This is a genomic window from Blastomonas sp. RAC04 (assembly GCF_001713435.1).
GTDB classification, from domain to species: domain Bacteria; phylum Pseudomonadota; class Alphaproteobacteria; order Sphingomonadales; family Sphingomonadaceae; genus Blastomonas; species Blastomonas fulva.
The window spans coordinates 3,485,625-3,543,295 of the sequence record NZ_CP016460.1 but is presented as its reverse complement, the minus strand read 5'-3'; the positions used below and the strand labels follow the sequence as shown (position 1 = coordinate 3,543,295).

40 protein-coding genes (2 of these 40 cut by a window edge) are annotated in these 57,671 nt (G+C 65.6%); 13 read left to right on the top strand and 27 right to left on the bottom strand.

Going from position 1 to position 57,671, the window contains the following annotated elements; all coding sequences use genetic code 11:
* The 3 genes from BSY18_RS17425 to BSY18_RS17415 all read right to left on the bottom strand — a co-directional run.
* Positions 1-86, bottom strand: the start of a protein-coding gene (locus BSY18_RS17425) for a hypothetical protein (RefSeq protein ID WP_069051327.1). 1,045 nt of this gene lie to the left of the window's left edge; only the first 86 of its 1,131 coding nucleotides appear in the window; its start codon is at positions 84-86; its stop codon lies beyond the left edge, outside the window.
* 31 nt (positions 87-117) lie between these two features.
* A complete protein-coding gene (locus tag BSY18_RS17420; RefSeq protein ID WP_236823397.1) occupies positions 118-1,554 on the bottom strand; it encodes a glycosyl transferase family protein in 1,437 nt (478 codons plus the stop codon).
* 93 nt (positions 1,555-1,647) lie between these two features.
* On the bottom strand, positions 1,648-3,192 hold the full coding sequence (locus tag BSY18_RS17415) for a DUF389 domain-containing protein (protein WP_083231539.1): 1,545 nt from the start codon (positions 3,190-3,192) through the stop codon (positions 1,648-1,650).
* Between the two features lie 176 nt (positions 3,193-3,368).
* On the opposite strand from BSY18_RS17415, the gene BSY18_RS17410 reads away from it, so the two are divergent.
* Entirely contained in the window at positions 3,369-4,682 is a 1,314-nt protein-coding gene (locus BSY18_RS17410; protein WP_171900268.1) for a hypothetical protein, read from the top strand.
* A 6-nt stretch (positions 4,683-4,688) separates the two neighbouring features.
* Here BSY18_RS17410 and BSY18_RS17405 read toward each other — a convergent pair whose 3' ends face one another.
* From BSY18_RS17405 to BSY18_RS17385, 5 genes are all read right to left on the bottom strand, one after another.
* Positions 4,689-5,111: a VOC family protein gene (locus tag BSY18_RS17405; RefSeq protein WP_054136518.1), complete on the bottom strand. Its 423-nt coding sequence runs from the start codon at positions 5,109-5,111 to the stop codon at positions 4,689-4,691.
* Positions 5,112-5,125: 14 nt separating this feature from the next.
* Positions 5,126-5,665, bottom strand: a complete 540-nt coding sequence (locus BSY18_RS17400) for an invasion associated locus B family protein (RefSeq protein WP_054136519.1) — start codon at positions 5,663-5,665, stop codon at positions 5,126-5,128.
* Between the two features lie 15 nt (positions 5,666-5,680).
* Positions 5,681-23,845 (bottom strand): MBG domain-containing protein, encoded by an 18,165-nt coding sequence (locus BSY18_RS17395; RefSeq protein WP_069051325.1) that lies wholly within the window; start codon positions 23,843-23,845, stop codon positions 5,681-5,683.
* On the bottom strand, positions 23,842-25,605 hold the full coding sequence (locus tag BSY18_RS17390) for a ShlB/FhaC/HecB family hemolysin secretion/activation protein (protein WP_069051324.1): 1,764 nt from the start codon (positions 25,603-25,605) through the stop codon (positions 23,842-23,844). Before BSY18_RS17390 ends, BSY18_RS17395 begins: the two co-directional genes overlap by 4 nt.
* Positions 25,606-25,919: 314 nt before the next feature.
* The gene (locus BSY18_RS17385; protein ID WP_069051323.1) at positions 25,920-26,633 is read right to left on the bottom strand and encodes a methyltransferase domain-containing protein; all 714 of its coding nucleotides are present in this window, start codon (positions 26,631-26,633) and stop codon (positions 25,920-25,922) included.
* Positions 26,634-26,794: 161 nt separating this feature from the next.
* Between BSY18_RS17385 and BSY18_RS17380 the strand changes: the two genes are divergently transcribed.
* Positions 26,795-27,589 (top strand): enoyl-CoA hydratase/isomerase family protein, encoded by a 795-nt coding sequence (locus BSY18_RS17380; protein ID WP_069052004.1) that lies wholly within the window; start codon positions 26,795-26,797, stop codon positions 27,587-27,589.
* A gap of 47 nt (positions 27,590-27,636) precedes the next feature.
* On the opposite strand, the gene BSY18_RS17375 is transcribed toward BSY18_RS17380, so the two are convergent.
* Positions 27,637-29,301, bottom strand: a complete 1,665-nt coding sequence (locus tag BSY18_RS17375) for an FAD-dependent oxidoreductase (protein WP_069051322.1) — start codon at positions 29,299-29,301, stop codon at positions 27,637-27,639.
* Positions 29,302-29,478: 177 nt separating this feature from the next.
* On the opposite strand from BSY18_RS17375, the gene BSY18_RS17370 reads away from it, so the two are divergent.
* Together BSY18_RS17370 and BSY18_RS17365 are read left to right on the top strand one after the other, a co-directional pair.
* A complete protein-coding gene (locus tag BSY18_RS17370) occupies positions 29,479-30,654 on the top strand; it encodes an acyl-CoA dehydrogenase family protein (protein WP_054136269.1) in 1,176 nt (391 codons plus the stop codon).
* A 108-nt stretch (positions 30,655-30,762) separates the two neighbouring features.
* A complete protein-coding gene (locus tag BSY18_RS17365) occupies positions 30,763-31,866 on the top strand; it encodes an acyl-CoA dehydrogenase family protein (RefSeq protein WP_069051321.1) in 1,104 nt (367 codons plus the stop codon).
* Between the two features lie 90 nt (positions 31,867-31,956).
* Here BSY18_RS17365 and BSY18_RS17360 read toward each other — a convergent pair whose 3' ends face one another.
* From BSY18_RS17360 to BSY18_RS17310, 11 genes are all read right to left on the bottom strand, one after another.
* Entirely contained in the window at positions 31,957-33,285 is a 1,329-nt protein-coding gene (locus BSY18_RS17360; RefSeq protein WP_069051320.1) for a bifunctional folylpolyglutamate synthase/dihydrofolate synthase, read from the bottom strand.
* A gap of 181 nt (positions 33,286-33,466) precedes the next feature.
* Complete coding sequence (accD, locus tag BSY18_RS17355) at positions 33,467-34,324, bottom strand: acetyl-CoA carboxylase, carboxyltransferase subunit beta (protein WP_054136272.1); 858 nt, start codon at positions 34,322-34,324, stop codon at positions 33,467-33,469.
* A 13-nt stretch (positions 34,325-34,337) separates the two neighbouring features.
* Positions 34,338-35,144 carry a tryptophan synthase subunit alpha gene (gene trpA, locus BSY18_RS17350; protein ID WP_069051319.1) on the bottom strand — a complete coding sequence of 269 codons (807 nt, stop codon included), beginning with the start codon at positions 35,142-35,144 and terminating at the stop codon, positions 34,338-34,340.
* Entirely contained in the window at positions 35,141-36,385 is a 1,245-nt protein-coding gene (gene trpB, locus BSY18_RS17345; RefSeq protein WP_069051318.1) for a tryptophan synthase subunit beta, read from the bottom strand. The genes trpA and trpB overlap by 4 nt, the downstream gene beginning before the upstream one ends.
* Positions 36,360-37,013 carry a phosphoribosylanthranilate isomerase gene (locus BSY18_RS17340; RefSeq protein WP_069051317.1) on the bottom strand — a complete coding sequence of 218 codons (654 nt, stop codon included), beginning with the start codon at positions 37,011-37,013 and terminating at the stop codon, positions 36,360-36,362. Before BSY18_RS17340 ends, trpB begins: the two co-directional genes overlap by 26 nt.
* 131 nt (positions 37,014-37,144) lie before the next feature.
* Positions 37,145-37,819 carry an orotidine-5'-phosphate decarboxylase gene (gene pyrF / locus BSY18_RS17335; RefSeq protein ID WP_069051316.1) on the bottom strand — a complete coding sequence of 225 codons (675 nt, stop codon included), beginning with the start codon at positions 37,817-37,819 and terminating at the stop codon, positions 37,145-37,147.
* Between the two features lie 29 nt (positions 37,820-37,848).
* On the bottom strand, positions 37,849-38,187 hold the full coding sequence (locus BSY18_RS17330; RefSeq protein WP_054136277.1) for a hypothetical protein: 339 nt from the start codon (positions 38,185-38,187) through the stop codon (positions 37,849-37,851).
* A gap of 101 nt (positions 38,188-38,288) precedes the next feature.
* Positions 38,289-39,599, bottom strand: a complete 1,311-nt coding sequence (purB, locus tag BSY18_RS17325; protein WP_069051315.1) for an adenylosuccinate lyase — start codon at positions 39,597-39,599, stop codon at positions 38,289-38,291.
* A 119-nt stretch (positions 39,600-39,718) separates the two neighbouring features.
* The gene (locus tag BSY18_RS17320; RefSeq protein WP_083231538.1) at positions 39,719-41,299 is read right to left on the bottom strand and encodes a family 43 glycosylhydrolase; all 1,581 of its coding nucleotides are present in this window, start codon (positions 41,297-41,299) and stop codon (positions 39,719-39,721) included.
* A 32-nt stretch (positions 41,300-41,331) separates the two neighbouring features.
* Entirely contained in the window at positions 41,332-42,333 is a 1,002-nt protein-coding gene (locus BSY18_RS17315; RefSeq protein ID WP_069051314.1) for an alpha/beta hydrolase, read from the bottom strand.
* 57 nt (positions 42,334-42,390) lie between these two features.
* Positions 42,391-45,291 carry a TonB-dependent receptor gene (locus BSY18_RS17310; protein ID WP_069051313.1) on the bottom strand — a complete coding sequence of 967 codons (2,901 nt, stop codon included), beginning with the start codon at positions 45,289-45,291 and terminating at the stop codon, positions 42,391-42,393.
* A 251-nt stretch (positions 45,292-45,542) separates the two neighbouring features.
* Between BSY18_RS17310 and BSY18_RS17305 the strand changes: the two genes are divergently transcribed.
* Both BSY18_RS17305 and BSY18_RS17300 read left to right on the top strand, forming a co-directional pair.
* Positions 45,543-46,901 (top strand): pectate lyase family protein, encoded by a 1,359-nt coding sequence (locus BSY18_RS17305; RefSeq protein WP_069051312.1) that lies wholly within the window; start codon positions 45,543-45,545, stop codon positions 46,899-46,901.
* Positions 46,898-47,329 carry a cupin domain-containing protein gene (locus BSY18_RS17300; RefSeq protein ID WP_069051311.1) on the top strand — a complete coding sequence of 144 codons (432 nt, stop codon included), beginning with the start codon at positions 46,898-46,900 and terminating at the stop codon, positions 47,327-47,329. The genes BSY18_RS17305 and BSY18_RS17300 overlap by 4 nt, the downstream gene beginning before the upstream one ends.
* Here the strand turns inward: BSY18_RS17300 and BSY18_RS17295 are convergent.
* The 5 genes from BSY18_RS17295 to BSY18_RS17275 form a co-directional block, all read right to left on the bottom strand.
* Entirely contained in the window at positions 47,298-48,839 is a 1,542-nt protein-coding gene (locus BSY18_RS17295; RefSeq protein WP_069051310.1) for a carboxylesterase/lipase family protein, read from the bottom strand. The genes BSY18_RS17300 and BSY18_RS17295 overlap by 32 nt on opposite strands.
* Positions 48,826-49,842 (bottom strand): sugar kinase, encoded by a 1,017-nt coding sequence (locus BSY18_RS17290; RefSeq protein ID WP_069051309.1) that lies wholly within the window; start codon positions 49,840-49,842, stop codon positions 48,826-48,828. The genes BSY18_RS17295 and BSY18_RS17290 overlap by 14 nt, the downstream gene beginning before the upstream one ends.
* Entirely contained in the window at positions 49,839-50,597 is a 759-nt protein-coding gene (gene kduD, locus BSY18_RS17285; protein ID WP_069051308.1) for a 2-dehydro-3-deoxy-D-gluconate 5-dehydrogenase KduD, read from the bottom strand. The genes BSY18_RS17290 and kduD overlap by 4 nt, the downstream gene beginning before the upstream one ends.
* Positions 50,598-50,619: 22 nt before the next feature.
* On the bottom strand, positions 50,620-51,258 hold the full coding sequence (locus BSY18_RS17280; RefSeq protein ID WP_054136286.1) for an RpiB/LacA/LacB family sugar-phosphate isomerase: 639 nt from the start codon (positions 51,256-51,258) through the stop codon (positions 50,620-50,622).
* Positions 51,259-51,381: 123 nt separating this feature from the next.
* Positions 51,382-52,389 (bottom strand): LacI family DNA-binding transcriptional regulator, encoded by a 1,008-nt coding sequence (locus BSY18_RS17275; protein WP_069052002.1) that lies wholly within the window; start codon positions 52,387-52,389, stop codon positions 51,382-51,384.
* A 205-nt stretch (positions 52,390-52,594) separates the two neighbouring features.
* Here BSY18_RS17275 and BSY18_RS17270 point away from each other — a divergent pair, with 205 nt between their 5' ends.
* The 3 genes from BSY18_RS17270 to BSY18_RS17260 all read left to right on the top strand — a co-directional run bounded on the left by BSY18_RS17270 (position 52,595) and on the right by BSY18_RS17260 (position 55,220).
* Positions 52,595-53,410: a 2-keto-4-pentenoate hydratase gene (locus BSY18_RS17270; protein ID WP_069051307.1), complete on the top strand. Its 816-nt coding sequence runs from the start codon at positions 52,595-52,597 to the stop codon at positions 53,408-53,410.
* A 71-nt stretch (positions 53,411-53,481) separates the two neighbouring features.
* A complete protein-coding gene (locus BSY18_RS17265) occupies positions 53,482-54,789 on the top strand; it encodes an MFS transporter (protein ID WP_231684117.1) in 1,308 nt (435 codons plus the stop codon).
* A gap of 89 nt (positions 54,790-54,878) precedes the next feature.
* Complete coding sequence (locus tag BSY18_RS17260; RefSeq protein ID WP_054136288.1) at positions 54,879-55,220, top strand: hypothetical protein; 342 nt, start codon at positions 54,879-54,881, stop codon at positions 55,218-55,220.
* 41 nt (positions 55,221-55,261) lie between these two features.
* Here the strand turns inward: BSY18_RS17260 and BSY18_RS17255 are convergent, their stop codons facing one another.
* Complete coding sequence (locus BSY18_RS17255; RefSeq protein WP_054136289.1) at positions 55,262-55,690, bottom strand: response regulator; 429 nt, start codon at positions 55,688-55,690, stop codon at positions 55,262-55,264.
* A gap of 98 nt (positions 55,691-55,788) precedes the next feature.
* Between BSY18_RS17255 and BSY18_RS17250 the strand changes: the two genes are divergently transcribed.
* Genes BSY18_RS17250 through BSY18_RS20745 form a run of 4 tightly spaced genes read left to right on the top strand, consistent with a single transcriptional unit; the run spans position 55,789 to position 57,657 of the window.
* Positions 55,789-56,604 (top strand): pseudouridine synthase, encoded by an 816-nt coding sequence (locus BSY18_RS17250; RefSeq protein ID WP_054136290.1) that lies wholly within the window; start codon positions 55,789-55,791, stop codon positions 56,602-56,604.
* A gap of 43 nt (positions 56,605-56,647) precedes the next feature.
* The gene (gene rsmD / locus BSY18_RS17245) at positions 56,648-57,208 is read left to right on the top strand and encodes a 16S rRNA (guanine(966)-N(2))-methyltransferase RsmD (RefSeq protein WP_171900267.1); all 561 of its coding nucleotides are present in this window, start codon (positions 56,648-56,650) and stop codon (positions 57,206-57,208) included.
* A gap of 4 nt (positions 57,209-57,212) precedes the next feature.
* Positions 57,213-57,416: a type II toxin-antitoxin system RelB family antitoxin gene (gene relB, locus BSY18_RS17240; RefSeq protein ID WP_054136291.1), complete on the top strand. Its 204-nt coding sequence runs from the start codon at positions 57,213-57,215 to the stop codon at positions 57,414-57,416.
* Positions 57,376-57,657 (top strand): type II toxin-antitoxin system RelE/ParE family toxin, encoded by a 282-nt coding sequence (locus BSY18_RS20745; RefSeq protein ID WP_082382468.1) that lies wholly within the window; start codon positions 57,376-57,378, stop codon positions 57,655-57,657. Before relB ends, BSY18_RS20745 begins: the two co-directional genes overlap by 41 nt.
* A 7-nt stretch (positions 57,658-57,664) precedes the next feature.
* Here the strand turns inward: BSY18_RS20745 and BSY18_RS17235 are convergent, their stop codons facing one another.
* Positions 57,665-57,671: the end of an MFS transporter gene (locus tag BSY18_RS17235; RefSeq protein WP_069051306.1), read on the bottom strand. 1,274 nt of this gene lie beyond the right edge of the window; only the last 7 of its 1,281 coding nucleotides appear in the window; its start codon lies beyond the right edge, outside the window — the gene reads right to left on this strand; the stop codon is at positions 57,665-57,667.

Here is a 57,671-nt window from a genome sequence, read left to right as displayed (position 1 = left end):
GGGTTTTCCGGCAGATGATGGATTACCCGCGCCGCGCACCACAACAGCACGACGGTGCCCAGAAACAGCAGCGGCTGGCCGCGCATCGCGCGCCGCGGCCGATGCTGCGGCCTGACGCTATTCACTGCCAGCCTCTGGCCGATCGCCCACCAGCCGCAAGACCGGCCCGGGGATCTCGAACGGTCCGGGTGCCGCGGGAATGTGGTGGCGCGTCTTGTCCCAGGGGAGCGGCGTTCCGCCAAGGCTGGCAGCATAGGCCAGCAGCGCGCGGCGTGCGGCCATCACCGCGATGATATTGCCCACCAGCGCGCGCGGAATTGACCACAGCGCCTGACGCGCGCCATATTGCCATCCGGTGCACAGCGCCCGCACCAGCACCCGCCACGCCAGCGCCAGCCCGTTGACGATCAGCAGCAGGCGAAAGGCCGGGTCCAGCGGCGGCGGGGCATACCAGTCCAGAATGCCGCCTGCGCTGACGATCAGCCAGCACAGCAGCCCCAGATACGCGCTCACCAGCACCAGCGCGGACAGCACCGATCGCCGGTCGCGCGCGCGCATCCAGATGTCCGCAACCCCGCCGCTCCAGCCGGTGCGATCCCAGCCGCTGAGCGCGATGCCGATCGTCCAGCGCGTCTTCTGCCGCACCGAGGCGGTCAGATCACCGGGAAAGAAGGCCCGCGTGGCGATCAGCTCACCCTTGTCGTCGCGCGCGCGGACAAACACGCCGCGCCCGCCCGCCTCGTGGATGCGGATGCCCAGCTCGTAATCCTCGGTCAGGCTGTCGGTGGCGAACGGTCCCTGCTCGGCCGATGCATCGGCCAGCGCCTGCAGCGTGTCGCGCGCAAACCCGCAGCCCACGCCCGCGCACGGCATCGCGACACCCAGGCGGCTGCGCACCGGCATCGCGCGGACATGCGCTTCGGCAAACTCGTCGGCATAATGACCGCTGACCAGCGGCGCTGCCGGATCGATCAGCGGATTGACCGGAAGCTGGACAAAGGCGTGCCCGCCCAGCAGCCGGTCGTACACCCGCAACTCGTCGGGATGGACGACATCCTCGGCATCGTGCAGCACCACCGAGGCAAAGGCGAAGCCCTTCTCGCGCTCGTCCGCGCGCATCGCAAGCCAGATGCGATTGAGGCAATCGGCCTTGGAGCTGGGTCCGGTGATTTCCAGCGGCACGATGCGCACCCGGCCATCCCCCCGCGCGCCGCGCAAGGCGGCAAAGCCGGTGGCGGGATCATTGGCATAGACGCCGATATAGAGGCGGTAATTCTCCTGCCGCCAGCGATGCAGGCAATGGCCGACCATGTCGCCGATCACATCGGCTTCATCCCAGGCGGGAACGAACACCGCATGCCGGGGGGACGGGTCGGGCGCCGCATCGCGCGGCGTGCTGTCGAAGGTCAGCGGAGCATCCTGGCCATCACGCCTGCCGAAAAGCCGCTGCCACAGCCAGACGCCGTCGAGCGCAAGATCATCCACCGCGCCGATGAAGAACCAGATCCCGGCGAACAGAAGAAGTTCGGTTGCCAGCAAGTCGGTCCAGGCCAAAAGGTGACAGGCCAGCGTCGAACACTGTGCGTCGCCCCATGCCTGTTCGATCGGTCCCAAGCAGTGCCCCCCGGCGGGTCGGTCACGACCCTGTCAAAGCGCCCAATCCACCGGAATGGATCCGTCAGAATTGCGCGATCCGTTGCTCTGTACTTCAATGCCTGCTTCGCGCAACTTCGTCAAAACATAATCGGCAGCTGCGCCCTCGCCGCCGACGTTCACCGACAGTCCGGTGCGCCGCGCCGCCCAGATCGCCAGCGCAAGGTCGGTTGCGCCGGCGGAACTGGGCTCGTCACCTTCGAACCGGATCGACGGCAACGCCAGCGGCGGCGGGATCAGCTGCATCTGCCATTGCGGCTCGGCCTGCGCCATGCGCTGTTCCAGCGCGCGATAGGTGGCAAGGCTTGCTCCCGGGAGAGGCGTTGCACGCACCTGCGCCAGCCTCTTGTCTCGGTCGACCAGCACCGCATCGGGGGAAACCCCCGCGAGGATCGCCATCTCGCGCCCGACCATCGCCACCGCCGCGCGTTCCTTGCTGGCCTTTTCGCGCGCCGATGCCGATGCCAGTTGCGCCGCTTCCGCATCGCCCGCCGCCGTGCCGACGCGGAACTGGTCAAGGCTGAGCTTGACCGGTCGCCCCAGTGCCTTTTGCAGCGCGCCCTCGCCCAGCCGGGCAGCGTTGGTGCGATATTCCGGGGTCAGGATCGTTGCGCGGACGATCAGCGGGTCGCTCGAAAAATCGATATCGAGCTGGTCGATCTTGGCCTGGCCGGGAAATTGCTCGGCCAGCACATCGCGTGCCTGGCGCTGCGCACGCGCTTCCCATGCGATCTGGCTGAGCGAATAGCCCAGCGGGATTGCCAGCGCCAGGAACGCTGCGGTGATGATCACCGCCTGCACCCCGCTCTGCCGGCTGGTCAGCTTGGGCCCGAAGCCGTAGAGCCGCGCCATCACCGCGGCAGCAATGGCGATGGTCATCAGGTTGGTGACGAACAGCAGCAGCGCGCCGAAGAACACGGTCCCGTTGAGTGTCGCCAGGCCGAAGCCGACCGTAGCGAGCGGCGGCATCAAGGCGGTGGCGATCGCCACTCCGACGATGGTACCCTCGCGCCCGCGGATCATCGCATAGGCTCCGGCGAGCGCGGAGAACAGCGCCACCAGCAGGTCGAACAGGTTGGGGCGGGTGCGCGCCGCGATCTCGGGCGTGATGTCCTTGATCGGCGAGAAGAACACCACCAGCGCGGTGAACAGCACCGCCAGCAGCACCCCGCCGGCCAGCGTCATCGCGGTCCGGCGGATCTCGTTGCCATCTACCAGCGCCATGCCGAAGCCCAGGCCGATGATCGGCCCCATCAGCGGCGAGATCAGCATCGCGCCGATGACGACCGCAGGCGAGGACAGAAGCAGCCCCAGCACCGCGATGCCCGCCGACATCAGGATCATGAACGCATAACGTGGGGTCAGGCTGGATTCGTCATCGACCTTGGCGATCACCGCGCGGTGCTCGATCGAGGGGATCACCGTGCCACGCCACCAGCTGCCCAGCGGCCCTGCAACTCGCGTTGCCAACTCGCCCATGGTCGACGACAGACGCCTGGCCCTCGGGGTTTCAGCGCTGGGCGCGGGTTGGTCGGTCATGTCATCTCACCATAAGCGTCTCGGCCAAGGGTGGACCGGCCTTGCCATTGGCGATAGACGGATATCCGCAGCCGTGCCAGACCCGCCGGACCCGGCAAGGGCGCGATCGGGCTTAGGCCGCCTGCGCCGCAAGCGGAATCACGGGCCTGCAGACCAACGAAAGGTGACATGCGCTGATGATCAGGATCAACCGTTTCGGCCTGTTGGCGCTGTTGCTGCTGATGGCTGCCTGCGCCCCCAAGCCCGCGCCGCAGACCGCAGCACCCGCCGATCCGCTCGATGCCATCGCCCGGCAATATGTCATGCTGTCGCTGGAAATCGGCACGCATGAGGACGGCTATATCGATGCCTATTATGGCCCTCCCGAATGGAAGCGCGCCGCCGAGGCCGCGCCGCGTGCACTGCCGGCGCTCGCGCAGGCGGTCGATGGCCTGGATCAGACCCTCGCCGCTGTCGATGTCTCCGCCCGCGAGCCTCTGGTCCGGCGCCGCGCGACCTTCCTGCGCGCGCAGCTTAACGCCGCACGCACCCGTCTGCGCATGCTGCGCGGCGAGAAGCTGAGCTTCCGCGAGGAATCGCTCGGGCTGTTCGGTGCCACTCCCGACATCCGCCCGCTGGAAAGCTATGATCCGGTGCTGGCCGAGATCGAGACGCTGCTCCCGGGCCCCGGCACGCTCGCCGAGCGGGTCGATGCGTTTCAGGAGCGCTTCGTCATCCCCGCCGACCGGCTCAAGCCCGTGTTCGACCGCGCGATCGCCGAATGCCGCGCGCGCACCGCCGCGCACATCCCGCTGCCCGAAGGCGAGAGCTTCCGCATGGAGTTCGTCACCGGCAAGCCATGGAGCGGCTACAATTATTATCAGGGCAACCTTGCCAGCCTGATCCAGATCAACACCGATCTGCCCATCCGCATCAGCCGCGCGGTCGATCTGGGCTGTCACGAGGGCTATCCGGGCCACCACGCGCTCAACTATCTGCTCGAACAGCGGCTGATGCGCGCGCGTGGCTGGATGGAATACAGCGTCTATCCGCTCTACAGCCCGCAAAGCCTGATCGCCGAGGGATCGGCCAATTACGGCATAGACCTCGCCTTCCCGGGCAATGAAAAGCTCGCCTTCGAGATGCGCGAGCTCTATCCGCTGGCGGGTCTTGCGACCACCGATGCCGCGCGGCTCGCCCGGCTGCAAACGGCGCTGACGGGTTTGCGCGGAGCGCGCTTCACCATTGCGCAGCTGTATCTCGACGGCCAGATCGATCGCGCCCAGGCAATCGCGTTGACGCAGAAGTATCAGTTGATGAGCGAGGCGCGCGCCAAGCAGTCGATCGGCTTTACCGACACCTATCGCAGCTATGTCATCAATTATGGCCTGGGCCAGGACATGGTGCAGGAGTTCGTCGAGGCCGCCGGGTCCGACACCAAGGCACGCTGGGCGGCTATGGAGCGGGTGATCAGCGAACCGACGCTGCCTTCAGATCTGGCGGTGCAATAAACGGGCTCAGCTCGCGAACAGCATCGCGTCGTCGGCAAAGGCCTTGAACTCCAGCGCATTGCCTGCCGGATCGTGGAAGAACATCGTCGCCTGCTCGCCCACCTGCCCGGCAAAGCGGATGTGCGGTTCGATGACGAAGCGCGTGCCCGCAGCGCGCAACCGCTCGGCCAGCGCCTGCCAGTCGGGCATGGTCAGCACTACTCCGAAATGCGGCACCGGCACATCATGCCCGTCGACCGGATTGTGGTGCGCGTCGGCCCTGCTGGCGGCAGGATCGAGATGCGCGACGATCTGGTGACCGAACAGGTCGAAATCGATCCACTGATCGGAAGACCGCCCCTCGCCGCAACCCAGCACGTCGCGATAGAAGCTGCGCGCCGCCGCCAGATCGTCGACCGGAAACGCGAGGTGAAAGGGTCTGATGGCCATGATCGGCGAACGCGTCAGAAGGTCGCCAGCGCTGCACCCAGCCCGGTCGCGACTACGCTGATCACGATCGGCTTGCCTTCCAGATCGAGGAAGACCAGCTCGAGCTTCTGGGCCTTCTTGAGGTGATCGATATCGGCCGGTGCCAGCGGCTTCTCGCCGATGCAGCCTTCGGGCAGGCAGCGGCTGAACACGATCTTGTCGATGCCCTTGGCCTGATCGCCATCGATCTGCATCAAAGCGCCGGTATCCAGCCGAACGCCCAGCGGAACCTTGACCAGCAGCCCGGTCTTGCCCGAGGATTTCTGCTTGGCGATGGCCACGCGGATCACTTCCTTGCCATTGGCCTCGTCGATCAGCGACTGGACGGTATCGCAGATTTCCGCTTCGCCCGTGCCCTTGCACCCGGTGGTCCATGGCTTGGCACCATCGGCGACCTTCTTGGGCGTGATCGGCTGAGTGGCCGGAGCAGCAGGCGCCGCGGTCTGGGCGGCCAGCGGCGCGCAGATCAGCAGGGCGGGTGCAACAGCGGCAAGGGTGCGAAGCATGACGTGCATCGGATCAATCTTTCTTCATTGGGCTGGCTGGAAGGTCCAGAGAGGCGTCGGCGCAGCAGAGCACAGGCTGATATACGTACAGCCGGTGCGCTGTCCACCGTCGCGCGACGGGGTGCCAGGCGCTGCTGCGTCCACCGGACGGGTTTCGGGCGCCATCAGCACCGGCAGCGGAGCAGCCAGCCCCTGCAGAACCTGCAGGGGCGCGGTGCTGTCGGGCGGAACGGGGACGCTGACGCTGCCTTGGCCCGGCATGGTGATGACGGCAATCGGCGCCGCGACAGGCGTTGCCGATGGCGGCTGAGAGGGAGCGGCCGTGCCGACCGGGGCCACGGCCACCGGATCAGCGACGCTCGTACCCCCGCCGGGCGGCGGCGGTGTCACCGGCGCCGATGTGCCCGGCGGATCGGTGACGGGCGGAGTGCCTGCAGGCGGTGTACCCGCTGGCGGCGTGCCCGCTGGCGGGGTACCGGCAGGGGGATTGGCAGCCGGAGGATTGGCGGCTGGCGGATTGGGGCCGCCACCGGTGCCCGGCGGGTCCTGCGCAGGCGGCACGATCGGCGGCAGCACGGTCATCACCCCGGGGCGATAGGTGATCTGGTAGTTGCGCGCGGTCCCGCGCGAGGCGTTGATGACATACTGCCCGGGGGCTGCGGTGCCGCCGCCCGTGGAGCGCAGCACCAGGCCGGTGACGACGTCCCCGGTATCCCCGTTGCGCAGCCCCGAATAGCTCACGGTCAGCACCGGATCGCCATTGCCCTGATGCATCACCACATTGTTGGCGGTGATCAGCAGCCGTGCCTGATCGATGGTCAGCCGCCCCGGCGTATAGACAAAGTCGTAATTGAGCGCCGATGCGCCCGATGCGGTGATGGCATAGGAGCCGATATCGGAGCCGATCGTGGCGGGGGTGCCGAACACCAGCCCGCTCACCACATTGGCGCGGTCGCCGTTGCGGAAGCCCGTGATCGACGCGCTGAATTCGGGGTTGGCGAGACCGTATTCACGGGTGGCATTGTTGACGCGGACCTGCAGCAGCGCCTTGGTGATCGTCAGCGTGCCGGGCACGTAATCGAACCGGTAGTTGGCGGCGACCGCCCCGGAACCGGTGATCAGATAGTCGCCGACATCGCTGCGAGCAATCGCGCCGGTGCGCAACCTGAGGCCGGAGACAACCGCATCGGTATCGCCATTGCGCAGCCCCGAGATGCTGGCGGTCAGCACCGGATTGACCGTGCCATAGACCCGGGTCTTGCTGTCGATGGTCACGCTCAGCGGCGCGGGCGTGATCGTCAGGCTGCCGGGGACATAGGCAAAGTCATAATTGAGCGCGCTGCCCCCCGAAATACCGATGGCATAGCTGCCGACGCCCGAGCCCTGGGTGGCGCCGGTCGCCAGCACCAGTCCGTTGACGACCGATGCCGTATCGCCATTGCGCAAGCCGGCAATCGTGCTGGTCAGCGCCGGATTGGCCAGGCCATATTCGCGGCTCTTGTTGTCCGCGCTGATGGTGAGCAGCGCTCTGGTGATCGTCAGCGTGCCGGGAACATAGGCAAAGTCATAATTGGTCGCAGTGGCACCGGAAGCCGTGATCGCGAAGGTGCCGACGTTCGATGCCACTGTCGCCGCGCTGCCATAGACCAGCCCGCTGACCACCCCCGCACTATCGCCCGCACGCAGGCCGCTGATCGATCCGGTGAAGGCCGGGTTGGCCAGGCCATATTCGCGCGTCGCGTCATTGGCGGTGACTGTGAGCAGCGCGCGCGTGATCGTCAGCGTTCCCGGAACATAGGCGAAGTCATAATTGATCGCGGTGGCGCCACTGCCGGTGATTGCATAGCTGCCGACGTCGGAGCCGGTCGTGGCGACGGAACCGAAGACAAGGCCCGCTGCAACGCTCGCGCTGTCGCCGTTGCGCAGGCCCGAGATGCTGCCGGTGAACGCCGGGTTGGCAAGCCCGTACGCGCGCGTGGCATTATTGGCCGTCACGGTGAGCAGCGCCCTGGTGATCGTGAGCGTGCCGGGGACATAGGCAAAGTCGTAGTTCACCGCCGTGGCGCCCGATCCGGTGATCGCATAAGCCCCGGCATCGCTGCCGATTGCGGCGACCGAGCCATAGACCAGCCCGCTGATGACGCTCGCGGTGTCCGAATTGCGGAAACCTGTGACCGATCCGGTGAAGGCCGGGTTCGCGAGGCCATACTCCCGCGTTGCGTCGTTTGCGGTGACTGTCAGCAGCGCGCGGGTGATCGTCAGCGTGCCAGGAACGTACGAGAAGTCGTAGTTCGTCGCGCTCGCACCCGATCCGGTAATCGCGAACGTCCCGACGTTGGATGCCACTGTCGCCGCGCTGCCATAGACGAGACCGGATACGACGCTGGCGGTGTCGGAGTTGCGGAAGCCGGTGATGTTGCCGGTGAACGTGGGGTTCGCGAGGCCGTACTCGCGGGTCGCATCATTCGCGGTGACGGTAAGCAGCGCCCTCGTGATCGTGAGCGTGCCCGGCACGTAGCTGAAGTCATAGTTCGCCGCAGCGCCGCCCGAGGCGGTGATCGCGAACGTGCCGACATTGGAGGCGACGGTTGCGGTGGTGCCGTAAACGAGCCCGCTGACAACGCTCGCGGTATCCCCCGCGCGCAGGCCGCTGATCGAGCCGGTGAACGTCGGGTTGGCGAGCCCATACTCGCGGCTTGCATCATTGGCGGTAACGGTGAGCAGGGCGCGCGTGATCGTCAGCGTGCCGGGAACGTACGAGAAATCGTAGTTGGTCGACGTCGCACCTGAACCAGTGATGCTGTACGTGCCGATACCCGAGTTCAGCACCGCGGTGCTGCCGTAGGTCAGGCCGCTGACGATGCTGGCCGTGTCGCCGTTGCGGAACCCGGTGATCGATCCCGTGAACGCAGGATCGGCCAGGCCGTATTCGCGCGTTGCATCATCGGCGGTGACCGTGAGCAGCGCGCGGGTAATGGTCAGCGTGCCGGGAACGTACGAGAAGTCGTAGTTCGTCGCGGTGGCGCCACTGCCCGTGATCGCGAAGGTTCCGACGTTGGAGGCGATCGTTGCTGCGCTGCCGTAGACGAGGCCGGAGACCACGCTGGCGGTGTCGGAGTTGCGGAAGCCGGTGATGTTGCCGGTGAACGTGGGGTTGGCGAGGCCGTACTCGCGCGTCGCATCATTCGCGGTGACGGTGAGCAGCGCCCTCGTGATCGTGAGCGTTCCCGGCACATAGCTGAAGTCATAGTTCGCTGCTGCGCCGCCCGAGGCCGTGATCGCGAACGTTCCGACGTTGGAGGCGACCGTTGCCGTTGTCCCGTAGACCAGCCCACTCACCACGCTCGCTGTATCCCCCGCGCGCAGGCCGCTGATCGATCCGGTGAAGGTCGGGTTGGCAAGGCCGTATTCGCGCGTTGCGTCATTGGCTGTGACCGTGAGCAAGGCCCGCGTAATCGTCAGCGTGCCGGGCACATAGCTGAAATCGTAGTTGGTCGACGTCGCGCCTGAACCAGTGATGCTGTACGTGCCGATGCCCGAGTTCAGCACGGCCGTGCTGCCATAGGTCAAGCCCGAGATCACGCTGGCCGTGTCGCCATTGCGGAAGCCAGAGATGCTGCCGGTGAATGCCGGGTTGGCTAGGCCATACTCCCGCGTTGCGTCGTTGGCGGTGACTGTCAGCAGCGCGCGGGTGATCGTCAGCGTGCCCGGAACGTACGAGAAGTCGTAGTTCGTCGCGCTCGCACCCGATCCGGTAATCGCGAACGTTCCGACGTTCGAGGCGATCGTCGCTGCGCTGTCGTAGACGAGGCCGGATACGACGCTGGCGGTATCGCTGTTGCGGAAGCCTGTGATCGATCCGGTGAACGTGGGGTTCGCGAGGCCGTATTCGCGGGTCGCATCATTCGCGGTGACGGTAAGCAGCGCCCTCGTGATCGTGAGCGTTCCCGGCACATAGCTGAAATCATAGTTCGCCGCCGCGCCGCCCGAGGCCGTGATCGCGAACGTTCCTACGTTCGAGGCGACCGTTGCCGTTGTCCCGTAGACCAGCCCACTCACCACGCTCGCTGTATCCCCCGCGCGCAGGCCGCTGATCGAGCCGGTGAACGTCGGGTTGGCGAGCCCATACTCGCGGCTTGCATCATTGGCCGTAACGGTGAGCAAGGCCCGCGTGATGGTCAGCGTGCCGGGGACATAGCTGAAATCGTAGTTGGTCGACGTCGCGCCCGAGCCGGTGATGCTGTAGGTGCCGATCCCCGAGTTCAGCACAGCGGTGCTGCCATAGGTCAGGCCCGAGATCACGCTGGCCGTGTCGCCGTTGCGGAAGCCGGTTATGCTGCCGGTAAAGGCCGGGTCTGCCAGGCCATACTCGCGGGTCGCATCATTCGCGGTGACGGTGAGCAAGGCGCGCGTGATCGTCAGCGTGCCGGGTACGTAGGAGAAGTCGTAGTTCGTCGCGGTGGCGCCACTGCCGGTGATCGCGAACGTTCCGACGTTCGACGCGATCGTGGCGGCGCTGCCGTAGACGAGACCGGATACGACGCTGGCGGTGTCGGAGTTGCGGAAGCCGGTGATGTTGCCGGTGAACGTGGGGTTGGCGAGGCCGTACTCGCGGGTCGCATCATTGGCCGTGACGGTGAGCAGGGCGCGGGTAATCGTGAGCGTACCCGGCACATAGCTGAAATCGTAGTTCGCCGCTGCGCCGCCCGAGGCCGTGATCGCGAACGTGCCGACATTGGAGGCGACGGTTGCGGTGGTGCCGTAAACGAGCCCGCTAACCACGCTCGCGGTGTCGCCAGCGCGCAGGCCGCTGATCGAGCCGGTGAACGTCGGGTTCGCGAGCCCATACTCGCGGCTTGCATCATTGGCCGTAACGGTGAGCAAGGCCCGCGTGATGGTCAGCGTGCCGGGCACATAGCTGAAGTTGTAATTTGTCGACGTCGCGCCCGAGCCGGTGATGCTGTAGGTGCCGATGCCCGAGTTCAGCACCGCGGTGCTGCCATAGGTCAGGCCCGAGATCACGCTGGCCGTGTCGCCGTTGCGGAAGCCAGAGATGCTGCCGGTAAAGGCCGGGTCTGCCAGGCCATATTCGCGCGTAGCGTCGTTCGCGGTGACTGTCAGCAGCGCGCGGGTGATCGTCAGCGTGCCAGGAACGTACGAGAAGTCGTAGTTCGTCGCGCTCGCACCCGATCCGGTAATCGCGAACGTCCCGACGTTGGATGCCACTGTCGCCGCGCTGCCATAGACGAGACCGGATACGACGCTGGCGGTGTCGGAGTTGCGGAAGCCGGTGATGTTGCCGGTGAACGTGGGGTTCGCGAGGCCGTACTCGCGGGTCGCATCATTGGCCGTGACGGTGAGCAGGGCGCGGGTAATCGTGAGCGTACCCGGCACATAGCTGAAATCGTAGTTCGCCGCTGCGCCGCCCGAGGCCGTGATCGCGAACGTGCCGACATTGGAGGCGACGGTTGCGGTGGTGCCGTAAACGAGCCCGCTGACCACGCTCGCGGTATCGCCAGCGCGCAGGCCGCTGATCGAGCCGGTGAAGGTCGGGTTGGCAAGGCCATACTCGCGGGTCGCGTCGTTGGCGGTGACCGTGAGCAGGGCGCGCGTGATGGTCAGCGTGCCGGGCACGTAGCTGAAGTTGTAATTGGTCGATGTCGCGCCCGAGCCGATGATGCTGTACGTGCCGATGCCCGAGTTCAGCACGGCCGTGCTGCCATAGGTCAGGCCGCTGACGACGCTGGCTGTGTCGCTATTGCGGAACCCGGTGATGCTGCCGGTGAACGCCGGGTTCGCGAGACCATATTCGCGCGTGGCGTTGTCCGCGGTCACCGTGAGCAGGGCGCGGGTAATGGTGAGAGTGCCCGGAACATAGCTGAAGTCGTAATTCGTCGCGCTCGCACCCGATCCGGTGATCGCGAAGCTTCCGACGTTCGACGTGATCGTGGCGGCGCTTCCGTATACCAGCCCCGAGACCACGCTGTCGTCGTCGCTGTTGCGGAAGCCTGTGATCGATCCGGTGAACGCGGGGTTGGCGAGGCCATATTCGCGGGTGGCGCTGTCCGCCGTCACGGTGAGCAGCGCCTTGGTGATCGTCAGCGTACCGGGGATGTAATCGAAATCGTAATTGGCAGCAAAGGCCTCGAACGGCGAAATGCTGTAGGTGCCGACGTCGGAGAATTCGTCCGCCAGGGTGGTGAAGTTCAGCCCGGAAACCACCGAGGCATCGTCGCCGTTGACGAAGCCCGAGAAGCTCGCGGTGAACATGGGGTTGGAATCGCCATAGGTGCGGGTGGCGTCGTTGGCGGTCACGGTCAGCAGCGCGCGCAGCGTGGTCAGCGCGCCGTTGACGAAGTCGAAGTCGTAGCCGACATCGGACAGCAATGTGCCCTGATCGATGAAGATCGTGTCGATCCCGGCGCCGCTGCCCGCAGAAAGGGTGTCGAAAAGGTTCGGCGCACCTGAAAACGCATAGGTATCGCTGTCGCCGTTCACCAGCCCGCTGAAACTGAAGGAGTAACCGGGAGGCGCCTGGCCGTATGTGCGCGTGGCATCGTCGGCGGTGAAGGTCAGCACCGGCTGGCGCGCGAAGATGAATAGGTTGCCCGCGAAACCGCTCGGCGAGACGTTGTTGTAGAGGTTGTTCCCGACAAGCCCGCCGCGGTCGATGACGTCATAATCGTTGGAATAGATCAGGAAACGGCCGCCGCCGGTCAGGTTGAAGACCCCCGCGCCTGCGCTGTTGGTAAAGATGTCGCTCTCGATCAGCACCGCATCACCAGAGGCGCTCGCGGTGAGCAGGGCGTCTGCATCCAGGGTGACCGCGCGATTGCCGGTGACGCCCAGGTTCTGCAGGACGATGCTGCTCGCGGTAATCGACCCGATGGTCATCGCGCCGCTGTCGAAGAAGGACTTGTCGTCACCCGCAACGATCCGGAGGCTCGCAAATCCCGAGCCTGCATCGATGAATGCGCCCGGGCCGAAGGTGATGACCGCATCGCCTGGATCGCGGAAGCCATCGACGACACCGCCCGAGAGGAATTCATTGGCGACGGCGGTGAAATTGCCCCCGTCGGTGGTGATCCCGGCATTGATCAGGATCGAGCGGCCTGCACGGAAGGTCAGGTCGCCCCCTGCGCCGCCTGCGCTGACCAGAATCGCGCTGCTGACGGTGATATCGTTGTTGGCCTGCAGCTCGACTGCGGTGCCGCCCGCCAGGATGTCGACCAGCGCGGTGGGGGTAATCGTGACATCCGCGCCCGGCGCATCGCCGAACCCGAAGCCGGGCGTATCGAGCGAGACCCCGTCGAGGTCGAAGAAATAGACCGCGCCGGAATTGATGACCTGATTTTCCGGGCCATCATCCCCCGACGCGCCAACCACAAGCCGCCCGGCATTCATCGATACGCCGTTGCCGAAAAGGTCGTTGGCATCCAGACCTGCAACCGCAACGTTGCTGCCCCCGGTATAGCCCCGCCCGAAGATGGCCGACAGCGACGGATTGGCAAAAGCCGCATCGGCAAAGCTGATCAGATACACCGCGCCGGCTTGAGGTCGATCGTCCGCAAACCCTGAGTCCCCATAAGCGCCGATCGCCAGCACGTTGCCCTCGAGCGAGAGCGCGCTTCCCAGAAGTTCATTGGCGGTTGAGGTGGGAAGGGTCAGGTCATAGCCGACACCGATCGTGCCTGCCAGCGTACCGCCGTCAAAGGCCGTATCGGCAAAAGTGAACAGATAGACTGCGCCTGCCATATTGGCAGCATCTCCGGAACCGTCTTCGAAGAAGGCACCGACCGCCAGCCGGGTGCCATTGAGCGCGACCGCACTGCCGAGGGAATCACCGACGCCAGCAAAGGCGGTGGTATCGACGTTTGCGCCGAGGGTATATCCGCGCCCGATCGTCCCGATGAGGCCGGGCACACCGGCCGCCACATCGAACAGATAGACCGCACCTGTTTCCTGCGTGCCGTTGGCGTCCCCGTCATCGCCGGTCGCGCCGACGGCCAGCCGGTCGCTGTCGAGCGATACCGACCAGCCGAAAAGGTCGTCATTGTCGAGCGCGAGGTTGAAATTCGCCCCGAGAGCATAGTCCTTGCCGATGATCGCGAGCTGGGAGGGGGCATTGAAGGTGTCGTCGTCAAACCCGAACAGGTAGACCGCGCCTGCGCCAGGGGCATCGTCGTCGAAGCCGCGGTCGCCGGTGGCGCCGACAGCCAGCGTGAGGTTCGACAGCGAAACAGAGCTGCCAAACCGCGCCCCGGCACGCAATTCCGGAACCGAAAGGTTCTTGCCGCCGGTATAGTCGCTGCCGATGACACTTTCGAGGATGGGGAATTCGAAATCAGTTGTCACGAATGTGAAGAGGTAGACCGCGCCCGATTCGGTCAGGCTGTTGCCAAAACCGGAATCGCCCGGAACGCCGATGGCCAGCCGCTGGCCGTCGAGCGAAACCGAGGTGCCGAATGCGTCGAACTCCCCGACCCCTGCAACCGGCGTGCCCAGACCGCGGGTATAGCCCGCGCCGATGGTACCGCGCAGCTGCGCACCGCTGAAATCGGTATCGGCAAAGGTGAACAGATAGACCGCGCCCGAATCGGTCGACGCTGCGCCGTTGCCGAAGCCATCGTCGCCCCTGGCGCCAACAACCAGCCGGTTGCCGTCCAGTGACACCGAAGTGCCGAACGCATCGGCATCCTCCAGCTCGACATCGAAATCGAGGTTCGCGCCGAAGTTATCCGCCCCCCTGGCAAGGATTTCGGCAATACTTCCGCCACCGAAAATGCTGTCGGTGAAAGTCAGCAGATAGACCGCGCCAGAATTGGGAGGGCTGCTTGCGCCGCTGTTTATTCCAGGCCCTCCGATGGCCAGCCGGTTGCCATCGAGCGATACCGACGTGCCGAAGAAGCTGCCACTCGCAAAACCGAACGGCGTCAGCACCGTATCGACATCGCCTGGCCCGCTGTAGCTTGCGCCCACGATGCCGCGCTGCAGGCCACCATTGAAATCCAGATCATCGAACGTGAAAAGATAGACAGCGCCAGAATCGGACAGGCCGTTTGAGTTACCATCATCACCCCTCGCGCCGACAGCCAGTCGGGTGCCATCCAGCGAGACGGACCAGCCGAATGCGTCTCCGTCATCCAGCAGAATATCGCGATCGTTGACGACGCCCTCAAAACCTAGGCCAAAAATGGCCTGCAAGGAGCCAGACTGGAACTCGGCCCCGGCGAACGAAAACAGATACACCGCCCCGATTTCACGCCCGGAGGCCGGGGGGTTGAGCGAACCATCGTCACCGATCGCTCCGACCGCCATCCGGTTGCCATCCAGCGACACCGAGCTACCGAAACGGTCGTCAGCCTCCAGATCGGCGACGGACAGGTTCTTGCCGCCCGTGTAGCCTATACCCGCAATTCCCTCCAGCAACCCACCGCCGAACTGCGGATCGGTAAAACTGAACAGATAGACCGCGCCCGCATTCGACTGGGCATCAGAGGCACCATCATCGCGCGGGGCTCCCACTGCGAGCCGGTTGCCATCGAGCGACACCGCAAAGCCGAACTGGTCGCCCGCGCCGATCTCGGTCGGCCACAGGTTCTTGCCGCCGACATAGCCATGGCCGATGGTGGCCTGCAGCGTGGCGCCGCCAAAATTGGCATCGGCAAAGGTGAACAGATAGACCGCACCGGAATCGCCCAGCCCATCGATCGATCCGTCATCATCCGGCGCGCCGATCGCCAGCCGGTTGCCGTCGAGCGACACGGCTGTGCCGAAACTATCGCCGCTGCCGACCTGCACGACCGTGGGCGTAACGGACGCTGCCAGATCCAGCCCGACGGACGAGCGATAGCCTGCACCGATGGTTCCCACCAGACGGCCGCCATTGAACGTTTCATCGGCAAAGGTGAACAGATACACCGCGCCGGTATCGGTCTGCGTGTTGCCCGGCCCGTCATCCTGACGCGTGCCCACGGCCATCCGGTTGCCGTCCAGCGAGACCGAGGTGCCGAACAGATCGAATGCATCCAACGGGACAGCGATGGTCTTGCCACCGGTGTAGCCGGAGCCGATCGTCGCCTCGCGCACAGCTCCGCCAAACGACCCGTCGGCAAAGCTGAACAGATACACCGCCCCCGGATCGGGAAGACCATTGGTGAAGCCGTCATCGCCCCGCGCGCCGACGGCGAGCCGATTGCCGTCGAGCGACAATGCGCCGCCGAACCCGTCGAAGGTGTCCAGCGTCGCGATGTTGAATGCGCTTCCCGGCGTATCATAGTCCCGGCCGATGATGCCTCGAAGATTGCCCCCGCCAAAATCGGCATCGGCGAATGTCAGCAGATATACCGCGCCGCTGTCTGCAGCGGCGTTGCCTAAACCATTGTTGCCCGCAGCGCCGCCGGCCAACCGCAGGCCGCTCAAGCCGACGGCGGAACCGAAATTGTCGCCAGGCCTCAACCCCTGGTCGCCACCCGAGATATCGACATCCAGGCCAGTGCTGTACCGGCCGATCCGCACCGCAACGGCGGGCGCGTTGAACAGATCATCGACGAAACTGAACACATAGATCGCGCCGATATCTGCACGATCATCGATTTGGCCGTCATCGTTCGGTGCCCCGACGGCAAGCCGGAAACGTCCGAGCTGCTGGTCGAGCGACAGCGATGAACCAAAGGCGTCACCCGCCGCAAGTCCTGCCACGCCCAGATTGCTGCCGCCGGCATAACCCTGACCCAGGATGGAGCGTTGCTCGGCACCGCCAAAGGCGAGGTCGGCAAACGAGAACAGATACACTGCGCCGGCATCGGCTGCGCTGTTGGCAGCGCCATCGTCACCGCTTGCGCCCACGGCCAGCTGCGTGCCCCGCAACGATACCGCGCTGCCGAAAAAGTCGCTGGCGTCAAGGCCTGCGACAGAGAGGTTCTTGCCGCCGCCATAGCCGCTGCCGATGACCGCTTCGAGCACAGGCGCACCGAACGCGAGATCGGCGAAGCTGAGCAGATAGACCGCGCCCGAGAGTGGCTTGAGGCTGGAGGCTCCATTATCATCGGACGCGCCGATCGCCAGCCGCAGCCCGTCGAGCGAGACTGCCGCGCCGAACCGCTCCTCGGGTCCGATGCCCTGCGCGGCGAGCGAAGCGGGCCGCCCCATGGCGTAGCCTGAGCCCAGGGTGCCGGCCTGGACAAGGTCGTTGTACACATCGTCGCTGAAGGTAAACAGATAGACCGCCCCAGCCGACGGGGTACTGATATTGCCCGTGTTGCCGGCAGCGCCGAGCACCATCCGGTTGCCGTCGAGCGCAACGCTGCTGCCCAGACGGTTTCCATCGGTGTTCAGCCCGTCGATCAACAGGTTGCTGGCATCGATCGACCCGGCGGTAATCCTCCCCGAAAGGCTTGCGCCATCCAGGTCGGGGGTGGTGAAGGTGAAGAGATAGGCGGCACCCACATCGACGCCCCCGCCCGACACCCCGAAATCGCCTGGCGTTCCGACCACCAGCTTGCTGCCGGACACGGCGAGAGCCGCTCCGAAATTGGCGTTGGTTCCCAGCGTCGCGATGGAAAGGTCGTTGGGGCCGCTGTATCCGGAGCCGATCGTGGCCAGCTGCAATGCACTGGAGAAAACCGTGTCGGCAAAGTCGAACAGATAGACTGCGCCGGAATTGCCATTGCTGTCGCCGTCGCCATCGTCCTGAGAGGCGCCGATCGCCAGCCCCTCGCCTGAATCGGTGAAGGCCAGAGCGCTGCCGAAAAAGTCTCCCGCGGCAAGCCCGGCCACCGAGAAATTCTTGCCGCCCGTATATCCGACGCCGCCGATGCCCTCGAGCGTGCCGTTGTTGAAAATCGACGAGGTGAAGGTGAAGAGATAGGCCGCGCCGGAATCACTGGCGAGGTTGTTGAAGCCATCGTCCGCCTGCGCGCCGACGGCAAGCTGGTTGCCACGAAGGGTGACGCTCGATCCGAACTGGTCGCCGGCTTCAAGGCCAGCAACATCGACGTTCTTGAACCCGGTATAGCCCGCGCCCATGCGCGCTTCGAGCACAGGTGAGCCGAACGCGGTGTTGGCGAAGGTGAACAGATAGACCGCGCCTGAATCGGTAGTGGCATTGTTGAAGCCATCGTCGAGTGGCGCGCCGATGGCCAGGCGAAGGCCATCGATGGCCAGCGCGCTGCCGAAGGAATCTTCCATGTCCAGCACGCTGACGTCGAAGTTGCCCGCGCCGGTATAGCCCTCGCCAATGATCCCGCGCAGCTGCGGTGCCGAGAAGAATTCATCGTTGAAGGTGACCAGGAATACCGCCCCCAGACCCAGCGAATCGCCGCTGAAGCCGCGATCGACCGGCGAGCCGATCGCCAGCCGGGTGCCCGATAGCGCAACGGCACCGCCAAATTCGGCATCAGTGGCCTGGCCTACGGACAGGTTCTGCTGCGGGCCGTACCCGACACCCACCGTGCCTGCGAGCGCCAGATTGTTGAAGGCATCGTCCGAGAAGGTGAAGAGATACACCGCGCCCAGTCCGCCGGAGGTATTGAACACCCCAGAATCTTCGGGTGCACCCACCACCAGGCGACTGCCGCTGAGCGCTACGCCGCTGCCGAACCGGTCCTCGCCATCCAGCCCGCCCAGCGACAGATTGCCCGCCCCGGTGTATCCCGCGCCGATCCGCTGCGCGAGGGTGTAAGTCCCCGCGATATCGGTGAACAGATAGGCCGCGCCGCTGAGCGGCACTGCGCCGCCTGCGCCATTGTCCAGAACGGCGCCCACGGCGATCTTCTGGCCATCGATGGCGACCGAACTGCCGAAGCGGTCACCCAGGGACAGTGCGGTGACATCGACATTGGTACCGCCGGTATAGCCGCTGCCTATCAGCGCGGATACCGTCCCGCCGGTGAATGCCGTGGTGGCGAAATCGATGACATAGACCGCGCCTGAATCGCCCAGCGAATTGGCGTTGCCATCATCGCCGGGGGTGCCGACAAGCAACCGCGTGCCCTGCAGGGCCACGCCGCTGCCAAAGCGATCCTGGTTTCCGCCGGCAAGCGCGCCGATCGACAGATTGTTGCCGCCCCCATAGCCCGATCCGACAATCGCCGCGAGCGCGCCGCCGGTGAACTGGGTGTCGGCAAAGGTGAACAGATAGACCGCACCGACATTGGTAAACGGATCGTCGTCGCCGCCATCCTGGGGAGCGCCGACCGCCAGCCGCGTTCCGTCGAGCGAAACCGACGCGCCAAAACTGTCGCCGGTGTTGATATTGGCGGGGCTGAGGTTGTTGCCGCCGACATAGTCGGCGCCGATGGTGGCCTGCAGGGTGCCACCGCTGAACAGGGCATCGGCAAAGGTGAACAGATAGACCGCACCGGCATCGGTCACGGTGTTGCTGACTCCATCGTCGAGCGAGGCCCCGACCGCGAGCCGATTGCCGCGCAGCGAGACCGCTTCACCAAAGCGGTCGCCGGAATCGAGCGTGGCGACAGACACGTTCTTGCCGCCGCTATAGCCCAGTCCGATGATCCCTTCGAGCAAGGGTGCGCCGAATGCGTCATCGGCAAAGCTGAAAAGATAGACGGCGCCGGTATTGAGCCCCCCTGTGGTGTCGGGAGTTTCTGCCGAGCCCACCGCGAGCCGCAGGCCATCCAGCGCGACCGATGTGCCGAACTGATGGATAGTGCCATCGCTGAGCCCGGGGACCGTGTAATTGCTGAACCCCTGATAGCCCGAGCCCAGGACGTCGATCAGCCGGGCGTCGAAGAAACTGGCCGGGTCGCCGAACGTGAACAGATAGACGGCGCCGGAACCGGCCGCGCTGCTGTTGCGCCCGCTGCTGGTGGCCGCCCCCACGACCAGACGCCCGCTATCGAGCGAAACCGCGCTGCCGAAGAAGAAGCCGCCATCGGAATCGCTCAGGTTGAGCGAATAATCCTTGGGCCCGAGATAGCCCGCACCGATCCGACCCTCCTCGACCGGATTGGTAAAGGCGCTGTCGGCAAAGCTGAACAGATACACCGCGCCGCTGCCCGGCTCCAGGCCGCTTGCGCCCGCATCGCCGATTGCCCCGACCGCCAACTGCAGCCCCTGCAGCGCGACCGACTGTCCGAAGAATTCAAGCGGACCGCTGCCGGTATCGAAGTTGTTGCCACCGGCGTAGCCGGTCCCCAGCGTGGCTGCGAGCGTCGCGTCGCTATAGTCGCTCAACGTGAAGGTGAAGAGATAGACCGCACCGGCGTTGGTGATCGGGGTCAAGGCGCCAGCGTCGTTTGGCGCGCCCACCGCCAGCCGCAATCCATCCAGCGACACCGCCGTGCCGAACCGGTCGCCGGCCTCAAGACCGACGACACTGACCCCGGCACCCGAGCTGTAGGATTGGCCGAGCGTTGTCAGCAGCTGCGGTGTGGCGGCAAACATCGGGTCACCCAGATCGAAGATATGGACAGCGCCCGCTTCGAAATCAAAGCCGCCAAAGCCGGGGTCGCCCTGCGCGCCCACCGCGATGACATTGCCGTCGAGCGCTACCGCGCTGCCAAAAAACGAGCTGGAGGCGTTGATGCCGCCGCCCGAGAAACTTTCGAAGTTGAGCAGCCGCGCCAATCCGCCGCCGGTGAACGATGCATCCTCGAAGGTGAACAGATAGACCGCGCCGGCATCGCCCTGAAAGATCGTGGTGCCATCATCGCCGATCGCGCCGACTGCAAGACGCAAGCCATCGAGCGAGACCGAGCTGCCGAACAGGTCGTCGGCTTCGAGCCTCCCGACCGAGATGTTCTTGCCGCCGGAATAGCCCGATCCGATGATCGACTGCAGCACCGGCGCGCTGAACTGCGCATCGCCGAAGGTGAAGAGATAGACCGCACCGGAATCGATCCTGGCGTTGCCCGCGCCATCATCGAACCGCGCACCCACCGCCAGCCGGCTGCCGTCGAGCGACACCGCGGTGCCGAAATTGTCCTGCTCTTCCAGCCCGGTGCCGAGCAGCGAGAGGCCGCTGAAATCGAAATAGCCTGCGCCCAGAAGGCCCACCTGGCGCGCGGTGTTGAACGCATCGTCCTCGAAGGTGAAAAGATATGCCGCACCCGCATTCCCGAGATTGTTGTTGCGTCCCTCGTCCCTGGGCGCACCGACAACGAGGCGATTGCCATCCAGCGAAACCTTGCCGAAGTTGTCGTTGAAGCTCAGCTGGGGAATGCTGAGGTTTCGGCCGCCCAGACTGCCATGGTCCGCGCCGATGATGGCCGCGAGGCCTGGGCTCGAAAAACTGGTATCGGCAAAGGTGAACAGATAGACCGCGCCGTTGTTGAACAGTCCAGCGGAGACCCCATCGTTAAAGGGTGCGCCTACCGCAAGGCGATTGCCGTTGAGCGAGACCGAATCGCCCAGACGGTCCTCCGAAAAGCCGGGGACGTTGAAATCCTTGGTCCCCAGATAGCCTGAGCCGATGATGCCCTCGACCAGGGGCGAGTTGAACGCCGCATCGGCAAAGCTGACCAGATACACCGCACCGGCATCGGTTGCGCTGCCGCTGTCGCCATCATCGCCCGGCGCACCAATCGCCAGCTGCGTGCCTTCAAGCGACACCGAATAGCCGAACAGGTCGTCCGTAACGAGTTGCCCGACCGACAGGTTTTTGCCGCCCGAATAGTTGAAGCCGATGATCGATTCGACCGCCGGGTCGCTGAACTGGGCATCGGTGAAGCTGAACAGATATACCGCGCCCGAATCCGTCGCCGTGTTCGAACCGCCATCATCATGGCTGGCCCCCACCGCCAGCCGATTACCGACGCGATCAAGCGATACGCTTGTTCCGAAACGGTCGCCCGCCTCCACATTGGCAACATCGAGGCTTGCAGTGCCGCCATAGCCAGCGCCCAGCACGCCGAGCGTACTGCTCGCGTTGAAGGCAAGGTCGAGGAAGCTGAAGAGGTAGACAGCGCCCGAATCCGGCGCGGCGTTGTTCAAACCATCATCGAACGGCGCACCTACTGCGAGACGCGTACCGGTAAGCGAAACCGAAAAGCCGAACTGGTCGCCGGCTTCAAGCCCGCCTACCGAGAGGTTCCTGCCGCCCGTATAGCCCGAACCGACCACCGCGCTCAGCACCGGCGCAGCAAAGCTGGTATCGGCAAAGGTGAACAGATACACCGCGCCGATATTGGCGAGACTGCCATCGGCACCATCATCGCCCGGTGCGCCGACCGCCAGCCGGTCACCATCCAGCGAAACGCCAAAACCGAACAGATCGCCAAAATCAACCCCCGGCATGGGCGCTGCCGGCCCCGGGAAGCTGCTGGCAAACGCCTGCAGCACCAGCCCGTACTGGCTGGGCGCATTGCTGGCATCGGCGATGATGATGTTCTTGGGATCGAGCAGCAGCTTGCCGCCGCGCTGGCCATCCCGCGCGGTTTCCACCGTGCCGCGATAGACGAGCGTCTCCTTGCCCGAGATCTCGATCTGCCCGCCCACGCCGCCGACCATGCCGCCGCGTGCGATCGCCGAGCCGAGGAAGGTGGTCTTTTCGTCCGACCAGACAACGATCTCGCCGGCATTGCCGCGCATGCCGATCGCCGACACGTCGATGGTCACCGCATCTGTTGCCACCAGCGTGCGCGCGTTGGGAAGCTCGTCGGCGCTCAGGCCCTTGCCGCCCTGGAACTCGCCACCCAGCCGCACCCGGCCGCCGCGGATGCCGCCCTGCGCATAGAATTGCGCCGAGAACAGATCGAGCCGGGGCGCGCTGACATCGATCGATCCGCCAAGACCATGGCTGCCCGAGGCGCGGAACTTGCCCGAGGAGATGATCTGCTGGTCCGATGTGTAGCGGATGGTGCCGCCGTGCAGGCCGCTGGCATCGATGAAGGCATCGCCGGTGTCGATCGCGCGACGGGTGGTGTGGATATCGACATTGCCGCCCTTGCCGAGCCCGGCATTGACCGTGATCCGCCCGGCGAGCGAGAAACCGCCGGCATCGAGGTGGATGTTGCCGCCCGCTTCGGCGCCGCTGGCCGACAGGATCGAGCCGAACGACAGGAATTCGCTGCCGGTGATGTGCGCGGTGCCGCCGGCCTTGCCGCCATCCAGGTTGATCGTGCCATCGAGGATGGTGCGCGCGGCGGTGATCGTCAGCGTGCCGCCGGTTCCGCTCGCGGCCATCGCCGTGCCGGGCGCAGCGCTCGCGTCGCCATCGATCACATTGGCCCAGCCGATATTGCTGGTTGCGCTGCCCTTGGCCGGGCGAGCGCCTGTGACCACCGCATTGGTGGCGGATGACAGGTCCATGGCGACATTCCTGCCGACCTGCACCTCGCCCGGCGCGGTGATCGTCATCTTCGCTGCGACCAGCGAAACCTTGCCGTCGGCGCCGACCTCCATGCTCGCGGCCTGCGGCGTTCCGATACGCACCGACTGGTTGACCAGATCGCGGGCCGCGGATGCGGTGATCAGCAACGATCCGCCACGGGCATCGACCACGCCGCCGATATCGACCAGCGCGCCCTTGTCGTCGAGACGGGTGACTGCATCGCCGACCTGGAAGCGGATCAGGTTGTCGCCGTGCAGATCGAGCGTGAACGCCTGCGCGCCGCCAAAGGCGATCTTGCCCATATGCGCGGTGATGATGCCATGATTGGCGACCTGGGGGGCTACGAACGCGGCAACCCCGGCATCGCGCACGGTGATGGTGCCATGGTTGATGACCCTTGCGCCCGAGCGGCCCGGAGTCCCGAAGCGCAGCGTGCCGCCCGCCATGAAGGCAGCGTTGCCGATGTCCGCACTGGTCGCGACCAGCCCTGCGACATCGACCCTGGCATCCTTGCCGAAGACGATGCCGTTGCCGTTGATCAGATAGACCTGACCGTTGGCGGTGAGCTCGCCCATGATCTGGCTGATCTCGGGCCCGGTGACACGGTTCAACGCAATCGAGCGCGCGCCCGGCTGGCGGAAATCGACGCCCTGGCCGCTGCCGATCGAGAAATTGTCCCAGTTGATGATGACCCGGTCGCTCGACTGGTCGATCCGCACCCGGTCGGTGCCCTGGCCGTTGATCGTGGCATTGCCCGCCACGACATTGCCACCGCTGGGGTTGGCAAGCGCGGTCTGTGTGGTGACGATGGCAAGCCCCGCGACCCCGGTGCGCAGCGCGATCTGCCAGTTGGCCCAATGGCGCGCGCGTTGTTCGGGGGTGCGGGTGATTGTCATCGTGTGGCCCCGATCGAGAAGAAGATGCGTGGATCGCTGCTGCCATCGGGCGTGAAGCGTGACTTGCCCGGCCAGGCCGAATAGACCTCGCCGAACAGTCCGTAAGGCAGCGCGATGCGCGCCCCGCCGCCTGCCGACCACAATTCGGTGACTCGCAGCTCGGCAAAATCGAGACGTCCGCGCTGCCGCAAGATGCCGGCATCGACGAACACGAAGGGCTGCACCGTCACCGGCCCGAGCGTCAGCCGGTCGTTGAGCTCCATCGCGACATTGACGCAATGGTCGCCGCCGGCTGCGCCATAATCATAGGCGCGGCCGAACCTGTCGCCGCCATAATTGCACTCGCGTGAAGCTGCGGCACCGCCGTGCAGCGCCATCTGCGCCTCTGCTGTCACCCGAACGCGGGCAGTCCCGACCAGCGGCGCGTTCCACACCAAAGATGCGGTCGCAGCGGTGAATTCCGGATCGCCCTGGGTACGGCTGCGCAGGGGGTTGAACCGGCCGGTGGCGCCAAGCCCGTCGATCCCTTGGCTCAGCCCCAGACGTACCAGCCCGGTGGTGCCGTCGGTGCCCGCCCAGTCATAGCTGCCATACAGCTCGTAGAAGCGGCTGCGGTCGTCGATCAAAGTGATGCCGAAGATGCCGCTGTCGGAGTTGATCGCGGTGCCTTCCAGCCCGACGATCAGGCTGGAGTTGCGCGTGCGGCGCAGCGGATAGCTGAGCCCGGCGCGGAACACCTCTTCCTCGCCCTCGAACTGCAGGATCGACAGGAAGCCGCGCACCGCGCGCGACCGGGCGCGCGAATAGGACAGGGTCCCGGTCAGCCCGTCATCGGTGATCGGCGCGCTGTACTGGGCAAAGCCGGAGATGAAGCCGTCGGTCGGCAGCGTCGCGCGTGCATCGAGCAGCAGCTGGTCGCCGGGGACCAGCAGCGAATTGGCGGTGATCCCCGCGCGATAGCGCCGCTCGCCCAGATTGTCGCGGATGCGGTTGTCGAACTGCGCCTCGAGCACCACCGGATCGAGATCGACCACCACCAGCAGGTTCGCCGCGCCGGGCGTGGTTTCGGACGGGCGCACCACCACCGACACGTCCATGCCGCCCAGATCGCCGCTGGTCAGGATCGCGCGTTCCAGCTCGTCCACCATCACCGGGCCGCGCTTGATCAGCGGCGTGAAGCGGCGGCGGATCATGTCGGTCAGCCGCGTCTGGCCAACCAGACCCGCGCCCGATTTCAGCTGGATTTCGATGGCATCGACGCTGCCCTCGACCACCTGCAGCACCACGACGCCATCGGCGACATCCTGCGCGGGCACCAGTGCGAACGACAACGCATAGCCTGCCTCGGCATAGACCCGGGTGAGCAGGTCCGCCGCGCGATAGATGTCGGCGAGCGTCAGTTCCTGCCCCAGGAACGGCGCGAGCGGCGCCTGCAGCCGGTCTTCGGAGATGGCATCGAAGCCGATGATGCGGAAGCGGTTGACCCGGACCTTGGCGCTATCGTCCACCGCGCTGGGATCGGTGCGCGGACGATCGATGGTGAACGGGGTGCGGGGCGTCGAGAGCGGCAAGTCGGCGGCGCGGTTCTCGCGCTCGAACGTACCCGCAGGCGGCCGCACCGATCCCGGCAAGGTCTGGCCGGCAGCCAGTGTCGGCCACATCAACGCGACCGCCAGCGCACCGGCGGTGCAGCTGTGCGATACCGCCTTGCGGCTGGAGACCAGAATCCCGGCCCATGTCAAAATCCGCTGAGAATCCATGCGGGGTGCAACGTCCAACTCCCCGAAGGGAAATGAGAGGGTGCGACCCCATCTCGGAAAGTCGGATTGAAGCCCCTGCTATCCGCTACCAGGTTGTCATGAACCGGCAACCCAGCCGATCACGACGCCATGAATATCGGACGATCGTCCAACCATGCATGTTTCCGGTCCGGATTCTGCGCAGCTGGCCGATGTCGGGAACCCCCGCTTCCTGCGCGAGACTAAGCAGCAAGGCGCAGGAAACGCAAGTAAAACCACCCGCTCGCAAGCCTATTGCCACCAGCGTCAAGGCTGCGGGGAGAGTGGCTGCAGGGTCAGGCCTGGCCCGCCATTGCTGCAGCGTTGCGCAGCACCAACGTGCCCGCGCTGCGGCTCTCGCTCCAGCCGCCACAGCGCCGGAACTGGCCAACGCAATTGGGTTCGAGATAGATGATCGTCACCGGCTGGGTGAGCAAGGACAGCCGGTCGGCAACGGGCGCCATCACCGCATCGTCGAACGGATCGTAGAAATAGCAGACCAGCGGCGCATCGACAGGAGGGACAAATTGCGCCGCGTCCATGCACACCACATCGACCGGCGCTGCCAGCGCGCCCTTGGCCTGCATGATGTCGCGGTTGCGCAGCGCGATGGCGACCAGCTCGGGCGCGAACTCCACCCCGATGACCCGCGCAAAGCCGAAACGCGCGGCCTGGAGCAGCGCCCTGCCCTTGCCGCAGCCGAAATCGATGAACACGGTGCGCGCAAAATCGACGTTCAAATCTGAGAACCACACCGGCATGTCGGTGCCGTTGCTGGCCTGGTAGCGCCGCGCATGCGCCGCGATCGCAGGATCGACGTCGAGCGTGTGCAACTCGCGGATGGCGAAGGTGTCGGTGCCCCAGGTCTCGTCGAACGCCTGGAACTGGCGGTTGCGCGCGCGCGCCTGCGGCGTCATCTCCCTGGCATGATAGGCGATGTTGTGCCCGATCAGCCGGATGATTTCGGCTGGAGAGCGGCCCTTGAGGCGGCGGACGAGCGATGACATCATGAAACAGGGGGCCTTTGCGGGTGGACAGCGGTGCGCCGGAGCCAAAAACGGACTGCGCCGATTACGCGATGGCACCCGGCGTTTGAACCTGCTTAACCAACATTCGCGGACGCCCGATGTAAAATGAGAACGCAGATCCGCCCAGATTAAGGATGGAGAACATGGCCGACCCAATTCGGATCACTTCGCGCGGAGAGGTTGAGATGCTGACGCTCTGCCGTCCCGAGGCGCTCAATGCGATGGACGAGCCGATGATCCTGGCGCTGCAGCACTATTTCCGGTCGCTGGCAGACCGACCCGAGGTTCGGGTGGTGATCTTCAACGCCGAAGGCCGTGCGTTCTGCGCCGGGCTGGACCTCAAGGGCTGGCCCCCGCGCGAGGGAGACGGCGCGGTGCACGGCGGCTGGCGCACCCAGCGCGCGATCGCCACGGTGATGCCGCTGATGCGCAGTTGCCCGCAGCCGATCATCGCCTGCGCGCAAGGTGCGGCCTGCGGCGGCGGCATGTCGCTGCTGCTCGCCAGCGACGTGCGATACTGCACCCCCGATTTCCGGATGAACGCGGCCTATATCCGCATCGGCCTGGGCGGGTGCGACATGGGGTCGAGCTATTTTCTGCCACGGCTGGTGGGCAGTTCGCTGGCCAGCGAGATGATCCTGTCGGGCCGCTTTGTCGGTGCCGAGCGCGCGCTGGCGGCGGGCTTCGTCAGCGAGATCGCAGGGCCTGACGAGATCTTGGGGCGAGCCGAGGCACTGGCCGCCGACATGCTGCTCGCCAGCCCGATGGGCCTCAGGCTCAGCAAGGACGTGCTCAACCGCAACATCGATGCCAACGGCTTCGAAGCCGCGCTAGCGCTCGAGGACCGCCAGCAGATCATGCTCAGCATGACCGAGGATTATGCCGAGGCGAGACGGGCATTCACCGAAAAACGCGCGCCCGTTTTCAGGGACAGGTGACACTCTTAGATCCTCCCCCCAGCTTGCTGGGAGAGGATTTAAAAAGGTCACCCCATCTCCGCGATCTTCTGGCGTTCGATGAAGCCGTGCACCGCCTGCACCACCACCGAGCCTTCTCCGACGCCAGAGGCGACGCGCTTGACCGAGCCGGAGCGCACATCGCCCACCGCGAACAGGCCAGGACGGCTGGTCTCGAACGGCGTGCAGCCGTCTCCGGTGAGGATGAAGCCGTTTTCGTCGAGCGCAGCACACCCTTCAAGCCAGTCCGAACAGGGCTGCGCGCCGATCATCACGAACAGCGCGCCGACCTCGACCTGTGTCGTCTCGCCGGTGTTGCGGTCGCGCCAGACCAGGCTTTCGAGATGCGGCTCACCTTCGAGCGCGGTGATCTCGGTGAACGGATGGAGCGTGATCGCCTCAGAGGCTTCAATACGTTCGATCAGATAGCTCGACATCGTCGCGGCCAGCCCCTGGCTTCGCACCAGGATGTGGACATGCGCGGCATGGCGCGAGAGGAACACCGCCGCCTGCCCCGCCGAGTTGCCGCCGCCGACCACCACCACCGGGCGGCCCGAACACAATTGTGCCTCCATCGCGGTCGCCGCGTAATAGATCCCTGCGCCTTCCAGCCGGGCGTAATGGGGCAGATCGAGCTTGCGATAGCGCGCGCCGGTCGCCGCGACCACGGCGCGCGCCTTGGCCCGTGTGCCGTCCTCAAGCGCGATGCTGAAATGATCGCCGCCGCACTCCAGCCCGGTCGCGGCGCGGGAAACCGCCAGCCGCGCGCCGAACTTCTGCGCCTGTACCTGCGCGCGCCCGGCGAGCGCCTGGCCGGATATGCCGGTGGGAAAGCCGAGATAATTCTCGATCTTGCTGCTGGTGCCCGCCTGACCGCCCGGCGCGGTCGATTCCACGATCAGCGTGTCGAGCCCCTCGGACGCGGCATACACCGCCGCGGCCAGGCCCGCAGGCCCTGCCCCCACCACGATGACATCGTGCAGCCGGTCGTGATCGATTGAGACCGCCACACCCAGTGCGTCGGCCAGTTCGTGGGTGCTGGGGTTGCGCAGGATCTGGTCTTCGGAAATCACCACCGGCAGATCGCCGCCATCGAGACCGAAGCCCTGTAGAAATGCCGCTGCATCGGGATCGGACGACGAATCGATCGTGCGGTGCGGATAGCCGTTGCGCGTGAGAAACGCGTTGATGCGCACGGTATCGGCACTGCGCGCCGGGCCGACCAGGGTCACCCCGCCCTGCTGATGCTGCATCAAGGCCACCCTGCGCAGGATGAAGGCGCGCATGATGATCTCGCCGATATCGGGTTCGGCGGCGATCATCGCGCGAAAATCCGCGCGCGGAACCCGCACCACCTCGGCCGGGCCCACCGCGCGCCCGCTGACCAGGATCTTGCGGTCGTTGAACAGGTCGAGTTCGCCGGTGAACTGGCGCTCGCGGTGGCTGTGGACGATGCTCTCCTCGCCATGATCATGATGGTCGATGATCGCGATTTCGCCTGAACAGATCAGGAAGAAATCGACGGTGCGCTCGCCGCGGCGAAAGATATAGGCGCCGTCGGCCACCGATTCGCGAGTGCCGAACCGGGCGAGTCGCGCGGCCATCTCTTCGTCTAGCACCGGAAAGGTCTGTTCGGGCCGGGCATAGGGATCGCTGCCATCGCCGCGCAATCCGGTGGTGTCTGGATTTCCCATCGCAGCAGTCTCCCCGCAAGGATGTCCGCGCGCCGTAGCGTCATGCCTCGGCACGTCTCCCAAGACTAGGAGAATAGCGCAGAAATGCGTAGCTTTTTTGGCAGTTACGCTTTGCTTTTGCGCAGTTCCGGTGCAAATTGCCGCCAACGCCTGACACAGGCATATGAGGTGAGGACGATGACCGAAGACGAAGATCTGGAAAGCTTCCGCGCGGAAGTCCGCGCATTCCTGGATGCAGAGCTGCCGCCCGAAAAGCGCTTTGCCGCAGACGGCTTTGCCAACTCCAGCAAGGAACTGACCGCCTGGTGGCAGGGCGTGCGCGCCAAGCGCGGCTGGGGCGCTCCGGGCTGGCCCAAGCAATATGGCGGCTGCGAATGGTCGCTCGCCCAGAAGCGCATCTTCGCCGATGAATCGACCAAGGCCGGCGCTCCATCGTACAGCCCGTTCGGCATCACCATGGTCGCGCCTGTCATCTACACCTTCGGCACCGAAGAGCAGAAGGCCGAGCATCTGCCGCATATCCTCGATGGCACCCGCTTCTGGTGCCAGGGCTATTCCGAGCCTGGCGCAGGATCCGACCTTGCCAGTCTGAAGACCCGTGCGGTGCGCGACGGCGACGATTATGTCGTCAACGGCCAGAAGACCTGGACCACGCAGGGCCACTGGGCCGACTGGATCTTCTGCCTGGTGCGCACCAACACCGAGGTGAAGCAGCAGAACGGCATCTCGTTCCTGCTGATCGACATGAACACGCCAGGCATCGAAGTCCGCCCGATCCGCACCATCGACGGCATGCACCACCTCAACGAGGTGTTCTTTACCGATGTCCGCGTGCCGGTGAAGAACCTGGTGGGCAACGAGAACGACGGCTGGACCTATGCCAAGTTCCTGCTGGGCAACGAGCGCGCCGGGATTGCCGGGGTTACTCGCACCAGCGGCGACATCGCGCGGTTGCGCGCGTGGGCAGCTTCCACCGCGCACTTCGTCGACCCGCCGATCAACGATCCCCGGATCGCGCAGCGGCTCGACGATCTCGAACAGCGGCTCGCCAAGCTGGCAGCGCTCGAGGCGCGCGCGCTCGAATCGCCCAGCCAGTCGATGGAAGCGATGCGGCTGGTTGCACCGCTCAAGCTGCTGGGAACCGAACTGTCGCAGGACGTGTCCGAGCTGGCGCTGGACATCGCGGGGCCTGCTGCCTTGCCGCGGCCGGCGGAGAACCCCGCCCACCCCTATGGCCAGGAAGGCGAGCACGCGATGTCTGTTTTCCTCTTCGGCCGCGCGCAGTCGATCTATGGCGGCACCAACGAGGTGCAGAAGAACATTCTCGCCAAGATGATGGCCGCCGGGCTCTAAAAGCCAGCATTTCCAAATCCGTTTGTGTCGAGCGAAGTCGAGACACGTGAGCGCACATCCCTCGACTGCGCTCGGGACAAACGGGATGAGTGACAGGATTACCTACCCATGTTCGCACCCAATGATGATCAGCAGCTGCTGACCGACAGCGCCCGCCGCTTCACCCAGAAACATTATGCCGACGACAGGCTCGGCCAGATGGGCGAAGCCCCGCTCAACACCGCATTGTGGTCCGAGATGGCCGAGGCCGGTTGGCTGATGCTGCCCTTTGCCGAGGCCGATGGCGGGCTGCAGGGCGAGGGCCAGTCAGGGCTTGGCGATTGCGTCAGCCTGTTCGAGGTTCTCGGCGAAGGCCTGGTGGTCGAGCCGGTGCTAGCGAGCACGATCCTGGCCGGCGGCCTGATCGCCGCGAGCGCTGAATCGCAGCAGCGCAGCGATCTGATCGAAGGCATCGTCTCGGGCGGCGCGCCGATCGGCGTGGCGCTGCACGAACCCCGCGCGCGGCACGACATCTGGTATTGCGAAGCGCGCGCGACAAGGAGCGGTGATGGCTGGACCCTTTCAGGCCACAAGTCGCTGGCGCATGGCGCGGCCGCGGCCGAACAGGTCATCGTCCTTGCCCGGATAGAAGGCGAACCCGGCAGCGGCGGGGCTGGCCTCGGCCTCTTCCTCGTTCCCGCCGACGCTGGCGGCGTCACCGTAACCCCCTATCGCCTGCGCGACGACCATTGGGCCGCCGATGTGGCGCTCGACAATGCCGCGCTCGGCGCTGATGCGCTGCTGCTCGGTCCCGGGGCTGCGGCCGATGCGCTGCAGAAGGTCATCGACAAGGCGCGGCTGCTGCTCGCCGCCGAAGGCACCGGCATCATGCGCCGCGTGTGCCTCGCGACGCAGGCCTATACCATGGACCGCAAGCAATTCGGCGTTCCGCTCGCCTCGTTCCAGGTGCTGCAGCACCGCATGGTCGACATGTCGGTGGCTTTCGATCAGGCGCGCTCTCTGGTCTATGAGGCGGTAACGCACGATCTGGCCGGCGATGCCGAAGCCATGACCCGCTCGGCCCGCGCGGCCTATCGCGCGGTCAGCGAGGACGGGGTCGAGGTCGGCAAGCAGGCGATCCAGCTGCACGGCGGCATGGGCATGTCCGAGGAACTGCCGCTGGGCCGCGCGCTGCGCCGCCTGCTGGCGATCCGCCAGGCCTTCCCGCTCTGAACCACCCGCTTTGGGGCGACAGGCCAGAGCCAGCCAACCAGATTGCAGGAAAATCGCCCGGATAGCCGCGTTCGCGCGGATGCCCGGGCGTCAATCGGGCTCCTGGCCATTCGCCTTGAGCACCTCGCCCGCCAGATAGAGCGAACCTGCGATCAGCACCGGCATCGGCTGCTGGTCAGAGAGGCGCTGGACCGCAGAGCGCACATCCGTCGCCGCCGTGACCTCGAGCCCCGACGTCAGGCACGCCTGAAACGCATCGGCATCGTGCCATTCGTGACCCGGCACCGGCAAAGCGGTGACGCTGGCGAGAAAAGGCTCGAGCGGGCCGAGCAACGCGCCCGGCTGCTTGTTCGAGAGCATGCCGATGATCAGGTGCACTTTGCCGCCCATGCCATCGATATGCCGCGCCAGCGCCGCGCCCGCATCGGGATTGTGCCCGCCGTCGAGCCACACCGCCTCGCCCGTGCCGAGCAAGGCGGTCAGCGGGCCAACGCCCAGCCGCTGCAGCCGCGCGGGCCAGTCGGCCCAGCCCATCGCGGCGGACAGCGCGCTGTCGGGGATAGTGACCGCGCTCTGGTGGCGGATCATCGCCACGGCCAGCGCCGCATTGTCCGCCTGATGCTCGCCCGGCAACCTGGGCACCGGCAGGCTCAGCCGTCCGTCGACATCGCGATAGTGCAGCCGCCCCTGATACAGCGCTGCATCCCAGTCCTCGCCGCGCGCCTTCACATAGGCCCCGGCGCGCATCGCCTGCCCCGCGATCGCGCCCATCATGCCTGTGGCATAACGCTGGATCACCAGCGGCACATCGGCCTTGGCGATGCCTGCCTTCTCGAACGCGATCCGCTCCATGGGCAAGTCCGGCGTGCCCGCTTCGGGCGCGAGCAGGAAGGCTTCGTGGTCGATTCCCAGCGCGGCGATGCCGCACACCGCAGGCTGCGGCAGCACGTTGGTGGCATCGAGCCTGCCGCCAAGGCCTACCTCGATCACGCACGCATCGGCAGGCGTCTCGGCAAAGGCGAGGAACGCAGCAGCAGTCGTCACCTCGAAGAAGCTCGCGCCGGTGCCCTCGGCGATATTGAGCACCCGCGCGAGGTAAGCGGCGAGCATGTCGTCCTCGATCAGCCGCCCGGCGATGCGGATCCGTTCGTTGAACCGCACCAGATGCGGGCTGGTGTAGACATGGCAGGACAGCCCCGAGGCCTCGATCGCGGCGCGCAGAAAGGCGCAGGTCGATCCCTTGCCGTTGGTGCCCGCAACATGGAACACCGGCGGCAGGCGGTGATGCGGGTCGCCCAGCCGGGCGAGCAGCGCGGTGATCCGCTCCAGCCCCAGCACATCGCGCCCCGGCGACAGCGCGGTGAGGCGATCGAGCTGGATCTGGACTGCAGGGTCGGATGAGACGGCGTGGTCGGGCATCACCTTCTCCCCTCCCGCGTGCGGGAGGGGCAGGTCCGGCTTGCCGGACCGGGGTGGGCAGGGAGCACGACTGCCCGAAGGCTCGGCTGCGCCTCGCCCCCACCCCGCCCTTTGGGCACCCCTCCCGCAGGCGGGAGGGGAGAGGGCGCGGCCAGCGAGTTACTGCTGCGCCCCGCCAGCCTCACGCCGCAGCCTTCGCCGCCATCAGGTAATCGATCACGCTGCCAAGACGATCGCGCAGGTCCTTGCGCTCGACCACCATGTCGAGCATCCCGTGCTCAAGCAGATATTCGGAGCGCTGGAAGCCTTCGGGCAGCTTTTCGCGGATCGTCTGTTCGATCACCCGCTGCCCGGCAAAGCCGATCAATGCGTTGGGTTCGGCCATCTGGACATCGCCCAGCATCGCATAGCTTGCGGTGACGCCGCCGGTGGTGGGGTCGGTCAGCACGACGATGTAGGGCAGTCCTGCCGCGTGCAGCCGCGTTATCGCGACGGTGCTGCGCGGCATCTGCATCAGCGAGAGGATGCCTTCCTGCATCCGCGCACCGCCCGCGGCAGTGAAGATCACGTACGGGCACTTTTCGGCGATCGCGCGCTCGGTCCCGGCGATGAACGCCGCACCGACCGCCATGCCCATCGATCCGCCCATGAAGGCGAAATCCTGCACCCCGACCACCGCCTTGTGGCTCTTGATCCGGCCCAGGGCGTTGGTCAGCGCGTCGTTGCCGACATTGGCGGCACGCGCGGCCTTCAGCCGGTCGGCGTATTTCTTGCTGTCGCGGAACTTGAGCGGGTCTTCCTTGACCACCGGCGAGGGCAGTTCTTCCCACAACTGGTCATCGAACAGCATCGCAAAGCGCGCGGCAGAGCCGATGCGTTCGTGATGGCCGCATTTGGGGCAGACCGAGAGGTTGTCCTCGAACTCCTTGGCGAACACCATTTCGCCGCAGGCCTTGCACTTGTGCCACAGATTGTCGGGCGAATTGTCCTGACGGGCGATGAAGGGCATCGCGTTGCGGACTCGGCTGAACCAGTTCATCGGCTTAAGCTCCTCAGGCGGTTGCGGTCTGGCGGGCGGTGGCGATGGCGTCGGCCAGCGTGCGGACGTAATCGCGCACAGGGCCTGCGGCATCCGCGCCGTGCTGGCTGACAATCTCGACGATCGCGCTGCCCACGACAACCCCATCGGCGACGCGTCCGATCGCGGCGGCCTGTTCGGGCGTGCGCACGCCGAAGCCCACCGCGATCGGCAGATCGGTCGAGGCCTTGAGCCGCGCGACCGCTTCCTCGATGCTCGCCTGCACCGCCTGCTGCTTGCCGGTGATGCCTGCGACCGAAACGTAATACAAAAACCCGCCCGCGCCTTCGAGCACCGCGGGAAGCCGCGCGGCATCGGTGGTGGGCGTGGCAAGCCGGATCGGCGCGATACCCTTGGAGCGAAGAGCCGGGCCTAGCGACGCATCTTCCTCGACCGGAATGTCAACGCAGATCACGCCGTCGACCCCGGCAGACGCGCAGGCATCGGCAAACCATTCGGGCCCTCGCCGGGTCATCGGATTGGCATAGCCCATCAGCACGAGCGGCACGTTGGGGTGGCGGCGGCGGAAACCGGTGGCGATCTGGAGGATGTCGGCGGTCTTGGTGCCCGCCGCGAGGCTGCGCAGGTTCGCCGCCTGGATCGCGGGGCCATCGGCCATCGGATCGGTGAACGGCATGCCGAGTTCGATCACGTCCGCCCCGCCTTCGACCAGCGCGTCGAGGATGGCAGGGGTAGCGGCGGCGTCAGGATCGCCTGCGGTGACGAAGCACACCAGAGCCGCGCGATCGCCGGGGAAGGCGTTAGCGAGACGCGAACTCACATCTCCACTCCCAGCTTCTCAGCAACGGTGAAGATGTCCTTGTCGCCGCGGCCGCACAGGTTGGCGAGGATGATCGCATCGCGGTCCATCGTGGGAGCGACCTTGGCCACCGCCGCAATCGCATGCGCAGGCTCGAGCGCGGGGATGATGCCTTCGGTGCGGCAGAGCGACTGGAACGCGTCCAGCGCCTCGTCATCGGTGATCGCGGTGTACTCGACCCGGCCCATGTCCTTGAGCCAGGCGTGTTCGGGGCCAATGCCCGGATAATCGAGGCCCGCGCTGATCGAATGGCCCTCGGTGATCTGGCCGTCCTCGTCCTGCAACAGATAGGTCTTGTTGCCGTGGAGGATGCCGGGGAAGCCGCCGAGCAGGCTCGCGGCATGCTCGTTGCCATCGAGGCCGTAACCTGCCGCTTCCACGCCGAGCATTTTCACATCGGGATCGTCGAGAAACGGGTGGAACAGGCCAAGCGCGTTCGATCCGCCGCCGATCGCCGCGACCAGCAGGTCGGGCAGGCGGTTGATGCGGCTCAGCATCTGCGCGCGCGCTTCCTTGCCGATCACGCTTTGAAAATCGCGGACCAGTTCAGGGTAAGGGTGCGGGCCGGCGGCGGTGCCGATGATGTAGAAGGTGTCGTGGACGTTGGCGACCCAGTCGCGCAGCCCCTCGTTCATCGCGTCCTTGAGCGTCGCTGCGCCGCTCGTCACCGGAATGACCTCCGCGCCGAGCAGCTTCATCCGGAACACATTGGGCTGCTGCCGCGCGACATCGGTCGCGCCCATATAGATCACGCAGGGCAAGCCGAAGCGCGCGCATACGGTTGCGGTGGCGACGCCGTGCTGGCCTGCACCGGTCTCGGCGATGATCCGCGTCTTGCCCATCCGCATCGCGAGCAGGATCTGGCCGATGCAGTTGTTGATCTTGTGCGCGCCGGTGTGGTTGAGTTCGTCGCGCTTGAACCAGATTTGCGCGCCCATGCCCTCAGGCGCGTTCTTGCGCAGTTCTTCGGTCAGCCGCTCAGCGTAATAGAGCGGGCTGGGCCGCCCGACATAATGCTCGAGCAGATCATCGAACTGCGCCTTGAACGCGGGGTCTGCCTGCGCTGCGCGATAGTGCTTCTCGAGATCGAGCACCAAAGGCATCAGGGTTTCTGCAACATAGCGCCCGCCGAACTGGCCGAAATGGCCCTGTGCGTCGGGTTGATTGCGATAGCTGTTAGGCTTGGTGGCTGCGTTGGTCATGGTTGGCAACCGCTTGGCAAAAGCGCGCCATCTTGTCCATATCTTTGAGCCCGGGCGCGCTTTCGACCCCCGAGGAGACGTCTACCAGCGGCGCATGCGTCGCGGCCAGAGCCTCTTCGACATTGTCCGCATCCAGCCCGCCTGCAAGCCCCCAGGGCACCAGATGCCGATGCCCGGCGAGCAGCGACCAGTCGACCCTGGTCCCGTTGCCGCCCGGAAGCGCCTGTGCCGGGGCATCGAAGATCAGCCGGTCGGCGATGCCGTCGAAGCGGCGCGCGTTGGCGAGTGTCTCGGCGCTGCGCAGCCCCAGCGCCTTCCACACCTCGACCTTCATGTGCTTCTTCACCATCGTCAGCCACTCGGGCTTTTCCGACCCGTGGAACTGGATGACATCGGGCCGCACCGCCTTGTACGCCTGCTCGGTCAGCACCGGCGACGCGTTGACCAGCAGCAGCACGACCTTGAGACTGGTCGGCGTGCGCGCGCGCAGCTTCGCGGCCTGATCGAGCGTGACGTGACGCGGGCTCTTTTCGAAATGCACCAGGCCGATATGGCTCGCGCCGTTCGCAGCGGCAGCATCGATGGCGGCTTCGGTGGAAAGCCCGCAGATCTTGATGAGGGTGTTCATTGTCTCTCAACCGGTTGTTTAATCGTCATGCTGAACTTGTTTCAGCACCCATGGTGCGTCTTGGCCAACACCATGCGAGAGGAGAAATGGGCCCTGAAACAAGTTCAGGGTGACGGGAAGGAAAACAGGCCTCACAGCGTCGCCATGATATCCCGTGCCGCCTGATCGGGCTCTGCCGCACGCGCGATCGGGCGGCCAATGACCAGCACCGAAGCGCCGGCATCGCGCGCCTGGCGCGGGGTGACCGCGCGCTTCTGGTCGCCTGCAGTGGCGCTGGCGGGGCGGACGCCGGGAACGACGAAAAAGCCGTCGCGCCACTGGTGACGCACCGCGCCGACCTCCTGGCCCGAACATACGATGCCGTCGAGGCCCGCCTGATGCGCAAGATCCGCCAGCCGCAGCACGTTGTCGTGCGCGGTGCCGGCCATGCCGATCTGGCTCATGTCGTCATCGTCCAGGCTGGTCAGCATGGTGACGGCGACCACCTTGGTGTTGGCCCCCGCTGCGGCCTTTGCGTCCTCCATCATCGCGCGCCCGCCCGCAGCGTGGATGGTGACGATCGCCGGTTCGAGCACATGGATCGCCTGCATGGCAGCGGCGACGGTGTTGGGGATGTCGTGCAACTTGAGGTCGAGGAAGATCGGCAGGCCGAGCTTGGCGATCTCGTGCACGCCGTGATGGCCATGCGCGCAGAAGAATTCGAGCCCCAGCTTGACCCCGCCGATATGGGCGCGAACCGATTGCACCAACGCGCTGGCGCGCGCCAGATCGGGCAGGTCAACCGCAAGATAGATCGGATTGGACATGATGTGCGCGAGACCCCCTGTTGACCGTGTCATACCGAGCGCAAGGCGCTCTCCGGTTCTTGTTCGTTGATGATGCTGGCAGGCGGCTGCGGCGCGGCCTGCACCGGTGATGCGGCAGTAGCGGCAGCGCGCGTCTGATTGGCCTCCAGCGTCACGATCCGCCGCTTCATCCGCCAGCTGCTGGTGCGATGGTAGGCCCAAAGCGGCAGGAAGCCCGCCAGAAAAGTCAGCATCAGCAGCACCGGCAGTTTGGTGACCAGCTGCAGCCCGCCCCACAGATCGAGCGTGACGGCCTGCCAGTTGTTATAGGCAAACACGATGAACACCACGACCAGCATGATGATCACCAGTGTCTTCAGGAACTGCATGACCGCGGTGTCTCCTCAATAAGTGTCCGCGTCCCGGCGGTCGGCGGGAGCATAGGAGCATAATCGCGTCATGGCCAGTCGCTTGGGTTTCGGTGCCCGGATCAGCCGAAGACCCGCGCGAAAATCGTGTCGACATGCTTGAAGTGGTAATCGAGGTTGAACTTCTCCTCGATCTCCTGCGGCGTGAGCGCGGCGGTCACCTCGGCATCGGCCTTGAGCAGTTCGAGCAGCGACAGTTCGCCGTCCGATTCCCACACCTGCATCGCGTTGCGCTGGACCAGGCGATAGGCATCCTCGCGGCTCACGCCTGCCTGGGTCAGCGCCAGCAGCACCCGCTGCGAGTGGACAAGCCCGCCCATCTTGTCGAGGTTCTTCTGCATCCGCGCAGGGTAGACCAGCAGCTTGTCGATCACGCCGGTGAGCCGGGCGAGCGCGAAATCGAGCGTGATCGTCGCATCGGGGCCGAAGAAGCGCTCGACCGAGCTGTGCGAGATATCGCGCTCGTGCCACAGCGCCACATTCTCCATCGCGGGGATCGCGGCGGCGCGGACCACGCGGGCGAGCCCGGTGAGGTTTTCGGTCAGGACCGGATTGCGCTTGTGCGGCATCGCCGACGAGCCCTTCTGGCCGGGGGAGAAATACTCCTCGGCCTCGAGCACCTCGGTGCGCTGCAGATGGCGCACTTCGGTCGCCAGCCGCTCGACCGACGAGGCGATCACGCCCAGCGTCGCGAAATACATCGCGTGGCGGTCGCGCGGGATGACCTGGGTCGAAACCGGCTCGAGCGCCAGGCCGAGCTTCTTGGCGACATGCGCCTCGACGCGCGGATCGATGTTGGCAAAGGTGCCGATCGCACCCGAAATCGCGCAGGTGGCGATCTCGGCCTTCGCGGCCTTGAGGCGGGCGCGGCAACGGTCGAACTCGGCATAGGCCTGCGCGAGCTTGAGGCCGAAGGTGGTCGGCTCGCCATGGATACCATGGCTGCGGCCGATGGTCGGCGTATATTTGTGCTCCATCGCCCGGCGCTCGATCGCTTCCAGCAGCGCATCGAGATCGGCAAGAAGAATATCGGAGGCGCGCGCCAGCTGCACCGCAAGGCAGGTATCGAGCACGTCCGAGCTGGTCATGCCCTGATGCATGAAGCGCGCCTCGTCGCCGACCTGCTCGGCCACCCAGGTGAGGAACGCGATGACATCGTGCTTGGTGACCGCCTCGATTGCATCGATCGCGGCAACGTCGATCACCGGATTGGTCGCCCACCACGCCCACAAGGCCTTGGCGGCGGACTTGGGCACCACGCCCAATTCGGCCAGCGCATCGGTGGCGTGCGCCTCGATCTCGAACCAGATGCGGAACTTCGCCTCGGGCTCCCAGATGGCGGTCATGGCGGGGCGGGAATAACGGGGGACCATAAGCTGTCCTTGCAACTGGAGCGTGGGGCAAGCAGGGCACCCTTGCGCCCCGGCGGTTTCGCCCGGGCAGCTAGCAGCAAGCGGGCGCGGGTTCAACCACGGGCCGCCGCGCGCACCCCCTATTCCGCGGCGAGCGCGGTAAAGCGGAAATTGCGGAACGCCGCCTCGCCTGGTCCCGCCGCATATAGCCCCGGCCTCAGCATCAGAAAGCCGCCGCGGACATTGTGATGATAGCCCGACACTTCCATGCCGCGATCGAACTTGAGCCAGGTCCTGCCGCCATCGCCCGATGTGTGAAAGCTCACGATATGGCGGCGGTTAATGACCCTCAGACGCATCCGGCCCCCATGCGGATTGACCGGGCGCGCGCGCTCTATGCCGTATTGGTGGGTCACGAAGCGCACTGCATCGAAGCCCAGACCCGCGTAGAGCTTGTCGTCATAGAACAGCACCAGCCCCGCGGTACCGCCCGGCGCCAGCTCGATGTCGCATTCGAAGCGATAGGAGGTGTCGCCCGCGGTCAGCAGCAGCGGCGATCCGGTGGACGGCGCGAGCCCCTTGCCGCGCAGGAACAATGCGTTGTCCTGCACCCGCACGCGCGCGGCCTCGTCGGGCGCAGGACGGAAGAACGACCATTTGGTGCCCAGCTGCAGCGTCGCGAAATCATCGCTCAGCGCCATGCCGTGCGGCAGCGCCCTGCCCCCCTTGGGCCTGGGAATCGGCTGCGAAAGATCGCCCCCGGTCATGCGGAACCAGCCATCGGCGCCCCACTCCACCGGATCGAGCAGGCATTGCCGCCCGAGCGTCCAGAAGCCGTTCTCATAGCCGTGATACAGGCTCCACCATGACCCATCGGGCGCCTCGACCAGGCTGGCATGGCCCCGCGACCACCACGCCTCGCGGATATCGGTGGTGCGCACCAGTGGATTGCCGGGATGCTGCTCCCACGGGCCGTGGATCGATCGCGAACGGGCAGCGATGACCATATGACCCGTGGGAGGCCCCGCCGTGCCCCCCACGGCGGTGAGCATGTAGAACCATTTGCCGATGCGGTGGATTTTGGGGCCCTCGGGCGCGAAGCCCTCGACATCCCATTCGCTGGGATAGCGCCACGGGTCGTAGACATGCTCGACCTCGCCGGTCGCGCGCATCCCGTCGTCGGACAGCCGCACGCGGTCTCCGCCCGACAGGAACAGCCAGCGCGACCCGTCCTCGCCGACCGCGTGGCAGGGGTCGATATGCTTGTGCAGCCCCAGCGGCACCGGATCGCTCCAGGGGCCGTCGATATGGTCTGCCCAGATGACGAAGATGTCGTTCTGCGGCGACGCTTTCACCGGGATATACAGGAAATAGCGCCCCTCGTGCTTCTCCAGGCTGACCGCCCAGACCGATCCGATGTTGCGGGTGAGCGCTGGCTTGCGGGGCTCCCAGTTCACCAGATCACGCGAATGCCAGATCAGCAGCCCGGGATAGGATTCGAAGCTCGAGAAGGTGAGGTAATAGTCCTCGCCATCCTTGAGGATTGCGGGATCGGGCCGGTCGCCTGAAAGCACCGGATTGAGGAAGGTGCCATCGCCCAGATCGGCGACCCGCTGGTTGTCCAGACCCCGGCGCCAGTCTGGGGAGGGCATCGGCGCCGGGGCAGTGCTGGCGCGCGCAGGTGCGGCCAGCGCCAGAGCGGTCAAACCGGCCGAGGCCATCGCGCCGCGCCGGTCGAAGGTGGGGGGCGAACTCACAGCGCCAGCCCGGTTGTCCGCGCCCAGGCGCGCCAGAGCTCGGGCCAGACCTCGACCGGCTTGCCGATCGCCTTGCGCAGGCCAAAGCCATGCCCGCCATGCTCGAACAGATGCGTCTCGACGCGGATCTGTTTCACCTTGAGCGCAGCGCGCAGCAGCAACGTGTTGTTGACCGGCACCGCATCGTCATCCTCGGCGTGGAGCAGGAAGAACGGCGGCGCATCGGCGGGCACGTTCAGATGCGGCGAATGCGCGGCCTCGAGCGCCGGGCTCGCGCTTTTGCCGACGAGCAGTTCGCGCGATCCGGCATGCGCATCGGGCGCGGTCATCGAGATCACCGGATAGATCGGCGCTGCGCTGTGCGGCTTGGCGGAAAGCTTGTCCGCCTCGTCGACCGGCGCATACACCTTGGCATCGAACCGTGTGGCGAGATCGGCACACAGATGGCCGCCAGCGGAAAAGCCCATCGCCGACACGCGCTCTGGATCTACCGCATAGTCGCCGGAACGCGCGCGGATCAGCCGCATCGCGCGCTGCGCATCGGCGAGCGCCACATCCGGCCCTGCCGCCCAGCCCTCGCCCGGCAGCCGGTAGAACAGCACGAACGCAGTAAAGCCGCGCGCTGCCAGCCAGCGGCCCATTTCATAGCCTTCCTTGTCGACCACCACCCAGCGATAGCCGCCGCCCGGCGTGATCAGCACGCCAGCGCCATTGGGCCGGTCGGGTCTGAACACCGCCATCCGGGCCTTGGTTATGCCAAAGACCGCCCGATCGGTGACCAGCCGGTCGGTCGAGCGTTCCTGCACGGTCTCGGCAAGGGCTCGTGCGGGCATGCCAGGCGCGCCACCGGGCCACAGATCGATGGTTTCGGACGGTTGCGGCAGCCCTGGCGGGAGCGCGCCGCCCGGCACCTTCGGCACGGCGGTCTGCGCCCATGCACTGTGCGCCATCCCCCAAGCCAGAGGAGCCGCCATAAGGGATCGGCGATCGATCTTCATGGCGACTCCTCCGGTCAATTCAGCAGGAACAGCGTCGAACCGCTGACCCGGTTGTCATCAGTATTTGAAGCGTGCACCGAGGAAGAAGGTGCGGCCGAAATGGTTGTTCTCGTAGTTCCGGTCCGCATCGAAATCGGTGAAGCGATAGCGATAGGTGTCGGTCAGATTGTTGCCTTCCAGCGAAACCTCAAGCCATTCGGTCACCTTGTAGCGGATCGAGGCATCGAGGTTGAACTGGCTGCCAAAGCCTTCGAGGATGTTGCCGGTGCCGCTCGCACCTTCGTGCCACCGGCTGCGATAGGTGGCCATGACACGGGCGGAGAACTTGCCGTCGTCATAATAGAATGTGCCGTTGTAGGAACGCTTCGACACGTTGGCGAGTGTGTTGGTGACATTGACGTTGGTGAGCGGCCCAAGATTGCCGTTGGGCTGGTTTGCAACCGTGATCGGTCCTTGCAGCTGATAATCGGCATCGGAGGAGATGAAGGTCGCGTTGGCCAGAATGCCGAAATTGCCCAGGAACCCGTCGGTAAAGGCGGAGAACGGAATCTGTGCCGCGATTTCCCATCCCTCGAGCGTCGCACCTTCGCCGTTCACAGTCGTGGACAGCACCCAGCGGGGTTCCAGAAGCTGCGACGGATTGATCGCTGCAGGAGAGCTGGGGTTGAGCGATGTCACCGGGGCGCCGGTTTGCGCATAGGTCAGCTCGGTTATGGAATCGCTGCGCGTGAAGGTGGCGATGTTCTTCTTGAACCAGGCGACCGACAGAACAGCCTGAGGTGCAAAATACCATTCCGCCGACATGTCATAATTGGTGGCGCGGAAGGGTTCGAGGAAGGGGTTGCCCGTGCTCACGCGGTAGTTGAAACCATCCGCCGTTCCACCTGGGGTCAAGGCGCCCAGCGTCGGGCGGGTGATGACGTCCGCTGCGGCGAACCGGAGGATGACGTTCTGCGTCGGGAAAATCGCCAGGTTGGCAGACGGCAGCCAGTCGTCATAGCTACGCTCCACCGTCCGATCGACCGTGCCGACCAGACCATATGAGGACTGTTCGGTTTTCACGTAACGGATGCCAGCGTTCAGGGCATATTCCACGCCGAGCAGTTCGCCCTTCGCATCGAACTGCACATAGCCGCCCTTGGTCGTTTCCTGCACCCCGCGATTGTTGCCTGCGTCCAGCGCGAGCGGACGGCTGTAGAGCTTGGTGAATTCGGCCGCGGTGTCGAGGTTCGGGACCAGCCAGGCGTTGGTATTGCCTGCCGGCTGACCTGCCTTGCCCAGCTCGAACAATTCGGAGATCTGCGCGGTGACGGGCAGGCCATAGATAGCGGCAGGGCCGAATGCGGCGGTTGGCGAACAGGTGACCGTGCCCAGCACGCGGTCAAGGCCGCCATTGCCGCACACCGCGGTGTCGCGGGTAAACGCCACGGTGTCGAATTCGAACCGGCGCCACATAACGCCCGCCTTGATGGTGAAACCCTCGGCCACATCCCATTCGGTGCGCAGCTGAGCGGTCTTGAACTGGTTGACGATTTCAGATGGCCGATCGCGGATCTCGGCGAGCTGGAAGACCGCCGGATCGGTGACGCTGGTGCCGAAGGTCAGCTTCGGACGCTTCATGTCGGAATAGTCGTAGCTATAGCCCTGCGCGTCGCGGTCATCGAAAACGATGGTCGTTTCCACCGGAATGTCTGCGGTCGACTTGGAAATGCCCCCCAGTAGCGTGAAGCGGAAGCTGTCCGAAAGATCCTGGTCCCAGGTTCCGCCGACCTGGTAGAATTCGGTGGTGCTTTCGCGCAGGTAATGTTCGGTGCGGACCCAGGCATCGTTGAACGTGCCGCTGATCATGTTGTTGTTCGTGTCGTACACCGGATTGATGACGTCGATCGAGCGCTCGTTCGAACGGAACAGCACTTCACCCCAGCGCTCGCGGCGGTCGCTATTGAAGCGCGAGAAAAGACCGTCGATCGAGAACTTGGTCATGTCGGTCGGTGCGAACTGGATCGATCCGGTGATGCCCAGACGCTCGCGGTCGTGCTTCACTTCACCATAGCGCGGGATGCGCGGATGGAAGGAGAGCGTGGCCTGGTCACAGGCTGCGCTGGGACGATACACGCCCCCGCTGTTCGGACGCCCTGCCGTATTGGCCGCGCTCTGCTGGAAACAGGGGGTGCCATTGACCGAGTCAAAGCGGGCCTGCGCCCAGCGCACCGTGTTGTTGCCCAGCTCCAGCACCTGAGTCTTCTGATACGCGGCAGAGAGCGACACGCCGAACGTGCCGGCATCGTTGCGCCAGCTCAGCAGCCCTGCAAGGCGCGGCCCTGCATATTCGGACAGGTCGTTATAGCTCACCACCGCGGATCCGACCGCGGTGAAGCCCGCCTTGGCGGCGAGCGGGTTGCCGGTGTTGAGGTCAACCACAGCACCCAGCGAACCTTCGTCGAGGCTGGCCTCGGCAGTCTTGTGGACGACGATCGAGCTGAACAGTTCGGAGGCGAAGACGTTAAAATCGAACGCGCGGTCGCGGTTGGCCGAAGCGCCGTCGGTGGAGGTGGCGACGGTTTCGAGCCCGTTGACGCGGACGCGGGTGAACTGGCTGCCCAGACCGCGCACGGTGATCGCGCGGCCTTCGCCGGCATCGCGGGTGATCGAGATGCCGGGGATGCGCTGCAGCGATTCGGCGAGGTTCTGGTCGGGGAACTTGGCGATATCCTCGGCGACGATCGCATCGATCGCGCCCACCGAATTGCGCTTGAGGTTGATCGCGGCCTCGAGCGACTGGCGAAAACCGGTGACGACGATTTCGTCGGCGGCAACGGCGTCATTCTCGGCGGCCTGGTCCTGCGCGGTGGCGTCCTGCGCCTGCGCCGTGCCTGCCGCACCGAATGCGCAGCCTGCAAGCAGTGCCAGCTTGATGATAGAAACGCGCGATGCCCGCTGCGAAATCCGACTGCCCATGTTCAATCCCCTCCCAATTGCCCTTTTCGGGCCTATTGCTACCGGTGTCAAAGGAGAAGACGCGGACACGCCCTGACCCTCTTCGACACCCTGGCTCCCGTGCTCGTCCAGATCGGCTGGCGAGCACACACTGTCTTTTACTGTCTTTCCGGCGTGCGCCTCGGCAACAAATGCTAACACGGTAACCGGTGTCATTATGTATTGCCCTCAAGTCGGGCGTCTGTCAATAACCATGGCAACGGGAGAGAGACATGCTTGCAAGACTGGGAAAAACCCTGTGCATCGGCGCATTCGCGCTTGCCACCCTCGCACCGGTGCTGGCCGAGCCGCATCCGGCCGACCCCACCCGGGGCGGCGCAGGCGGGCGAATCATCAAGGTGACGACGCTGGCCAAATCGGGTCCGGGATCGTTCGCCGAAGCCCTGGCCGCCAAGGGCCCACGCATCATCGTGTTCGAGGTCGGCGGGGTGATCGATCTGGGGCGCAGTTCGCTCGACATCACCGAGCCGTTCGTCACCATCGCCGGACAGACCGCGCCGTCGCCGGGGATCACGCTGATCAAGGGCGGGATCGATGTGAAGACGCACGATGTCGTGGTCTCGCACCTGCGCGTCATGACCGGCGCGGATGGCCAGGCGCGCATGTCGGGCTGGGAGGCGGATTCGTTTTCCACCGTCGCGGCGCGCAACATCGTGGTCGAGCATTGCAGCTTTCTGTGGGGGGTGGACGAGAACATGTCCGCATCCGGCCCGCGCTTTACCGGCAAGACGCTTGCCGAGTGGCGCGCCGGGACCAGCCACCACATCGTCTTCCGCGACAACCTTGCCGCCGAAGGGCTTGCCAATTCGAGCCACCCCAAGGGCGAGCACTCCAAGGGATCGCTGATCCACGACAACGCCACCCACATCACCTTCTACCGCAATGTCTGGGCGCACAATGTCGAGCGTGCGCCATTGGTCAAGGGCGGGGCGCAGGTCGCGATGATCAACAACCTGATCTACAATCCCGGCCACCGCGCGGTGCACTACAACCTGATGAATCTCGAATGGCTGGGGCAGGACTATGTCACCGGCGAGATCACCGCGGTCGGCAATGTCATGCGCGGCGGCAACGACACCAACGAAGGACTGCCCTTCCTGATGCTGGGCGGCGATGGCGACCTTGCCTATTTCGGCAAGGACAACCGCGCGGTCGACCGGCACGGCAATCCCCTCCCCCAGTTCGGCCGCTATGGCGAGACTCGCGCGAAACTGATCACCGCCAGGGCGCCGCTCGCCGATCTGTCGCAATACCGCATCCTGCCTTCGGGCGAGGTCGAGACATCGTTGCTGCAGACCGCAGGCGCCCGCCCCTGGGACCGTGCGCCTGACGACATCCGCGTGCTGTTCTTCGTTGCCGAAGGGCGCGGCGACATCATCGACGACGAGAGCGAGGTCGGCGGCTACCCCAGGCCTGCCCTCACCGCCGCACGCTTCGTCGAGGCCGAGTGGAACCTCGACACGATGACCCCGAAATCGGGGCAATATCCCGGGCAGAAGGGGGAGAGCCAGGAATCGCTTTCCACCCGTGACCGCGAAATGCCCCAGCGCCAAGCTCGGCCCCAGCCATGAGCGGCCTTCTCGCGCTGCTGCTGCTCGCAGCCCCGCCGATGGCTGTGATCGACGAGGCCGACACCGTGCGCCGCGAGCCGCCGCCGCATGGCGCCATCGGGATGAGCACCGCGTGGCGGATCAGCGACCATGCGCCGCAACCGCGCCGGATGGAATTCCGCCGCCGCACGCTCGATATCGGGTCGGCGATCGGCGAGCACGCAATCGCCCACGACGAGGTCTATTATGTGCTCGACGGCCAGGGCGAGGTCGTCTCTGACGGCCAGCGCGCAACGCTCAAACCCGGGATGACCGCGTATCTTTATGACGGCGCGGTGGTGGGGATCTGGCAGAAGGGGGACAAGCCGCTCGCGCTGATCATCGCCTATCCCGTGGCAGAACCCAGGGAAGCGCCGATCAGCTCCCCGGCTGAACGTAAGGAGCCTTAGCCCAGAGCTCGCGTTCCCAGCGGCGCGGGTCGTTGAGGGCGGTCGCGGTGCCGTCGCCGACGACCAAGGTTGCGCGGTCGGGCAGCCTGTAGGGCGACCACTCCGCGAGCCCGGGCACACCGGTCTTGGCCAGCCCGGCAAACGCCTGCATCATGATGCCGCGGGTCGCGCGCGCGCCTGCATCGGTGCCACTCATGCTTCCGGGGGCATCGAGCGTGCCGAACACGTAGGGAATGTCGTCGGTGTGCGCCGCGCCGCGCAAGGGGTCGATCGGCGAGGCACGATCGAGCTGGTACACCCAGGTCGCCGCTGCGCCCGCCTGCGCCCGCGCATCCGCCTCGATTACCTGCCCCGGCCACGACCGGCCCGCGGTGGTCGCCGAATAGAAGATCTGTTCGGGGCTCCAGTCGGGATATTGCGCGCGGTACTGCGCCACCACCCAATCGACATCGAGGTCGATCTTGATTTCGGGCAAAACGCGATCGGCCAGATTGTCCCACCCCAGACCCTTGAGCTTCGCGCCCCTGGGGTCGATGAACGCGCGCGTCTCCTCTCGCGTGTTGCCCAGGATCATAGGAATGTGGTTCGATTGCGGCGCGGCATCGGGCCAGAACGGGTGGCGCGGCAGGTTGGTCATGTCGAGCACCGGGCCGAAATAGACCGCCCCGCCCATGATCGGATCTGTCGCGGTGAGCGCTTCGACGATGCGCTCGCTGGGCATTGCCAGCAGCCCTTCTGCATCGCCGGGCTGGAGGCCCAGCGCCGCGATCAGCGCCTGCGTCCGCTTCCACGCGTTGCCCGGGCCGCTGGCGACGACCTGCTGGCCGCTCATCGTCGCGGCGCTGTGGAACAGGCCATCTGCTGCGGGCATCGCCATCAAGGTCGCGATCTTAGCCCCGCCGCCCGACTGGCCGAATACCATCACCTTGCCCGGGTCACCGCCGAAACCTGCGATATTGTCACGCACCCATTCGAGCGCGAGGATCAGGTCGAGCTGGCCCAGATTGCCACTATCGGCAAAGCGGTCGCCCAGCGGCTTGAGCCAGGCATAGCCCAGCGCATTCAGCCGGTGGTTGACCGTCACCACCACGACATCGCCTGAAGCCGCGAGCCTGGCGCCATGGGTCAACGGGTCGGTGACGGTGCCGTTGGAGTAGGCGCCGCCGTGGAAATACACCATCACCGCACGCTTCGCGGCAGGATTGGCGTTAGGCGTCCAGATGTTGAGGAACAGGCAATCCTCGGACTGCGGCAGATCCGGATTGCCGCGCTGCGGCGCGATGGGGGCGAAGTCCTGCGCCTTGACCGCGCCATCTGCCACCACCGGAACCGCGCGCGCGAACCTTTGCGCGCGGCCATAGCGGATGCCCTTGAACGCGAGCACGCCCTGCTCGCGCACTCCGGTGAAGCGACCGACCTTTGGGTCAGCACCCTTGGCCAGCGCCGGGGTCGCGATCAGCGCCGCGCCGACGCCCAGCAGCGAACGCCGGGAAAGCTCAGCGCCGGACATCGCCGCCGGCAGACGAGAACGCCGCCAGCTCGCCCGCACCGATCAGGCACAGGTCGCCCGGCAGCGAATGCTTGAGCGCGGCGAGCGCCAGCCCGGTTTCGGCCATCGCTTGCGCATCGCCGCCTTGCAGATATTGGTGCAGCACGCCTGTGGCAAAGGCATCGCCGGTGCCGATCCGGTCGACGATACCGGTGACATCGATCTCGGTGGTCTGGTGCTTTGACGCACGGGTATCGACCCGCGCGGCGATGCGGTGGTGATCGCCGCTCACCACATGGCGCGCGGTCGAGGCAACCAGCTCGAGATTGGGGAAGGCTGCAAACGCCGCATCCACCGCCTCGCGCCTGCGCTCTGCGCCATCGCCCGAAAAGGCCTTGCCCAGCAGCAGCGAGATATCGCGGTGGTTGCCGATCAGCACCGTCGCAGCCCCCACCAGTTCGGTCAGGATCGCGCGCGGATCGCTGTCCCATGCGTCCCACAGCAGCGCTCGGTAGTTGCCATCGAAGCAGATCGGTACATCCGCCGCCTGCGCCGCAGCAACGGCAGCGCGGGCGAGTGCGACGCCATTGGGGCCCAATGCAGGGGTGATCCCCGACAGATGCAGCAGGGCGGCGCCATCCAGCGCGCCTGCGAAATCGAATGCACCCGCGTCGCACTGCGCGAACGCCGATCCGGCGCGGTCATAGGTGATCGAGGAAGGGCGCAGCCCCGCGCCCGGCTCGAGAAAATACAGCCCCATGCGCCCCGGCCCGCGCGCGACGTAGCGGATGTCCACCCCCGCAGCGCCAAGCTCGGAACGCGCCTTGTCGCCCAGCGGGCTGGCGGGCAGCAGCGTCACCATCCGCGCCTCGTGCCCCAGCGAGGCGAGCCCGGCAGCGACATTGGCCTCCGCGCCGCCCACCGCCATCTCGAGCGCCTGGGCCTGCACGATCATTCGCACGCCGGGCGGCGAGAGCCGCAGCAGCATTTCCCCGAAACAGACGACCGCGCCCGCCTTGCTCATCGCGCGAGCCAGCCGCCATCGACCGCTAGGATATGGCCGGTGACGTAATCCGACGCAGGCGATGCCAGGAACAAAGCCGCGCCGGCAATATCCTGCGGCCGGCCCCACCGCCCGGCGGGGATGCGTTCCATGATCTGGCGGTTGCGCGTCTCGTCCGCCTGCAGCGCGGCGGTGTTGTTGGTGGCGATGTAGCCCGGCGCGATCGCGTTGACCTGGACGCCCTTGGGCGCGAGTTCGTTCGCCATCGCCTTGGTCACCCCGCCGACGCCCGATTTGGCCGCGGCATAGCTCGGCACCCGCACCCCGCCCTGGAAGGTCAGCAGCGAGGCGATGTTGATGATCTTGCCCGATCCGCGACTCGCCATATGCCGCGCTGCAGCCTGGCTGAGGAAGAACAGCGTCTTGAGGTTGGTGTCGATCACCGCGTCCCAGTCCGCCTCGCCGAAGTCGAGCAGATCGGCGCGGCGGATGATGCCGGCATTGTTGACCAGGATATCGAGCCGTCCAAGCCCCGCCAGCGCCTCGTCGATCACGCGCCCCACCGGCTCGATCAAGCCGAAGTCCGCGGCGATGTTCACCGCCTTGCGCCCGGTCGCCTGGATCGCGGCGAGCGTTTCGGTCGGCTCCGATCGGCCCGCGACCGCGACATCGACGCCGGCTTCAGCGAGCGCGACCGCAATCGCCTGGCCGATGCCGGTGTTCGCGCCGGTGACCAAAGCGGTCTTGCCTGCAACATCGAAGGGGCTGGCTGTCATGTCCCGTGTCCCTTAGCAGGCCTCAGCCCGTGATACCCTTCAGATACGCCGCCATCTCCTGGTCGCTTGCGTTGGCGTAGAAATACTCGGCAAAGCGCTCGCCTGCAATCGCAGCCTTGAGCAGGTCCTGATCGACGGTCTTGAGCACGGTCAGCATGTCGTGGCAGCTGGCAGCCTTGAGGTCCTTCAGAATACCGCGGTTGGTGCGCATGATCTCGGCGCGCTCCCTGGGATAGCCGAGCCCGCGTTCGCCATCGAACAATTTGCCGTAGACATCGCGCAGGTTGAGCTCTGCCGCCCAGCCGAAGCCCTTGGCATAGGGCATCGAGATCGCGTTGCCGTCGTTGATCTGGCCGAACAGGAACGCATCGGTCGGGTCGATGACGAGTCCGCAGAACACGCCGGGCATGGCGTTGCACGCCAGCATCGATCCCATTCCGGTGCCGCAGCCGGTGACCACGAAATCCGCCGCGCCCGAATTGAGCAGGATGCCGGTGAGCAGCCCGTTCATGACATAGGTCAGCGAGGCTGCGTCCTCGGCGGAATACATGCCGTAATTGAACACCTGATGGCCGAGCGGTTCGGCGACATCGGTCAGCGCTTCGTGGATGATGGCGTTCTTGGCAGCCTGGCTGTTCTCGGTGATCAGGGCGATCTTCATATCTGTCCTCTCGTGTGGACGCTGTCTCGCGTCCCGCATTGCTGTGGCTTGATGGCAAAGACGGTAACCGGTGTCATAGATCGGCGCAACCCCAAACTGGCCCTGCCCCGGCCCGCAGGGTCGTCAGGCGACCGAGGCACGCTCGATCAGGTCGGACAGGAAATGCGAGGGGTGCTTGCGCGCTTCGGCCGGGTCGATAAGCTTGATCGCCGCCGCCTTGGCCATCGCCTCGATCGGCCAGCGCACGGTGGTGAGCGGCGGCCAGATGTGCGCGGCGATCGCGGTATCGTCGAAACCGACGATCGACAGATCCTCGGGCACCGACAGCCCCTGGGTGCGCGCGGCATGGAGCACGCCGGCGGCCATCTCGTCGTTGCTGGCAAAGATCGCGCTGGGCCGGGGTGTCGCCGCGAGCAGTTTTTCGCCCGCAGCGATTCCCGTTTCGAAGGTGTAGCTGCCCTCGGCCATGATCGCAGGGTCGAGCACGATCCCTGCGGTTTCCAGCGCATCGCTATAACCCAGAGCGCGCTCTGCGGCCGAACGGAAGCCCTCGGGCCCTGCGACGAAGCCGATCCGGCTGTGTCCCCGCCCGACCAGATAGGCGACCGCCTTGGCCACCGCCTCGCGGTCGTTGGAGGCGACCATGTGCGCGTCATCGTCGAGCCGGACCGATCCCATGCGGACATAGGTCACGCCCAGTTCCTCGCACAGCGCCGCGAGCGCATCGTTCTCGGAAATCGGTGGCAGCAGCATCACGCCGAACAGCCGCTGCTGGTCGAGAAACGCGCGGACATCATCGAGCATGTCGGGCGAGCGCCGGTTGACCGGGCGGACCACCAGCGCGAACTCGGTATCGCGGATCGCCGACAAGATCCCCTGCTGCACCCCCAGCACCATCTGCGCATTGGGGTTGTCGTGGATCAGCCCGATCAGGAAATTGCGCCGCAGTGCCAGCGCGCGCGCCTGCGGGTTGGGGACATAGCCAAGCTCGGCGATCACCGCCTCGACCTTCTCGCGCGTCGCCTCGTTGAGCAGCGGCGAACGGTTGATCACCCGGCTGACCGTTTTCTTGGAAACGCCGGCGATCCGGGCGACGTCGTTGATGGTCGGCTTGCCGTCCTTTGCCTTCATCACGCGCGTTTCCATTCCATCGCCAGACTACACCGGTGTCAGTGCCCGGTTTCTCCTAGCCCCGCCAAGGTCATCATGGCAATGGGATGCGCATTGACACCGGTTACCATCGCGCTATCCATGCATCCAACGCTCGGGCGAAACACCGCCACTTGCGAATGACACCGGTTTCCTTTACGCAGCCGGTCATAGAGATGGACTTGGGATGGGGATCGAGTTGACGGTGAACGAACAGGCCGACGATGTTGCCATGGCCTTTGTCAGTGCCCGCCGCGAGGCGCGCGCGCTGCATAGCTATCCGGGCATCAAGCCGCAGGAGCTGCAGGCGGCCTACACGATCCAGGATCGCGCGATCGTCATCGACGGGCGCGCGGTGGTGGGTTGGAAGGTCGGACGGATCAACCCGCCGCTCGATGGCCAGCTGGGCGCCAACCGCCTGTCCGGACCGATCTTCGCCGATTCGATCGTCGATGCCGCCGATGGCCATGCGCCCGACATGCCGGTGTTCCACGGCGGCTTTGCCGCCGGCGAGGCCGAGATGCTGCTGCACGTGGCCCCCGGCTTTACCGGCCCGGTCCCCTGTGACGACGAAGGCACCAAGGCGCTGCTCGACGATGTCCGGCTGGGCATCGAGGTCGCCAGCTCGCCTTATCCCGGCATCAACACCGATGGCCCGCTGGTCACCGTCTCCGATTTCGGCAACAATGCCGGGCTGGTCCAGGGCCCGGCGTTGCAGGGCTGGCGCGATCTGGATCTGTGCGCCATCCCGGTGCGCAGCGAGATCGACGGCGAGGTCGTCGGCGCGGCGACCGCAGCGACGATGCTCGACGGGCCCTATGGCGCAGTGCGCTTTTTGCTGACCAACCTGATCGCGCGCGGCATGGATGTCTCGGCGGGGCTGTGGGTCTCGACCGGTGCGATCACCGGGGTGCATGAAATCGCCATCGGACAGGCGTTTACCGCGATTTTCGAAGGCTGCGGTGCCGTGCACTGCCGGGTGGTGGCTGCCACGCCGCGCTAGCAGATCGTTGTGGCGGACCGGCAAAAGCCCGGCCGCCATCCACAGGGCCAAATGGCCAAGGGAGAGTGAAGATGGTTGATGCCCCAGCGACGATCGGCACCCAGACCGGGCCCGCGCCCGTGACCGCTGCCGCCGCCAATGCCGGCCGCTATCGCTGGGTGATCGTCGCCTTGCTGTTCGCGGCCACCGCCATCAACTATATCGACCGGCAGATGATCGGCGTGCTCAAGCCCACGCTGGTCGCGGAATTCGGCTGGACCGAAAGCGACTTTGCCAACATCGTCTTCTGGTTCCAGGTCGCCTATGCCATCGGCTATGTCGGCTTCGGGCGCATCGTCGATGTCGTCGGCGCCCGGCTGGGCTATTCGGTCGCGATCGTCATCTGGACCATCGGCCATATGGCGCACGGCTTCGCCACCGGCGTCGCCAGCTTTGCCGCCGCGCGCTTCGGCCTCGGCATCGGCGAAAGCGGCAACTTCCCCGCAGGGATCCGCGCGGTCACCGACTGGTTCCCGCAGCGTGAGCGCGCCTTTGCCATCGGGCTGTTCAACGCCGGGGCCAATGTCGGCGCGATCATCACGCCTTTGCTGGTGCCGGTGCTGGTGCTGTATTTCGGCTGGCGCTCGGCGTTTTTCATCACCGGTATCTTCGGCGTCGTCTGGCTTGCCGCCTGGTGGTTCATCTATCGCCACCCGGCCGAGCACAAGCGCGTCACCCCGGGCGAGCTCGCCTGGATCCAGCAGGACCCCGCCGACCCAGTCGAGCAGATCGGCTGGAGCCGCCTGCTCAGCGTTCGCGAGACCTGGGCATATGCTTTGGGCAAGTTCCTGATCGATCCGATCTGGTGGTTCTTCCTGTTCTGGCTGCCGGGCTATCTGTTCGAGCGCTATGACATGGATCTGAAGACCTTCGGCCTGCCGCTGGCGGCGATCTACCTGATCTCCGACTTCGGATCGATCTTCGGCGGCTGGATGTCGTCGCGGCTGATCAAGGCCGGGCGCACCCCCAATTTCGCGCGCAAGTCGACGATGCTGTTGTGCGCGCTGGCGGTCACGCCGATCTGGTTTGCGCAAAGCATCGACAGCGTTTGGGCCGCGGTGCTCATCATCGGACTGGCGACGGCAGCTCATCAGGCGTTCTCCGCCAATCTCTACACCTTGCCCTCGGACGTGTTCCCGCGCGGCGCAGTGGGTTCGGTGATCGGCATCGGCGGCACCGTAGGGGCGCTCGGCGGCATGGGCATGGCGCTGTTCACCGGCTATATCCTCGACAGCACGGGCAGCTATGAAATCCTGTTCGCGATCTGCGCCAGCGCCTATCTGCTCGCGCTCGCGGTGGTGCATCTGCTGAGCCCCAGGCTGGCACCCGCCAACGTCTAGGGCGCGCAGGGGCCTCCCAGGCTGCGCAACGTCCGTCCGGCTTTCGCGTATGTGCAACAGGCAATCTTGTCGCACAAAGGACGCGCAGCATGGCAGACACCCGGGATACCAACAGCAACGGCACCACCAACCAGTCGCAGCAGGAGGCTCCGCAGGCGCAGGACATCGCTGAGGAGGCGCTGCACCGCAACGACGACCCCAGCGAGGACAGCGAGCGGGGCGGTTCGGACGGAATTTCGGTGGTGCCGCAGGACGAGCAGGATCTGGTCGATCACATGAACCAGATGGTGCAATCGGGCCATATCGACCGCAGCGCCTTTGACGGTGAACGCAACGACGATGACGAGGAAAGCCCGCTGGGCACGCTCGACGACGCCGAGAGCGACAGCCCCGGCGATGGCGACGTGATCAGCTTCGGCAATTCGGGCTGAGCCGCAAAAGTCTTCCCTCAAGCTTCCCCGTGATCGGCAGGTTACGGGGAAGCGAAAAGGCTCAGGTGTCGCGGCATTGTTTTGGGCTTCTTGCCGCGGATCAACCGGTCCACCGCATCGATCGCGCCGACCAGTTCGGCGGCGCTGTAGGGCTTGTTGAGACAGCCGATCGCATATTGCTGCGCCCCGCCCGGGCAGGTTCCCGTGGCGAACAGCACGGGAATGTCGCGCTCGCTGGCCACCCGCGCGACCTCGATCCCGCTGCCCCCGCGCGAAAGGTTGACGTCGGCCAGCACCAGATCGATCGCCTCGCGCTCTAGCACCGCGATCGCCTCGTCCTGCGTATCGACCGTTGCCACTACGCGATAACCCGCGTCGACGACGCGCAATTCGTTGTCGAACGCCACCAATGGCTCGTCCTCGACGATCAGAATGGTCTTGATCGACCGGGTGAACCGCGAAAACAGCATCGGATGACTTTCGGACAGGGGCTTGGGCGTCTCATGGAAATACGCGGCAGACAAATCTTGCGTTCCCGCGCGAGGCCTTCCTCGTTATAGCAGCGCCCATGCCCCCCCGGAAACCGAAATTCGATCCGCTCAACGACAGCCCGTCGCCGCGCGAAGCCCCCGCCAAAGCCAGCACATCCGCGCTGGGAGAAGGGCAGCGCATCGCCAAGCTGCTTGCCCGCGCCGGTATCGCCAGCAGGCGCGAGATCGAGCGGATGATCGAGGGTGGCCGCGTGGCGCGCGATGGCGTGGTCATCACCACGCCTGCAACGGTCCTCACCAGCCTGAATGGCATCACCGTCGACGGCAAGGCGGTCAAGGAACCCGCGCCTGCAAAGCTGTGGCGCTTCCACAAGCCTGCCGGGCTGCTGACCGCGGCACGCGACTTCACCGGGCGCGAGACGATCTATGATCATCTCGCCCGCGTTGCCCCGGATGCACCGCGGATGATGCCCGTCGGTCGGCTCGATCTCAACACCGAGGGGCTGCTGCTGATGACCAATGACGGCGAGCTCAAGCGCCAGATGGAGCTGCCCGCCACCGGGGTGGAGCGCACCTATCGTGCCCGCGCGTTCGGCGAGGTCAGCCAGACCCAGCTTGAGGACCTGATCCACGGCATCACCATCGAGGGTATCCGCTATGGCAAGATCGACGCCAATCTCGAACGCCGCACTGGCCGGAACGGCTGGATCGAGATGACGCTGACCGAGGGCAAGAACCGCGAGGTCCGCCGCGTGCTCGAGCACCTCGGCCTCAAGGTCTCGCGCCTCATCCGCACCCGCTATGGCCCCTTCCTGCTCGAAGGGCTCGAGCCCGGCGCGCTCGAGGAAGTGCGCAGGCACGATCTGATCACGTTCAGGAACACGTTGAAATGATGGACTATCCCACGTCATCCCTCGCCAAAGGGGAGGGGTAACCATGCTGCGCATCATCGCCGGCGAGTGGCGGGGCCGCAAGCTGAAGACCCCGGCAGGCGACACCACCCGCCCCACCGCAGACCGCACCCGCGAAACGCTGTTCTCGATGCTGACCAGCCGGTTGGGATCGTTCGAGGAGCTGAGCGTGCTCGACCTGTTCGCTGGATCGGGCGCGCTGGGAATCGAGGCACTGTCGCGCGGCGCGGCAAAGTGCGTGTTCGTCGAGCAGGACCGCGCGGCAATCGACGTGCTGCGCGCCAATATCCGCGCGCTTGAAGCCGAAGACCGCGCCGAAATCCGGCCCAGCTCCGCGCTGACACTGGGCCCGGCGCTCAAGCCTTTCGACGTCGTGCTGATCGATCCGCCCTATGCGACCGGCGCGGGCGCGGTGGCGCTCGACAAGCTGAAGCGCCTGGGCTGGTTTGCACCCTCGACCTGGATCAGCGTGGAGACAGGCAAGTCGGAAAAGCTCGAGGTGTCAGGCTTCGAGATCGACGCCGAGCGCGTGGTCGGCAAGGCCAGGCTGACATTGTTGCGGCTGGCGGGTGATGTGATAGACTGACCCCATGGTCAAATACTCGCCGATCGAGTCCGAATTCGCCTCGTCCGAGGAAGAGGCGGCCTATGATGCGTGGTTGAAGGCGACAGTCGAAGCCGCGCTAGCGTCAGACGAACCACTCATTCCCCATGAAGACGTCATGCGACAAATGTCGGAGATTATCGCCGGGCATGAGCAAAAAAAGCGTCGTCTGGACCGCAGACGCGCTTAGGAAGCTGCGGGCGATCACGGATTATATCGCCGAACGAAACCCACCGGCAGCGCGTCGGCTGGAAGAAGCGTTCATCCAGTGCGCGCAACGTATAAGAACTCAGCCGCTAATGTATCGGCAAGGACGCATCGCCGGAACGCGAGAAGCAGTGGTCCATCCGAACTATCTGATGATCTACCAAATACGGGAGCACCAGATCGTTATCGTCTCGGTAGTCCACGCCCGCCAGCAATACCCTTGAGCCTTGCCTACCGC

Excerpts from the sequence above, each read along its gene's own strand:
- BSY18_RS17300 (WP_069051311.1), top strand. The coding sequence starts at position 46,898 with ATGAGCGGCCTTCTCGCGCTGCTGCTGCTCGCAGCCCCGCCGATGGCT.
- BSY18_RS17250 (WP_054136290.1), top strand. The coding sequence starts at position 55,789 with ATGCCCCCCCGGAAACCGAAATTCGATCCGCTCAACGACAGCCCGTCG.
- BSY18_RS17400 (WP_054136519.1), bottom strand. The coding sequence starts at position 5,665 with ATGCACGTCATGCTTCGCACCCTTGCCGCTGTTGCACCCGCCCTGCTG.
- pyrF (WP_069051316.1), bottom strand. The coding sequence starts at position 37,819 with ATGTCCAATCCGATCTATCTTGCGGTTGACCTGCCCGATCTGGCGCGC.
- BSY18_RS17305 (WP_069051312.1), top strand. The coding sequence starts at position 45,543 with ATGCTTGCAAGACTGGGAAAAACCCTGTGCATCGGCGCATTCGCGCTT.
- kduD (WP_069051308.1), bottom strand. The coding sequence starts at position 50,597 with ATGACAGCCAGCCCCTTCGATGTTGCAGGCAAGACCGCTTTGGTCACC.
- BSY18_RS17375 (WP_069051322.1), bottom strand. The coding sequence starts at position 29,301 with ATGGGAAATCCAGACACCACCGGATTGCGCGGCGATGGCAGCGATCCC.
- BSY18_RS17280 (WP_054136286.1), bottom strand. The coding sequence starts at position 51,258 with ATGAAGATCGCCCTGATCACCGAGAACAGCCAGGCTGCCAAGAACGCC.
- BSY18_RS17365 (WP_069051321.1), top strand. The coding sequence starts at position 30,763 with ATGTTCGCACCCAATGATGATCAGCAGCTGCTGACCGACAGCGCCCGC.
- accD (WP_054136272.1), bottom strand. The coding sequence starts at position 34,324 with ATGAACTGGTTCAGCCGAGTCCGCAACGCGATGCCCTTCATCGCCCGT.
- BSY18_RS17340 (WP_069051317.1), bottom strand. The coding sequence starts at position 37,013 with ATGAACACCCTCATCAAGATCTGCGGGCTTTCCACCGAAGCCGCCATC.
- BSY18_RS17415 (WP_083231539.1), bottom strand. The coding sequence starts at position 3,192 with ATGACCGACCAACCCGCGCCCAGCGCTGAAACCCCGAGGGCCAGGCGT.
- BSY18_RS17290 (WP_069051309.1), bottom strand. The coding sequence starts at position 49,842 with ATGAGCAAGGCGGGCGCGGTCGTCTGTTTCGGGGAAATGCTGCTGCGG.
- BSY18_RS17360 (WP_069051320.1), bottom strand. The coding sequence starts at position 33,285 with ATGCCCGACCACGCCGTCTCATCCGACCCTGCAGTCCAGATCCAGCTC.
- BSY18_RS17395 (WP_069051325.1), bottom strand. The coding sequence starts at position 23,845 with ATGACAATCACCCGCACCCCCGAACAACGCGCGCGCCATTGGGCCAAC.
- BSY18_RS17385 (WP_069051323.1), bottom strand. The coding sequence starts at position 26,633 with ATGATGTCATCGCTCGTCCGCCGCCTCAAGGGCCGCTCTCCAGCCGAA.
- BSY18_RS17390 (WP_069051324.1), bottom strand. The coding sequence starts at position 25,605 with ATGGATTCTCAGCGGATTTTGACATGGGCCGGGATTCTGGTCTCCAGC.
- trpB (WP_069051318.1), bottom strand. The coding sequence starts at position 36,385 with ATGACCAACGCAGCCACCAAGCCTAACAGCTATCGCAATCAACCCGAC.
- BSY18_RS17270 (WP_069051307.1), top strand. The coding sequence starts at position 52,595 with ATGGGGATCGAGTTGACGGTGAACGAACAGGCCGACGATGTTGCCATG.
- BSY18_RS17405 (WP_054136518.1), bottom strand. The coding sequence starts at position 5,111 with ATGGCCATCAGACCCTTTCACCTCGCGTTTCCGGTCGACGATCTGGCG.
- BSY18_RS20745 (WP_082382468.1), top strand. The coding sequence starts at position 57,376 with ATGAGCAAAAAAAGCGTCGTCTGGACCGCAGACGCGCTTAGGAAGCTG.
- BSY18_RS17315 (WP_069051314.1), bottom strand. The coding sequence starts at position 42,333 with ATGAAGATCGATCGCCGATCCCTTATGGCGGCTCCTCTGGCTTGGGGG.
- BSY18_RS17275 (WP_069052002.1), bottom strand. The coding sequence starts at position 52,389 with ATGAAGGCAAAGGACGGCAAGCCGACCATCAACGACGTCGCCCGGATC.
- BSY18_RS17370 (WP_054136269.1), top strand. The coding sequence starts at position 29,479 with ATGACCGAAGACGAAGATCTGGAAAGCTTCCGCGCGGAAGTCCGCGCA.
- BSY18_RS17410 (WP_171900268.1), top strand. The coding sequence starts at position 3,369 with ATGATCAGGATCAACCGTTTCGGCCTGTTGGCGCTGTTGCTGCTGATG.
- BSY18_RS17255 (WP_054136289.1), bottom strand. The coding sequence starts at position 55,690 with ATGCTGTTTTCGCGGTTCACCCGGTCGATCAAGACCATTCTGATCGTC.
- BSY18_RS17310 (WP_069051313.1), bottom strand. The coding sequence starts at position 45,291 with ATGGGCAGTCGGATTTCGCAGCGGGCATCGCGCGTTTCTATCATCAAG.
- rsmD (WP_171900267.1), top strand. The coding sequence starts at position 56,648 with ATGCTGCGCATCATCGCCGGCGAGTGGCGGGGCCGCAAGCTGAAGACC.
- purB (WP_069051315.1), bottom strand. The coding sequence starts at position 39,599 with ATGGTCCCCCGTTATTCCCGCCCCGCCATGACCGCCATCTGGGAGCCC.
- BSY18_RS17295 (WP_069051310.1), bottom strand. The coding sequence starts at position 48,839 with ATGTCCGGCGCTGAGCTTTCCCGGCGTTCGCTGCTGGGCGTCGGCGCG.
- BSY18_RS17265 (WP_231684117.1), top strand. The coding sequence starts at position 53,482 with ATGGTTGATGCCCCAGCGACGATCGGCACCCAGACCGGGCCCGCGCCC.
- BSY18_RS17260 (WP_054136288.1), top strand. The coding sequence starts at position 54,879 with ATGGCAGACACCCGGGATACCAACAGCAACGGCACCACCAACCAGTCG.
- BSY18_RS17330 (WP_054136277.1), bottom strand. The coding sequence starts at position 38,187 with ATGCAGTTCCTGAAGACACTGGTGATCATCATGCTGGTCGTGGTGTTC.
- BSY18_RS17320 (WP_083231538.1), bottom strand. The coding sequence starts at position 41,299 with ATGGCCTCGGCCGGTTTGACCGCTCTGGCGCTGGCCGCACCTGCGCGC.
- relB (WP_054136291.1), top strand. The coding sequence starts at position 57,213 with ATGGTCAAATACTCGCCGATCGAGTCCGAATTCGCCTCGTCCGAGGAA.
- BSY18_RS17380 (WP_069052004.1), top strand. The coding sequence starts at position 26,795 with ATGGCCGACCCAATTCGGATCACTTCGCGCGGAGAGGTTGAGATGCTG.